Origin of the sequence: Brevundimonas sp. TWP2-3-4b1 (genome assembly GCF_049897665.1) — a bacterium.
GTDB classification, from domain to species: Bacteria; Pseudomonadota; Alphaproteobacteria; order Caulobacterales; family Caulobacteraceae; genus Brevundimonas; species Brevundimonas subvibrioides_B.
The window spans coordinates 54378-109797 of the sequence record NZ_JAFCWQ010000007.1 but is presented as its reverse complement, the minus strand read 5'-3'; the positions used below and the strand labels follow the sequence as shown (position 1 = coordinate 109797).

General features: G+C 68.3%; 59 protein-coding genes (2 of these 59 only partly in view). 36 read left to right on the top strand and 23 right to left on the bottom strand.

The features are described from left to right. From ACP7A5_RS07690 to ACP7A5_RS07680, 3 genes are all read right to left on the bottom strand, one after another. Positions 1-191, bottom strand: partial view of a hypothetical protein gene (locus ACP7A5_RS07690; RefSeq protein ID WP_426041367.1) — the start only. 730 nt of this gene lie to the left of the window's left edge; only the first 191 of its 921 coding nucleotides appear in the window; its start codon is at positions 189-191; its stop codon lies beyond the left edge, outside the window. A 114-nt stretch (positions 192-305) separates the two neighbouring features. After that, the gene (locus tag ACP7A5_RS07685; RefSeq protein ID WP_426041405.1) at positions 306-1271 is read right to left on the bottom strand and encodes a hypothetical protein; all 966 of its coding nucleotides are present in this window, start codon (positions 1269-1271) and stop codon (positions 306-308) included. A gap of 99 nt (positions 1272-1370) precedes the next feature. Further along, entirely contained in the window at positions 1371-2330 is a 960-nt protein-coding gene (locus ACP7A5_RS07680) for a hypothetical protein (RefSeq protein WP_426041404.1), read from the bottom strand. A gap of 128 nt (positions 2331-2458) precedes the next feature. Between ACP7A5_RS07680 and ACP7A5_RS07675 the strand changes: the two genes are divergently transcribed. The 6 genes from ACP7A5_RS07675 to ACP7A5_RS07650 all read left to right on the top strand — a co-directional run bounded on the left by ACP7A5_RS07675 (position 2459) and on the right by ACP7A5_RS07650 (position 7597). After that, complete coding sequence (locus ACP7A5_RS07675) at positions 2459-3553, top strand: MBL fold metallo-hydrolase (protein WP_426041366.1); 1095 nt, start codon at positions 2459-2461, stop codon at positions 3551-3553. Further along, positions 3550-4332, top strand: coding sequence for an enoyl-CoA hydratase (locus tag ACP7A5_RS07670; RefSeq protein WP_426041365.1), 783 nt, complete (start codon positions 3550-3552; stop codon positions 4330-4332). The genes ACP7A5_RS07675 and ACP7A5_RS07670 overlap by 4 nt, the downstream gene beginning before the upstream one ends. Positions 4333-4409: 77 nt before the next feature. Beyond that, positions 4410-4901, top strand: a complete 492-nt coding sequence (locus ACP7A5_RS07665) for a GNAT family N-acetyltransferase (protein ID WP_426041364.1) — start codon at positions 4410-4412, stop codon at positions 4899-4901. Positions 4902-5172: 271 nt separating this feature from the next. Then, positions 5173-5736, top strand: coding sequence for a DUF1285 domain-containing protein (locus tag ACP7A5_RS07660; protein ID WP_426041363.1), 564 nt, complete (start codon positions 5173-5175; stop codon positions 5734-5736). Between the two features lie 11 nt (positions 5737-5747). After that, positions 5748-6398 carry a CoA pyrophosphatase gene (locus ACP7A5_RS07655; protein WP_426041362.1) on the top strand — a complete coding sequence of 217 codons (651 nt, stop codon included), beginning with the start codon at positions 5748-5750 and terminating at the stop codon, positions 6396-6398. Next, positions 6395-7597, top strand: coding sequence for a CCA tRNA nucleotidyltransferase (locus tag ACP7A5_RS07650; RefSeq protein WP_426041361.1), 1203 nt, complete (start codon positions 6395-6397; stop codon positions 7595-7597). Before ACP7A5_RS07655 ends, ACP7A5_RS07650 begins: the two co-directional genes overlap by 4 nt. Here the strand turns inward: ACP7A5_RS07650 and ACP7A5_RS07645 are convergent. Then, on the bottom strand, positions 7569-8537 hold the full coding sequence (locus tag ACP7A5_RS07645) for an endonuclease/exonuclease/phosphatase family protein (RefSeq protein WP_426041360.1): 969 nt from the start codon (positions 8535-8537) through the stop codon (positions 7569-7571). The genes ACP7A5_RS07650 and ACP7A5_RS07645 overlap by 29 nt on opposite strands. A gap of 68 nt (positions 8538-8605) precedes the next feature. Between ACP7A5_RS07645 and ACP7A5_RS07640 the strand changes: the two genes are divergently transcribed. The 12 genes from ACP7A5_RS07640 (at position 8606) to ACP7A5_RS07585 (ending at position 16120) form a co-directional block, all read left to right on the top strand. Next, positions 8606-9067 carry a DUF4112 domain-containing protein gene (locus ACP7A5_RS07640; protein ID WP_426041359.1) on the top strand — a complete coding sequence of 154 codons (462 nt, stop codon included), beginning with the start codon at positions 8606-8608 and terminating at the stop codon, positions 9065-9067. A 75-nt stretch (positions 9068-9142) separates the two neighbouring features. Next, the gene (locus tag ACP7A5_RS07635) at positions 9143-9700 is read left to right on the top strand and encodes a sigma-70 family RNA polymerase sigma factor (protein ID WP_426041358.1); all 558 of its coding nucleotides are present in this window, start codon (positions 9143-9145) and stop codon (positions 9698-9700) included. Beyond that, a complete protein-coding gene (locus tag ACP7A5_RS07630; protein WP_426041357.1) occupies positions 9697-10425 on the top strand; it encodes an anti-sigma factor in 729 nt (242 codons plus the stop codon). The genes ACP7A5_RS07635 and ACP7A5_RS07630 overlap by 4 nt, the downstream gene beginning before the upstream one ends. 355 nt (positions 10426-10780) lie before the next feature. Further along, positions 10781-12229 carry a DUF2793 domain-containing protein gene (locus ACP7A5_RS07625; RefSeq protein WP_426041356.1) on the top strand — a complete coding sequence of 483 codons (1449 nt, stop codon included), beginning with the start codon at positions 10781-10783 and terminating at the stop codon, positions 12227-12229. Positions 12230-12234: 5 nt separating this feature from the next. Continuing rightward, positions 12235-12402, top strand: a complete 168-nt coding sequence (locus tag ACP7A5_RS07620; RefSeq protein WP_426041355.1) for a hypothetical protein — start codon at positions 12235-12237, stop codon at positions 12400-12402. Beyond that, positions 12395-12679 (top strand): hypothetical protein, encoded by a 285-nt coding sequence (locus tag ACP7A5_RS07615; RefSeq protein WP_426041354.1) that lies wholly within the window; start codon positions 12395-12397, stop codon positions 12677-12679. Before ACP7A5_RS07620 ends, ACP7A5_RS07615 begins: the two co-directional genes overlap by 8 nt. Beyond that, positions 12676-13059 (top strand): M15 family metallopeptidase, encoded by a 384-nt coding sequence (locus ACP7A5_RS07610; RefSeq protein WP_426041353.1) that lies wholly within the window; start codon positions 12676-12678, stop codon positions 13057-13059. The genes ACP7A5_RS07615 and ACP7A5_RS07610 overlap by 4 nt, the downstream gene beginning before the upstream one ends. Continuing rightward, the gene (locus ACP7A5_RS07605; protein WP_426041352.1) at positions 13056-13271 is read left to right on the top strand and encodes a hypothetical protein; all 216 of its coding nucleotides are present in this window, start codon (positions 13056-13058) and stop codon (positions 13269-13271) included. The genes ACP7A5_RS07610 and ACP7A5_RS07605 overlap by 4 nt, the downstream gene beginning before the upstream one ends. Positions 13272-13365: 94 nt before the next feature. Next, a complete protein-coding gene (locus ACP7A5_RS07600) occupies positions 13366-13662 on the top strand; it encodes a hypothetical protein (protein WP_426041351.1) in 297 nt (98 codons plus the stop codon). A gap of 284 nt (positions 13663-13946) precedes the next feature. Beyond that, entirely contained in the window at positions 13947-14780 is an 834-nt protein-coding gene (locus ACP7A5_RS07595) for a flagellin (protein WP_426039044.1), read from the top strand. Between the two features lie 75 nt (positions 14781-14855). Further along, entirely contained in the window at positions 14856-15146 is a 291-nt protein-coding gene (locus tag ACP7A5_RS07590; RefSeq protein ID WP_426041350.1) for a flagellar protein FlaG, read from the top strand. Positions 15147-15286: 140 nt separating this feature from the next. Beyond that, positions 15287-16120, top strand: coding sequence for a flagellin (locus ACP7A5_RS07585; protein ID WP_426041349.1), 834 nt, complete (start codon positions 15287-15289; stop codon positions 16118-16120). 3 nt (positions 16121-16123) lie between these two features. On the opposite strand, the gene ACP7A5_RS07580 is transcribed toward ACP7A5_RS07585, so the two are convergent. Further along, positions 16124-16252, bottom strand: coding sequence for a hypothetical protein (locus ACP7A5_RS07580; protein ID WP_426041348.1), 129 nt, complete (start codon positions 16250-16252; stop codon positions 16124-16126). 112 nt (positions 16253-16364) lie between these two features. On the opposite strand from ACP7A5_RS07580, the gene ACP7A5_RS07575 reads away from it, so the two are divergent. The 5 genes from ACP7A5_RS07575 (at position 16365) to ACP7A5_RS07555 (ending at position 22010) form a co-directional block, all read left to right on the top strand. Then, on the top strand, positions 16365-19181 hold the full coding sequence (locus ACP7A5_RS07575; RefSeq protein WP_426041347.1) for a transcriptional regulator: 2817 nt from the start codon (positions 16365-16367) through the stop codon (positions 19179-19181). 91 nt (positions 19182-19272) lie between these two features. Next, entirely contained in the window at positions 19273-19977 is a 705-nt protein-coding gene (locus ACP7A5_RS07570) for a hypothetical protein (protein WP_426041346.1), read from the top strand. Beyond that, positions 19977-20411, top strand: a complete 435-nt coding sequence (locus ACP7A5_RS07565) for a hypothetical protein (RefSeq protein WP_426041345.1) — start codon at positions 19977-19979, stop codon at positions 20409-20411. Before ACP7A5_RS07570 ends, ACP7A5_RS07565 begins: the two co-directional genes overlap by 1 nt. 108 nt (positions 20412-20519) lie before the next feature. Further along, positions 20520-21020, top strand: coding sequence for a single-stranded DNA-binding protein (gene ssb, locus ACP7A5_RS07560; protein WP_303697072.1), 501 nt, complete (start codon positions 20520-20522; stop codon positions 21018-21020). 81 nt (positions 21021-21101) lie between these two features. Continuing rightward, positions 21102-22010 (top strand): DMT family transporter, encoded by a 909-nt coding sequence (locus ACP7A5_RS07555; RefSeq protein ID WP_426041344.1) that lies wholly within the window; start codon positions 21102-21104, stop codon positions 22008-22010. Positions 22011-22141: 131 nt separating this feature from the next. Here the strand turns inward: ACP7A5_RS07555 and ACP7A5_RS07550 are convergent, their stop codons facing one another. After that, positions 22142-22711 carry a superoxide dismutase family protein gene (locus ACP7A5_RS07550; RefSeq protein WP_426041343.1) on the bottom strand — a complete coding sequence of 190 codons (570 nt, stop codon included), beginning with the start codon at positions 22709-22711 and terminating at the stop codon, positions 22142-22144. Positions 22712-22844: 133 nt separating this feature from the next. Here ACP7A5_RS07550 and gyrA point away from each other — a divergent pair, with 133 nt between their 5' ends. The 5 genes from gyrA (at position 22845) to ACP7A5_RS07525 (ending at position 29050) form a co-directional block, all read left to right on the top strand. Beyond that, entirely contained in the window at positions 22845-25610 is a 2766-nt protein-coding gene (gyrA, locus tag ACP7A5_RS07545) for a DNA gyrase subunit A (RefSeq protein ID WP_426041342.1), read from the top strand. Between the two features lie 168 nt (positions 25611-25778). Then, positions 25779-26573 carry an aminotransferase class IV gene (locus tag ACP7A5_RS07540; protein WP_426041341.1) on the top strand — a complete coding sequence of 265 codons (795 nt, stop codon included), beginning with the start codon at positions 25779-25781 and terminating at the stop codon, positions 26571-26573. A gap of 50 nt (positions 26574-26623) precedes the next feature. Next, on the top strand, positions 26624-27106 hold the full coding sequence (gene coaD, locus ACP7A5_RS07535; RefSeq protein ID WP_426041340.1) for a pantetheine-phosphate adenylyltransferase: 483 nt from the start codon (positions 26624-26626) through the stop codon (positions 27104-27106). Positions 27107-27125: 19 nt separating this feature from the next. Further along, entirely contained in the window at positions 27126-28007 is an 882-nt protein-coding gene (locus tag ACP7A5_RS07530) for a peptidylprolyl isomerase (RefSeq protein WP_426041339.1), read from the top strand. Positions 28008-28186: 179 nt separating this feature from the next. Beyond that, positions 28187-29050 (top strand): peptidylprolyl isomerase, encoded by an 864-nt coding sequence (locus ACP7A5_RS07525; RefSeq protein ID WP_426041403.1) that lies wholly within the window; start codon positions 28187-28189, stop codon positions 29048-29050. Here the strand turns inward: ACP7A5_RS07525 and ACP7A5_RS07520 are convergent. Then, complete coding sequence (locus ACP7A5_RS07520) at positions 29017-30135, bottom strand: Ppx/GppA phosphatase family protein (RefSeq protein WP_426041402.1); 1119 nt, start codon at positions 30133-30135, stop codon at positions 29017-29019. The two genes, ACP7A5_RS07525 and ACP7A5_RS07520, sit on opposite strands and share 34 nt — an antisense overlap. Before the next feature lie 148 nt (positions 30136-30283). On the opposite strand from ACP7A5_RS07520, the gene hspQ reads away from it, so the two are divergent. The 3 genes from hspQ to ACP7A5_RS07505 all read left to right on the top strand — a co-directional run bounded on the left by hspQ (position 30284) and on the right by ACP7A5_RS07505 (position 31879). Further along, entirely contained in the window at positions 30284-30598 is a 315-nt protein-coding gene (hspQ, locus tag ACP7A5_RS07515) for a heat shock protein HspQ (RefSeq protein WP_425990647.1), read from the top strand. 67 nt (positions 30599-30665) lie between these two features. Further along, positions 30666-31541 (top strand): phenylalanine 4-monooxygenase, encoded by an 876-nt coding sequence (gene phhA / locus ACP7A5_RS07510; RefSeq protein ID WP_426041338.1) that lies wholly within the window; start codon positions 30666-30668, stop codon positions 31539-31541. Further along, on the top strand, positions 31538-31879 hold the full coding sequence (locus tag ACP7A5_RS07505) for a hypothetical protein (RefSeq protein ID WP_426041337.1): 342 nt from the start codon (positions 31538-31540) through the stop codon (positions 31877-31879). Before phhA ends, ACP7A5_RS07505 begins: the two co-directional genes overlap by 4 nt. On the opposite strand, the gene ACP7A5_RS07500 is transcribed toward ACP7A5_RS07505, so the two are convergent. Beyond that, entirely contained in the window at positions 31876-33099 is a 1224-nt protein-coding gene (locus tag ACP7A5_RS07500) for an acyltransferase family protein (protein WP_426041336.1), read from the bottom strand. The two genes, ACP7A5_RS07505 and ACP7A5_RS07500, sit on opposite strands and share 4 nt — an antisense overlap. 221 nt (positions 33100-33320) lie before the next feature. On the opposite strand from ACP7A5_RS07500, the gene ACP7A5_RS07495 reads away from it, so the two are divergent. Continuing rightward, positions 33321-34070 (top strand): LytTR family DNA-binding domain-containing protein, encoded by a 750-nt coding sequence (locus ACP7A5_RS07495; protein WP_426041335.1) that lies wholly within the window; start codon positions 33321-33323, stop codon positions 34068-34070. On the opposite strand, the gene ACP7A5_RS07490 is transcribed toward ACP7A5_RS07495, so the two are convergent. The 7 genes from ACP7A5_RS07490 to ACP7A5_RS07460 all read right to left on the bottom strand — a co-directional run bounded on the left by ACP7A5_RS07490 (position 34071) and on the right by ACP7A5_RS07460 (position 41898). After that, positions 34071-35363, bottom strand: coding sequence for an MFS transporter (locus tag ACP7A5_RS07490; protein WP_426041334.1), 1293 nt, complete (start codon positions 35361-35363; stop codon positions 34071-34073). Next, positions 35360-35971 carry a DUF998 domain-containing protein gene (locus ACP7A5_RS07485; RefSeq protein ID WP_426041333.1) on the bottom strand — a complete coding sequence of 204 codons (612 nt, stop codon included), beginning with the start codon at positions 35969-35971 and terminating at the stop codon, positions 35360-35362. Before ACP7A5_RS07485 ends, ACP7A5_RS07490 begins: the two co-directional genes overlap by 4 nt. 2 nt (positions 35972-35973) lie before the next feature. Continuing rightward, positions 35974-36534, bottom strand: a complete 561-nt coding sequence (locus tag ACP7A5_RS07480; protein ID WP_426041332.1) for a GNAT family N-acetyltransferase — start codon at positions 36532-36534, stop codon at positions 35974-35976. Between the two features lie 3 nt (positions 36535-36537). Beyond that, entirely contained in the window at positions 36538-37872 is a 1335-nt protein-coding gene (astB, locus tag ACP7A5_RS07475; protein ID WP_426041331.1) for an N-succinylarginine dihydrolase, read from the bottom strand. Further along, positions 37869-39332, bottom strand: coding sequence for a succinylglutamate-semialdehyde dehydrogenase (gene astD, locus ACP7A5_RS07470; RefSeq protein ID WP_426041330.1), 1464 nt, complete (start codon positions 39330-39332; stop codon positions 37869-37871). The genes astB and astD overlap by 4 nt, the downstream gene beginning before the upstream one ends. A gap of 151 nt (positions 39333-39483) precedes the next feature. Next, positions 39484-40491, bottom strand: coding sequence for an arginine N-succinyltransferase (locus tag ACP7A5_RS07465; protein WP_426041329.1), 1008 nt, complete (start codon positions 40489-40491; stop codon positions 39484-39486). 156 nt (positions 40492-40647) lie between these two features. Next, positions 40648-41898, bottom strand: a complete 1251-nt coding sequence (locus ACP7A5_RS07460; RefSeq protein WP_426041328.1) for a hydrolase — start codon at positions 41896-41898, stop codon at positions 40648-40650. Between the two features lie 259 nt (positions 41899-42157). Between ACP7A5_RS07460 and ACP7A5_RS07455 the strand changes: the two genes are divergently transcribed. Continuing rightward, the gene (locus tag ACP7A5_RS07455) at positions 42158-42676 is read left to right on the top strand and encodes a hypothetical protein (protein ID WP_426041327.1); all 519 of its coding nucleotides are present in this window, start codon (positions 42158-42160) and stop codon (positions 42674-42676) included. On the opposite strand, the gene ACP7A5_RS07450 is transcribed toward ACP7A5_RS07455, so the two are convergent. The 3 genes from ACP7A5_RS07450 to ACP7A5_RS07440 all read right to left on the bottom strand — a co-directional run bounded on the left by ACP7A5_RS07450 (position 42673) and on the right by ACP7A5_RS07440 (position 49083). Continuing rightward, positions 42673-46917, bottom strand: coding sequence for a translocation/assembly module TamB domain-containing protein (locus tag ACP7A5_RS07450; protein ID WP_426041326.1), 4245 nt, complete (start codon positions 46915-46917; stop codon positions 42673-42675). The genes ACP7A5_RS07455 and ACP7A5_RS07450 overlap by 4 nt on opposite strands. Next, entirely contained in the window at positions 46914-48731 is a 1818-nt protein-coding gene (locus ACP7A5_RS07445) for an autotransporter assembly complex protein TamA (RefSeq protein ID WP_426041325.1), read from the bottom strand. The genes ACP7A5_RS07450 and ACP7A5_RS07445 overlap by 4 nt, the downstream gene beginning before the upstream one ends. A 91-nt stretch (positions 48732-48822) precedes the next feature. Next, positions 48823-49083 carry a hypothetical protein gene (locus ACP7A5_RS07440; protein WP_426041324.1) on the bottom strand — a complete coding sequence of 87 codons (261 nt, stop codon included), beginning with the start codon at positions 49081-49083 and terminating at the stop codon, positions 48823-48825. Positions 49084-49240: 157 nt separating this feature from the next. Between ACP7A5_RS07440 and ACP7A5_RS07435 the strand changes: the two genes are divergently transcribed. Continuing rightward, entirely contained in the window at positions 49241-50980 is a 1740-nt protein-coding gene (locus ACP7A5_RS07435; RefSeq protein WP_426041323.1) for an ATP-binding protein, read from the top strand. On the opposite strand, the gene ACP7A5_RS07430 is transcribed toward ACP7A5_RS07435, so the two are convergent. Next, the gene (locus ACP7A5_RS07430) at positions 50977-52047 is read right to left on the bottom strand and encodes a CaiB/BaiF CoA transferase family protein (protein WP_426041322.1); all 1071 of its coding nucleotides are present in this window, start codon (positions 52045-52047) and stop codon (positions 50977-50979) included. The two genes, ACP7A5_RS07435 and ACP7A5_RS07430, sit on opposite strands and share 4 nt — an antisense overlap. A gap of 289 nt (positions 52048-52336) precedes the next feature. Between ACP7A5_RS07430 and ACP7A5_RS07425 the strand changes: the two genes are divergently transcribed. Both ACP7A5_RS07425 and ACP7A5_RS07420 read left to right on the top strand, forming a co-directional pair. Further along, positions 52337-52636 carry a hypothetical protein gene (locus ACP7A5_RS07425; RefSeq protein ID WP_426041321.1) on the top strand — a complete coding sequence of 100 codons (300 nt, stop codon included), beginning with the start codon at positions 52337-52339 and terminating at the stop codon, positions 52634-52636. 130 nt (positions 52637-52766) lie between these two features. Then, positions 52767-52961: a hypothetical protein gene (locus tag ACP7A5_RS07420; RefSeq protein WP_426041320.1), complete on the top strand. Its 195-nt coding sequence runs from the start codon at positions 52767-52769 to the stop codon at positions 52959-52961. A gap of 140 nt (positions 52962-53101) precedes the next feature. Here ACP7A5_RS07420 and ACP7A5_RS07415 read toward each other — a convergent pair whose 3' ends face one another. From ACP7A5_RS07415 to ACP7A5_RS07400, 4 genes are all read right to left on the bottom strand, one after another. Beyond that, entirely contained in the window at positions 53102-53428 is a 327-nt protein-coding gene (locus ACP7A5_RS07415) for a hypothetical protein (RefSeq protein ID WP_426041319.1), read from the bottom strand. A 225-nt stretch (positions 53429-53653) separates the two neighbouring features. Then, positions 53654-54331 (bottom strand): N-acetylmuramidase domain-containing protein, encoded by a 678-nt coding sequence (locus ACP7A5_RS07410; RefSeq protein ID WP_426041318.1) that lies wholly within the window; start codon positions 54329-54331, stop codon positions 53654-53656. Positions 54332-54936: 605 nt separating this feature from the next. Continuing rightward, positions 54937-55374 carry a hypothetical protein gene (locus ACP7A5_RS07405; RefSeq protein ID WP_426041317.1) on the bottom strand — a complete coding sequence of 146 codons (438 nt, stop codon included), beginning with the start codon at positions 55372-55374 and terminating at the stop codon, positions 54937-54939. Further along, positions 55371-55420, bottom strand: the 3' portion of a protein-coding gene (locus tag ACP7A5_RS07400) for a hypothetical protein (RefSeq protein ID WP_426041316.1). The gene runs 424 nt beyond the window's last position; 50 of the gene's 474 nt are visible here — the last part of the coding sequence; its start codon lies off the right edge, out of view; the stop codon is at positions 55371-55373. The genes ACP7A5_RS07405 and ACP7A5_RS07400 overlap by 4 nt, the downstream gene beginning before the upstream one ends.

Genomic DNA, 55420 nt, shown 5'->3' with positions numbered 1-55420 from the left:
GCGGCGGCGGGGCCGGAGGTCGCCAGCGGCGGAGGCGCCCGGTTCGCGCCCTCGGGGGCCGGCGTGGCGCCCGGATCCTGCGGCATGCCCTGGGCGCCCGTATCCTGGGCGGCGGCGGGGAGGGCGGGCATCGCCGACAGGGCGACCGCAAGGACCGCTCCGAAGGCTGCAATGTGGGAATATTTGAACACGGTCACGGCTCCTGATCGACAGAATGAGCGTGGAGCGGACCGAGCGGGTCGGTCAAGCATTCTATGCCAGAAACCGACCCGGCGAGCAGCATGCCCGCCGGTCCGGACCTTCGGCTACTGTTCCGTCGCCGGATCGGCCGCGGCCGGAGCTTCAGGCACGACGGTCAGACGGCAGCCGCCGCCGATCCGCTGGGCGGTCTCGCAGGGGTAGACCTGCTGCACGGCGAAGGCCGGGTTGAAGCGGACAATGACGCCGTTGCCGGCGGCGCATTTGGCTTCATAGAAGACGCCGTTGGCATTGGCCCCCATGTAGCGGCCCTCGGTCACGTCGCAGGCTGCAGCCTCACTACCGGCCAGGCGCGTCTTCAAGGTGGCGACCGCTTCGGCGGGCGTGGTGTAGCGGCACGTCGCGTTCTGCGTCGAGATCACCGAGCATTCCGTCGTCGTCCAGCCGGTCGCGGCCTTCTCGATCCAGTAGCCGTCCGAGCCGTTGCAGCCGATCTCGTAGATCAGATTGCCCTCGCTCGACTTGCCGATCGATGCGCCCTGATCGACGGAGCAGGCGATACCGGCCTCGCGCGCATAGGCCGCAACGACCCGCAAGACGTCGAGGTTCTGGGGCAGAATGCACTGGGTGCCGACGTCGACGAGCGGGTCGCGGGCGCGGTCGATCTCGGCCTGTCCGGCCAGCAGGACACAGTCCACGGCCTGGGGCGGCGCCGAGCTGATCAGGATGTAGCCCGGACCGGTGGCGCAGGCCGCTTCATAGGTCGCCGCCTGTTCTGCGGTCAGACCGAGCAGGTTGGCCTGGGTCACCTGGCAGGCGACGCCGGCAGCGGTGGCGATCTGCTGGGCCGCAGCAGCAGTCTCTTCGGGGGTCGGGGCGGCCGGGGCTTCCTGCTGCTGTTGTTGACGCGGCGTGCGCGTCGGCGTCACACGCGCGGTCGGCGCCGTAATGACCGGCTCGGTCGGCGCGGAGCCGAAGCCGGTGCCTCTGTCGTTCGGGTCCTGGGCCGAGGCGGGCGATGCGATCGCCACGATCATCAGTGCAGCGCCGCCGATGGCGGCCAAGGTTTTCATGAACACGGCGATCTCCCTGAACTGTCCCGACAGCCTTGGCGGGCCATCGGGACGGGGTCAAGACGGACACGCCCGAGGGGCGGACTCCAGCGCTGGCCTCTAGGGCTGGGTCGTCGGGGGGGCGGCCGGGGCTTCAGGCACGATGGTCAGACGGCAGCCGCCGCCGATGCGCTGGGCGGTCTCGCAGGGGTAGACCTGCTGCACGGCGTACTGCGGGTCGAAACGCACGATCACGCCGTTGCCGGCGCTGCATTTGGCTTCCCAGAAGGCGCCGTTGGCGTTTGCACCCATGTAGCGGCCCTCGGTCAGGTCGCAGGACGCGGCCTCACTGCCGGCCAGACGCGTCTTGAACGTCGCGACCAGTTCCGCAGCGGTGGAGTAACGGCAGACCGCGTTCTGGGTCGTGACGATCGCGCATTCCGAGGCCTTCCAGTTCGTGCCGACCTTTTCCAGCCAGTAGCCGTCGACGCCGTTGCAGCCGACCTCATAGATCAGATTGCCTTCACTCGACTTGCCGATGGAGGCGGCCTGGTCGACGGCACAGGCAATGCCGGCCTCGCTCGCATAGGCCGAGATGACGCGGACGACGTCGAGGTTCTGGGGGATGGCGCACTGGGTGCCCACATCGGCGAGCGGGTCACGGGCGCGGTCGATCTCGGCCTGGCCGGCCAGCAGGACGCAGTCGACGGCCAGGGGCGGGGCAGAGGCCATCAGAATATAGCCGGGGCCGGTGGCGCAGACGGCCTCGTAGGATTTGGCGCCGTCCGGGGCGAGACCGAGGAAATTGGCCTGGCTGACCTGGCAGGCGACCGACGCCGATGTGGCGATCGCCTGGGCGGCAGCGATATTTTCTTCCGGTGTCGGCGGGGCCGGGGCCCGTTGTCGTTCCTGGCGCGGCGTCCGGGTCGGAGTCGTGCGGGCCGCCGGAGCTGTTGGGGTCGTCTCGGGATTGGCCGCGCCGTAGCCCGAGCCCGTATTGTTCGGCTCCTGGGCCGAGGCGGGCGAAACGATCGCCATCGCCATCATCGCGGCGCCGCTGATGGCCGCCAGGGTTTTCATGAACACGGATACTCTCCTTGAAACTTGTCCTGAAGCCTTGGCGAGCCGTCGTGATGAGGTCAAGACCGGGCGCTGGACGGGCGTATCCTCCCCGGCCTATGGTCGGCGCGTTGCGATTGGAGACTGACTTGGCGGACGGCGTGATCACGAGCGAAGGCGAGGTAGAGACCGGCGGCGACGGCTTGCGCGGCCTGACCTATCCGCTCGGCCCCCCTCCGGCGCCGGGCGAGGCGATCCAGGCGGCGCCCGGCGTGCTGTGGCTGCGCCTGCCGCTGCCGATGCAGCTCAATCACATCAACGTCTATGCGATCGAGGACGGCGAGGGCTGGGCCGTCGTCGACACCGGCATCCGAACACCGGACGCCATCGCGGGCTGGGAGGCGGCGCTGACCGGGCCGCTGGCGGGCAAGCCGATCACGCGGGTCATCTGCACCCATATGCATCCAGACCATATCGGCCTGGCCGGCTGGCTGTGCGAGCGGTTCGACGCGCCCCTGCTGATGACCCAGCTGGAATATGTCACCGGCCGGATGCTGTTCGCCGATACCGGTACGGCGCCAGAGGCGGGCGCGATCTTCTGGCGCGCCGGCGGCTGGAACGAGCCGCAGATCGAGCGCTACCGCCAGTCCTACGGCATGTTCGCCAAGGGCATGACGGCCATGCCGGCCGGCTATCAGCGGATTCGGGAGGGCCAGGTCCTGTCGATCGGCGGCGAGGACTGGACCATCTTGATCGGCAACGGTCACAGCCCCGAGCACGCCTGTCTGTGGCGCAAGTCGGATGACGTCTTCATCTCGGGTGACCAGATCCTGCCGCGAATCTCGTCGAACATCTCCGTCTGGCCGACCGAACCCCAGGCCGATCCGTTGGATGACTGGATGACCTCGCTGGACCGGCTCGGCGAGCTCCTGCCGGCTGATCTGCTCGTCCTGCCTGGTCACGGCGAGCCCTTCACGGGCGTGCTGCCGCGTATTGAGGCCTTGAAGCGGGGTCACGCCGTAGCGTTGAAACGGCTGGAGCGGACGCTGCGCGAGCCGAAACGGGCCGTCGATGTCTTCGCCTCCCTGTTCGCCCGCCCGGTCGGCGACGGCATTCTGGGCATGGCCACGGGCGAGGCCATCGCCCACCTCAACTATCTGGCCGGTCAGGGCAGCGTGCGCCGCGAACGCGACGCCGACGGCGTGGACTGGTGGAGCCTCACCGAAACGGAGACCGCCGCATGAGCGACCCCATCCGCCCCCCCGTCAGCGTTGACCTGTCGAACGGCGTCCTGACCGTCACCTTCGCCCGCGCGGAGAAGAAGAACGCCATCACCCAGGCGATGTACGCCCTGCTGGCCGAAGCGACGAACCGCGCCCGTGCCGACGACGCCGTCCGCGTCCTGCTGTTCAAGGCCGAGGGCGACAGCTTCTCCGCCGGCAACGACATCGCCGACTTCATCGCCATCGGGGCCCAGGGCGGCGGCGGGCAGGTCGTCGATGCGCCCGTCTTCCAGTTCCTCAAGGCCCTGGCCGAGATGGACAAGCCAGTGGTCGCGGCGGTGCGCGGTCGCGCCGTGGGCATCGGCCTGACCCTTCTGCTCCATTGCGACATGGTCGTCGTGGCCGAGGACGCGCTTCTGTCCGCGCCCTTCATCAACCTGGCCCTGGCGCCCGAGGCGGGGTCGTCCCTGCTCCTGCCGCTGGCCATCGGCCATCAACGCGCGTTCGAGATTTTCGCTCTGGGCGAGCCGATCGACGGGCGGACGGCCCTGGCCTGGGGCCTCGCCAGCCGCGCCGTCCCCGCCGCCGAGGTCGACGCCGTCGCCGACGGCCTGGCCGCCAAACTCGTCGCCCGCGCGCCCAATTCCCTGCGCAAGACCAAGCGCCTGATGCGCGACGCCGAGGCCCTGTGGACCCTGATGCAGCGCGAGGGCGAAGCCTTCGGCTCCCAGATGTCCAGCCCCGAGGCCATGGAGGCCTTCATGGCCTTCACCCAGAAGCGGGCGCCGGTGTTTTCGTAGGCGGCCTCCCTCTCCCGTTGGGAGAAGCAAGACAGCGGCCTTGATCCCGCCCCCCATTGCCCCTAAGCGCCCGCGCCATGAGCGCCGCGCCCGTCCTCTCGAACAGTTTCCGGATCGCCTCCGAGACGCCCGCCGACCGCGAAGAGGCGGAGGCGCTGGTCATGGCCGCCTTCGGCCCCGGCCGTTTCGCCAAGACGGCGGAGCGCATTCGGGAATCCGCCAGCATCGCAGCCGCCTTCGTGGCGCGCGAGAATGGCCGGATGATCGGCTCGGTGCGGCTGTGGTCGATCACGGTGGATGGGCTGGACGCCCTCTTCCTCGGGCCGATCGCGGTCGCTCAGGATACGCGGCGCGGGGGGATAGGCGCGGATCTGGTCGGCGCCTGCCTTGGCGAGGCGCAGGCCCGGGGCGTGGCCGGCGTGCTGCTGGTCGGCGACCCGCCCTATTTCTCGCGCTTCGGCTTCCAGCCCGCGCCGGACGTGCGCCTGCCCGGACCCGCCGATCCGCAGCGCGTGATGTGGTTGCCGATTGCCAGCGCCGCGCCTTCCGGGTTGGCGCTTGCCGCCTGACTTTCTTCTTTCGTCATCCTCCGGCAAGGCGCGCCTTCGCGCCGCAGACCGGGGGATCCAGCGGCGCCGAAGGCGATCTGTCCAAGCACGGAGTCGGAAGCAGGCCTGTGCGTGGCAGGTTCGCGCTCTCGCGCGCCGCTGGGTCCCCCGGTCTCCGCTTCGCTGCGCCGGAGGATGACGAAAGGGAGGTGGAGCTATGGTCGGACCGCATCGGCCCCGCAGGAGTTTTCCATCTGGACCCCGGCCTTCGCCGGGGTGCACGGTGAAATGAATGAGCGCTTCCGAACCATCCCAGGGTCTCGCCGGAATAACGGCCGCCGCCAGACAGGCGCCGGGTCGCGGCCTGCCGCCGGTGCATCTGTGGCATCCGGCCCATTGCGGCGACATTGACATCGTCATCCGCGCCGACGGCGTCTGGATGCACGAGGGTTCGCCGATCGGCCGGGCCGAACTGGTGCGGCTGTTCTCGACGGTGCTGAGGCGCGACCCCGACGGCTATCACCTTGTCACCCCCGGCGAGAAGATGCGGATCGAGGTCGAGGACCTGCCGTTCCGCGCGGTGACCATGACCCGCGACGGCGACGACCTGGTCTTCACCACCGATGTCGGCGACGAGACGCGCGCCGGGCCCGACCACCTGATCACCGTCGAGACCGATCTCGTGACCGGGGAACCCGCGCCCCGGGTCCATGTCCGCGCCGACCTCGAGGCCCGCATCGCGCGCACCGTCTTCTACGATCTGGTCGAGTTGGCCGAGGTCAGGGATGGCCGCCTCGCCGTCCGGTCCGGCGGCGTCTGGTTCCCGCTCGGTCCGCCGGGAGCGGGCGTGGAATGAGCCATCGGACCTTGAAAGATCGGTTGGTCGAGCGGCTGGCGCCGGTCGGCGACTGGCGGGCGGAGACGCGCGCCATCCGCTCGGACTTCGACCTGAACCCCGGCGCCCCGCGCTGGACGCCCGGTCCGCTGAAGCCCGCCGCCGTCCTGATCCCGATCGTGGCCGATCCCGCGGGCGCGCGTGTTTTGCTGACCCGTCGCGCCGACAGCCTGGCCCGACACACCGGCCAAGTCGCCTTTCCCGGCGGTCGGCTCGACCCCGGCGAGACGGCGGTCGACGCCGCCCTGCGCGAGGCGCGGGAGGAGGTCGACCTCGACCCTGCCGCGGTCACCGTGCTGGGTCTGTCCGACCCTTACGAGACCGGCACCGGCTATCTGGTCACGCCCGTCGTCGGCTGGGTCGCGCACCTGCCGCCCTTGAAGGCTTCGCCCGACGAGGTGGCGGAAATCTTCCAGACCCCCTGGGACTTCCTCATGGATCCGGCCAACCACAGCCGCGACCATCTCGAGGCGCCCGAGGGCGTCAAACGGTGGTTCTGGGCGATGACCTGGAACGAGCAATACATCTGGGGCGTGACCGCCGGCATTATCCGCGGCCTGCGCGCGCGCCTCTATGGCGACGAGTTGAACCTCCCCGAATCGGCCGCCGAGGACGCCGCGTGATCCGGCTGGAGGGCCAGGACTGGCTGACGAGTTCCGCGACCGCCGCCGTCTTCGACGCGCTGGAGGCGGCGGGCGGCCCCGACAGCGCCCGTTTCGTCGGGGGTTCGGTTCGCAACGCCCTGGTCGGACGGCCCGTGGACGACTTCGATGTCGCCACCCGGCTGAAGCCCGAGGAGTCGATGGCGGCGCTGAAGGCGGCCGGGATCAAGGTCGTTCCCACGGGCATCGCCCACGGCACGATCACCGCCGTCTCGGAGAGGAAGCCCTACGAAATCACCAGCCTGCGTTGCGACGTTGAGACCGACGGCCGCCGCGCCGTCGTGGCCTTCACTGACGATTGGGCCGAGGACGCGGCGCGACGCGACTTTCGTCTGAACGCCCTCTATGCCGATCGCACCGGCGCCATCTTCGACCCGACAGGGCAGGGGGTGGAGGATGCGCTCGCCGGACGCGTCGTCTTCGTCGGCGACCCGAAAACCCGGATCGAGGAGGATTACCTCCGCATCCTGCGCTTCTTCCGCTTCTTCGCCTGGTATGGTGGTTCGGACCCCGACGCCGAGGGCCTCGCCGCCTGCGCCGCCCACGCCTCAGGGCTGACGCGACTGTCCGCCGAGCGGGTGTCGAAGGAACTGATGAAGCTGCTGGCCGCGCCCGATCCGCGCCCGGCCATCCATGCGATGCGTGACGCCGGGGTGCTGGAGCGGCTGTTTCCTGCCGTGTCCGGGCTCGCGGCCTTCGATGCGCTAAGCGCCGCCAGCGCCGATCCGGTCCTGCGACTCTCGACCCTGCTGCCCGACGACCCGCCCGCCGTCGCCGGGATCGCCCGTGGCCTGCGTCTGCCCAGGGCGATCGAGATCCGCCTTACCGCCGCAGCCGGGGGACCACTCGATCCGACGACCGGCGAGCGTGAGCTGCGCGCGCTGATCTATCGCCTCGGGAAGGAGGCCGTCAGCGACCGTATCCGGCGCGGCGGCGCGCTTCAGACTCAGGCCGATACCGCCCCGGCGTTGGCGCTGGTCGAAAGCTGGCCCGTTCCGCGCCTGCCGGTCGGCGGCCGCGACCTCGCGAAAATGGGCCTTGAGCCCGGCCCCGGGCATGGCCTCATCCTGAAAGCCTTCGAGGCCGAATGGATGGCCGCCGACTTCCCCGCCGACGGCCATCACGCGCGGCTCACTCGCCTGGCGAGGCGGCCCTCGTGAAGCGGGTTATGACCGGTCGGTGGTCCGATCCCGTGGGCAGGCCCAGCCGCCGCTCCACCAGGGCCAGATCGGGCGAGCGATAGACCTGGTCGATGGTCATGCCGGCGGCGTCGGGCAGCTTCGTCGGCCAGGTCCCCGGCCAGCCGGGTGCGGGGATCAACGCGCCGTCCCCCTTGATGATCCGGCCGATTCGGGCGCTCGAGACGCTGTTGAAATCCCCCGCCGCGATCACCGGCCCGTCGACTGACCGCGCCCAGACCGACAGTCCCTCGGCCTGGCGAATCTGCTCCCACTGGATCTGATAGGGCCACGGCCGCGTCATATGCACGCCCGCGATCGTGACCGGTCCGATATCGGTCTCCACCCTTGCCCCCACGACGAACAGGGTCGGAATGCGAAGCCGGATGTCGCGCAACGGCCGACGCGAAGCGATCACCGACCGAACGGCGCCGCCTGGCCGGTCGATGCGGCCGTTGACGGCCCGATAGGGGTATCCCGCCAGTACCCTGTCGATCTCCGCCGCCGGCGCGTCCCCGAACTCGACGAGGACGACGACGTCCGCATCGGCCGCGGCGATTGAGGTCGCCATCGCGCCCACATCCGTATTCCGGGCCTGAAGATTGGCGGAGTAGAGGGTGAAGTTCGGGGAGCCCTCCTCGGGGTCTCCGCGCGGCGGCGCCCATTGGCTCGACCCGGCCGCCAGCACGAAGGCGCAGACGATCACCGCCGCCGCGACCAGCGTCCGCGATCGCAAAAGCGCCGCTGCGACCAGCCCCGCCGCCGCCGCGACGAGCGCCGGCCCGGTGAACTGCGCGAGAATGTCGACCCATCGGTGACCGATCCCGCTCAGGCCCGCCAATGCGATCCCCAGCGGAGCCAGAAGCGCCAGCCCCACGACACCTGCCGCGAACAATCGCACATACGAGGCTCTGTCAGTCACTAAGACTTGCTATCCATGGTGAACGCGGGTCGATGTGGCGCGTTGACCAGTCGCTTGGGAGGGCGAACATGGCGAAGCGGTCGATCAGGGATATCGAGAACATCTGGTCCAATGTCGAGGGCGTCAAGAAGCTCTCCGACCGGGCCGTCGGCTTCGGCCCCTTCGGCATCGGCTTGGACGGCCTGCTGACCTGGATCCCGGTCGTCGGCACGGTCTACAGTGTGGGGGCCGCCGGATGGCTCCTGACCCAGGCGATACGCGCCAAGGCGACGCCGGGCACCATTGCGCGCATGGTCGGCTATCTCGGCGTCGACGTCGTGACCGGAGAAGTGCCGATCGCAGGCGACGTCGTCGACTTCTTCTTCCCCGGCCACCTGATGGCGGCAAAGGCGCTGCAGAAGGACATCGAGAGTACCCACTGGGTCGAGGCGAACGAGCGCGACGCGCGGGCATCCGGCGAGCACGATCGGCACGTCGCCACGATGAAGGCCGATCCGAAGAAGCGGCGTGTCGTCTATCTGCACGACTGAGCCTGCTGTTTCGCTTGACTGATAGATGCGGGCCATCCCAAGTCCGCACGATCGAGACTGCGCCGGACCCGCTGAATGACCCCCATGCTGACGCGAGACGAACTGGCCGTGGCCCTGGGCCAGGCGGGCGACGGAAACCGCGCCGCCTTCAAAATCGTCTATGAGGCGACCTCCGCGAAGCTATTGGGAGTCTGCCTGCGTATCTTGGCTGACCGCCAATTGGCCGAGGACGTTTTGCAGGACACCTATCTCACCGTCTGGAGGAAGGCCTCGACCTTCGACCCCTCGCGCGCGAGCCCGATCACCTGGCTGGTGACCATCGCGCGCAACCGGTCGATCGACCGTCTGAGGTCGGCCGCGCCGATGCGTCGCACAGCTCCGGTCCAGGACGCCCACGACCTGGCCGACGCCGCCCCCCTGGCCTCGGACGTGATCGAGACGACGGACGAGGTGAACCGGCTGAACGTCTGTCTCGACACGCTGGAGGACAGGGTCCGCGGTGTGATCCGCACTGCCTTCCTGGAGGGGGTCACCTACGACGCCCTCGCGATCCGCGAGAACGTGCCGCTGGGTACGATGAAGAGCTGGATCCGGCGGGGATTGTTCAGGCTGAGGAGCTGCCTCGAATCATGACCGACCTCCCTTCTGACGAGCCCGGCGCCGTCGACGCCCTGGCCGGCGAGCTGGCCCTGCGCGTTCTGCCGCCCGAAGAGGAGCGCGCCGCCCGTGCCCGCGAGGCCTCCGATCCCGCCTTCGCTGCCGAGGTCGAGGTCTGGAACGAGCATCTGGCCGGGTTTATCGCCGAGATTCCACCCGTCCAGCCATCCGCCCGCGTCTGGCCCCGCATCGAGGCGGGCATCGCCCCGGTCGCTGCGAACGACAACCGCGCCGCCTTCTGGAGGACGTGGGCCGTGGGCTCGACCGGTCTGCTGGCTGCCAGCCTCGTCGCTGTCGCCCTGCTGGCCACGCGTCCGACCCCCGCGCCCATCGTGAACACGGCTCCGACCGGCGGCGTGACCCGCGTCGCCACGATCGCCATGACCGATGGCGGGACGCCTGTCGTGGCCCTGGCCTACGACAGCGCGACCGGAAATCTGTTCATCGCGCCCACGGACGCGATGGATGGAGTCAACGCCGTGCCGCACCTTTGGCTGGTCAGGCCGGGCGAGGCCGGGGTCCAGCTGATCGGCGCAATCGACGGCTCGGCCGCCTCGCATCACCATCTGACCGACGTCCTGGCCTCCACGGCGGGTCAGGCGGTCGCCGTCGCCATCTCGATGGAGTCGCCTGGTCACACCCCCGCCGCCGACAAGCCGGATGGCCCGGTGATCGCCACCGGTGAGCTTCAGTCCCTCTAGAGCCTGATCGTTTGAGACAGAAGCGCTTCGCGCTTCTGTCGAAAGCGTGACACAGGCTCTCGCTGATCCGGCTCTGGACCGCATCCGGCCCGGCGAGCCGTCCGTAGTTGTTCGGGACCGGGCCGTTGCGCCGCCGCCTCGTGCGGCGTCGTGGGTGCTGACAGCCGCGATCCGGTCAGCGGGGAGGCCTCCCAGCCCTTCCATGGTCTCCCCGCAACCCGCTTTCCGGCGATACCCATCAACGGATCGACCCAGGACCACAATGAATTCAACGGCCGGCTCTTTTTAGAGCCTTTCAACGCGCGGGCCTCCGGGGCGCCCGCACACTGATCTCCGCATTCCAACGGAGATCGAAATGGCTTCGAACCACAGCGCGCGACTGGACCTGCCCTACCTGGCGGCCGGCCAGTTGCAGAAACATGTCACCCTCAACGAGGCCCTGACCCGACTAGACGTTCTGGCCCAGACGGCTGTGGTCAGCCGCACCGTCGTGGCCCAGCCCGCCGACCCGGACGACGGGGCCCTCTACATCCTGCCCGCGACCCCGACCGGCGCCGTCTGGTCGGCATGGTCGGAAGGCGATCTCGCCCGCGCCGAGCTGGGCGGCTGGACCCGCGTGCCCGCGCCGGTCGGGACGTTGGCCGTCGTGCTGGACGAGAGCGCCTTCGTCGTGCGCGGCGACGACGGCTGGACCCCGTTTCCGGTCCGTCTGCAGGATCTGACCGGGTTCGGCCTCAACACCACGGCCGACGCCGAAAATCCCTTCGCGGCCAGGCTGAACAAGGCGCTGTGGACGGCCTTGTCGACGGGTGACGGTGGCGACGGCGACCTGCGTTTCACCTTCAACAAGGCGGGCGCCGCCGACGTTTTGTCGCTTCTGTTCCAGAGCGGCTACGGCGGCCGCGCCGAACTTGGCCTGATCGGCGACGACGACCTGCGCCTGAAGGTCAGCCCCGACGGCGGGACCTGGCGCGAGGCCCTGCGCATCGACAAGGACGACGCCCGCGTCTGGTTCTCCCACGGCGCCACGCGGGCCGAGACGGTGCGCCTCACCGCCGGCGGCGACTTCATCGCGCCCGACTGGGCCCGGCTTCTGATCGTCACCGCACTCGGAGGCGGGGGCGGCGGCGGTGCGGGCGCCTCGGGCGCGAGCGGCGTGCGTCAGGGCGGGGGCGGCGGCGGCGGCGGCGGCCTGTCCCGGGCGGTCTGGCGCGTCGAGGACCTGCCCGGCCACCTGACCGTGACCCTCGGCGCGGGCGGGGCGTCCGGCGTAGCCGGCGGCGAAACCCTCATCACCGCCTCGGGCGTGACTCTCCTGACCGCGCGCGGCGGCCAGCCCGGCGCGAGCGGCCCGGCGGGCGGAGCCGCGGGCGCGGCCGGCCCCGGCATCCACGGCGGCAATCCCGGCGGCGCGGCCTCGGCCATCGCCACGGCCGAGACGGGTCGCAGTCTCGAGAGCCCGGGGTCTCCAGGCGGCGGCGGAGGCGGCGGCGGACTCGATGCGGGCGGCGTGGCGCGAGCCGGCGGGCCCGGCGGCGCGGGTGGCGTTCTCGCCTGTCTCGCTTCCGGGGGCGCAGGCGGCGTTTCGATGGCCGGTTCGAGCGGATCGGCGCCGGCCTCGAGCATCGCGGTGGCCGGCGGCGGCGGCGGCGGCGCGGGCGCGGTGACTTCCGGCGCAGGTCCGTCGGGCGGCGTGGCGGGCGGCTATGGCGCGGGCGGGGGAGGCGGAGGCGCGGGCGTCAGCTCCGGTGGTGCGGGCGGCGCCGGTTCGGGCGGTGTTGTCGTGATCCTGATTCAGGGATGAGGCCGATGCCGCGTCCCGACGCCGATCCCTTCTTCGACGGCATCGACCCTCTGCTGGATTTCGACGCGCTGGAGGCGCCCCGCCGCCTGTCCCGCGACGAGGGCCGCGCCGTCTGTGGACCCGACTGGTCCAGAATCCATCCCACCTCCGATGAGGGGCCCGACAATGATTGATAACGACCCCCAGCCCTCATCCCGGCCTTCATTCCTGCCTCTGGCGGAGGCCAGATGGCTGTGGCGCCGGCTCTATGTCTTTGCGGCCAGCTTCGCCCTGTGGCGGTCGCTGTCCGCCGTCATCGACCGGACCGAACCCCACGCCCTCCCGGCCGTGGCCTCGGGCCTCATGTCGCTGCTGGCCCTCACCCTGATCCTCTATCTGGTCGCGCCGACGGCCCAGCAACTGGTCGCCCTGCTGGTCAATCTGCGCCTGCGTCTCGGAGCCCCGAAATGAGCTTCCGTCTGTCCGAACGCTCTCGCGCCCGGATGAGGGGCGTCCATCCCGCCCTCGTCGGCGTCATCGAGGCGGCGATCCACATCACGCCGGTCGACTTCATGGTCACCGAAGGTTTGAGGACACCGGCCCGGCAGGCGTGTCTGGTCCGCGCCGGAGCCAGCCGCACCATGAATTCGCGGCACATCACCGGCCACGCGGTCGATGTCGCCGCCATGGTCGATGGTGCGATCCGCTGGGACTGGCCCCTCTATCCGCGCATCGCCGAGGCCATCAAGACGGCGGCGAAGGCCAAGGGTGTGGCCCTGGTCTGGGGCGGCGAGTGGCCGCGCCTACGCGACGGCCCGCATTTCGAGCTCGACCGGCGGGTGTTCCCGTGATCGGCCTGTCTCCGGTCCTGCGGACCCTGGCGCCGATGGGCTGGCTGGCCCTCGGCGTCTTCGTCCTCGCCGTCGCTGCCGTCGTCTTCGGCGGTCTCGGCTTCCGCTGGGATCCGTTCGACCTCGACCGGCGACGGCTCAACCGCGCCGAGGCCTCGGTCGCCGCCGCCACGCAGCAGGCCGCCGCCCGAACCGCCGAGGCCGAGGGCTAGGCCGACCAGGTCGCCCGCCTCGACGCCGCCGTCCAGTCCGCCGTGACGCTGGAACGCGCCACCGCCCGATCCATCCAGACCGCGAGAACCGCCGATGACTCTTCCCTTCCGTTGCCTGCCGATCGCGCTGATCGCCTGCACCACCATGACCGCGAGCTGTGCCGGATCGCGCCCGATCTCGTCGGTTGCCCCGCCGCGCCTCTCCCTGCCGGCGATGGCGAGCCGGCCATGCGAGTTGCATCGTCTTCCCGCCGCGCCGACCTTGGGTGACCTGGAGGTCGGCTATATGATCCGGGGCCGCCAGATCGCGGACTGCGACGTCGCGCGGCGACTGGCGGTCGACACCTTGCTGTCCGAGCGACGGGCGGGAGAGGCGGCGAAGCGTCCCTGACGTCGTCCGTTTCGTCCGTTTCGTCAGGGTGTTTTCGCGTCGTCCGGACGAAACGCCCGGCAAAACCTGCCGGGCGCCCGGCATTTCCTGCCGTCCGGCCGGCAAACCGGCAAAACCTGCCGGGCGCGAAGCGTGGTTAAGGCAAAGTACCGTAGTTATTTCAATGCATTGGCCGTTTGTCGAAATTGCGACGTCTGGCGTGCCGATTGCTTCTGTTGTTGCTGAGCAAAATGCTCTCGACGGTCAAAATGACGGTCGAACACCTTGAAACAAGGACTTTCGTCATGGCGCTGAACAGCGTGAACACGAACTCGGGCGCCCTAACCGCCCTTCAAAACCTGCAATCTACGAACAGGGAACTGGATACCGTCCAGAGCCGGATCAATACCGGCAAGAAGGTCAACTCGGCCAAGGACAACGGCGCCGTCTGGGCCATCGCCCAGGGCCAGCGCTCGGAAATCAACGCCCTCACCGCCGTCAAGACCAGTTTGGATCGCGGCTCATCCGCCGTGGATGTCGCTGTGGCGGCTGGTGAATCGGTTTCCGACCTGCTGATCCAGTTGAAAGAAAAGGCCCTGTCCGCGACTGACAAGTCGCTGTCCACGGCCTCGCGCAAGGCCTTGAACGAAGACTTCAAGTCCATCCGCGACCAGATCACCACGGTGGTCTCGAACGCCAAGTTCAACGGCGTGAACCTGCTGGACAACTCGACCGGCACCAATGGCTTCAAGGCCCTCTCGAACACGGCCGGCTCCACCATCAAGGTGGCGGGTGAAAACCTGTCGCTGGGCGGCGCCAACGTGACCGTCGCGGCTACGACGACCATCGGCACCTCCACCCTGGCGACCACCGCTCTGACGGCCGTCAACGCTTCGATCGACAACGTGTCGGCCTCCCTGGCTCGCCTGGGCACCGGCGCTAAGGCGCTCGATACGCACAACACGTTCGTCGCCAAGCTCTCCGACGCTCTGGAATCCGGGGTTGGCAACCTGGTCGATGCGGATCTGGCCAAGGAAAGCGCGCGACTGCAGTCGCTGCAAACCAAGCAACAGCTGGGTGTGCAGGCTCTGTCGATCGCCAACTCCTCGACCTCGATCCTGCTCGGCCTGTTCCGATAAGCCAATGGAAGGGCGGGACTTCGGTCCCGCCCGACCGTTCCCCAAGGGACGCCGGAGAACCCGGCGTGAGGAGCCATGGACACCAATGCAAAGAGGATAGGCGCCGCCGCTTTGCCCGTCATCGCAGCCACCGGGGCCGCGACCACGAGCAACGACTTCGATCATGACCGCGCCGAACAGAAGGCCGAAGAGGCCGCCCGGTATCGCCTGATCATAGAGGAAGGGCCCACCCAGGGAACCTTCATCTACAAGACCCTGGACAGCACCACCGGTGAGGTCATCCGCCAGTTCCCGCGAGAGCAGGTTTTGCGAATGGCCGAAAGCGGAGGCTACACCGCCGGGGGTCTGATCGACACTAGCGCCTGATTTTTTTCAGACGCCGGCCCAACCTTCCAGACCGCGCGGGATCGCCCGCCGCGGTTAATCGTCGTGGTTTACAGGCGTTAACCATACGGTGACTGTTACTGACCTAGCCTCCCGGCGAACAACCCGGGGCTAGAAGACCTATGACGACGAACAGCGTTCACACCAATGCCGCCGCCGCCGTCGCGCTGCAGAACCTGTCCCGCACCAACGACAACCTGACCGGGGTCCAGAATCGCGTCTCCACGGGGCTGAAAATCCAGGGAGCCAAGGACAACGCGGCAATCTGGGCCATCGCCCAGGGGCAGCGCGCCGACCTCGGCGCCCTGTCCGCCGTGAAGCAGAGCCTGGACCGCGCCACCTCTATCGCCGACGTCGCTATGTCGGCGGGCGAATCGATCTCCGACCTGCTGAACCAGCTCAAAGAGAAGGTCGTCGCGGCCAAGGACGCCTCGCTCAAGACCCAGTCCCGCGAACTGCTGAACGCCGACTTTCAGGCCTTGCTACGCGCCATCAAGTCGGCCGTGGAGAACGCTGAGTTCGACGGCGGCAACGTCCTGAACGGCTCCCTGACCAACGGACTGAAGTTCCTTGCCAACGCCGACGCGTCCTCGTTCGTGACCCTGTCGGGCAAGAACCTGACCCTGAGCGGATCCATTCTGACGCTTGGTCTGGCTGACAGCCTGTTGACGATCACCGGCGCGACCACGGCGCTCAGCAAGCTGGACACTTCGATCAGCAAGCTGAACTCTGCGCTTGGCGACCTCGGAGCCCAGGCCAAGCAGATCTCGGCGCACAACACCTTCGTCTCGAAGCTCGCCGACACGATCGAATCGGGCATCGGTAATCTGGTGGACGCAGACCTCGCCAAGGAAAGCGCGCGCTTGCAGGCGTTGCAGGTGCAGCAGCAGCTCGGAGCTCAGGCCCTGTCGATCGCCAACCAGGCGCCGCAGATCATTCTGTCCCTGTTCCAGTAAGGATCAGAAGCGGCCAGGGCCCGGGGTGTGCCCGATCACCACAGGGCCAGGGCGGCGGCGTGGCGGGTGCGAGCGGTCTCCGAACCCGTACAGGGCCAGCAGGTTCTGGATTAGCGACTTCGGGAAGATCATGATCTCACTCCTGCCCAACGAGATCAGAACACGATTCGCATTCCATCGTTCCCTGGTCGAACGTTAATCTCGCATTGAGCCCGTTCGCGTACCGTCCTCCGCGGAGGATCGAGTGGCGATCAACAACAGCTATCTGATGGGTCTGTTCGGCGGTTCGTATGACCCCGCGTCCTCGGCTGCGCTGACCAACCTCGTCACGAAGAAGGCCCAGCCGACCGCGCCGTGGAGCACCTCGGCCCAGCCGACCGCGCCCAAGCCGGACGCCCTGGTTCGCGCCGCGCTCGGCGGCCGCGCCTTCGTCAACGAGGACGCCGCCCAGCTCGACGTGAAGGGCGCCTCGGCCGACTACAGGAAGCTGTTCGCCCTCTATCAGGGGTTGGAGACGCTCAACGCCCTGGCCAATCGCGCCTCGGTGAAGGGCCTGAGCATGACCGACCTGGCCCTGACCCAGAAACGATTCGCCTCAGGCCTCGCCGAAATCGGCTCCTACCTCGGCAAGGCAGAATTCGACGCGCTGCGCCTGGTGCAGGGTACGTCGTCCTCGACCTCCAAGACGACCGCCGGCGTCCCTCGTGACAGCTCCAACTCGATCACCGGCCCGATCCATGAAGGCGCGCTGGACACGCCCGTGAAGGCTTTCGAGGGCGACACCAGGTTCAACATCACCATCAAGGTGCCGGTCGGGCTTTCGACCCAGACCACGGCCGTGCCGATCGATCTGTCCGATATGGGTTCGACGCCCCGGACGATGGACTCTGTCACGAGCTTCATCAACGGCAAGCTGGAGGCCGCCGGCTTCCAGACCCGCATCGGCCGCGACCAGATCAAGGCGGAGCCCAAGGTCATCCAGGTCGCCGGAAAGCCCGTGACCCTGCCGGCGGGCCCCGACAGGTGGCCGCTCGCGATCCGCGGGACCTCGACCGAGACCGTCGGCTTCACTGCCTCCGAGACGTCGGACGCCGTCTATGTGGTCCAGTCCGCCGGCGCCCCGGCCACGACCGTGACCACGACGGTCAACGGCGTATCGAGCACCAGGACTACCGTTCCAGCCACCACCATCAACCAGATCCTGAAGTTCCAGAGCGACGGCGGGACGGCGGCCCAGCCCGCCGGCGGCAACGTCGGCGAGACCCAATGGGTCGACGGCCGCATATCCCAGGAGAAGATGCCCGACGGCGTCACCGCCGTCCGCGCCAGCGCGGTCGGGCCGGACGGCTCGCTGTGGATCGTCGGCGACGTCACCTCCGGCGGGACGAGCCAGCCGATCAAGGGCGTTCAGGACGTCGCCCTGATGAAGTACGATTCGGCTGGACGGCTGGTCGCGACCCGCACCCTGGGGGCCGCCTCGACCGCCAGCGGCTATGCCATCGCGATCGACGACAACGGCGATGTCGCTGTCGCGGGCTCCGTCACGGGTTCGCTGAACACCTCGACCACGGACGCGGGCAAGACCGGAGAGGTCGCCAACGTCGCCGACAGCTTCGTCACCGTGTTCAACAAGGACGGCGAGGAGCAGTGGACCCAGCGTCGCGGCGCCCGCGCGGCCGATGAGGCGACCAGCGTCTCCTTCGGCGCCGACGGCCTGGTCTATATCGGCGGGCGGTCGAAATCGGCCATTCCCGGATCGGTCTCGGTCGGCGGCTGGGATGGATATGTGCAGGCCTTCAAGGCGGGCGAGCCCTATCCGACAGCGGGCATCGTCTCCAAGGCGATCGGCCAGAGCCAGTTCGGCACCGGCGGCGACGACAGCGTCGATGCGATGACCATCGACAGCTCCAACCTCTACACCGCCGGTGTCGAGGACGGCCACGCGGTCGTGCGCCGCTTCACCCTGGACGCTGCGGGCGTGCCGACCCTGGCCTTGACGCGCGACCTCGGCGCCATTTCGGGCGAGATCGCCGGCATCGCCATTGCCAACGGGAAGGTCATCCTGACCGGGACCAGCCGCGACAGCGGTCTCGCTGCCGGGACCACGACCACGGCCCATTCGGGCGGCAAGGACGTCTTCGTCGCCGCGATCTCGACCGACCTGACGGCCGCCGGGACCGATCGCCTGAGCTGGTACGGCGACGCGGGCGACGACACGGCCGCCGACGTGAAGGTCCATGACGGCAAGGTCTGGATCACCGGCATCGCCGACCGCGATCCGGCCGCAAAGGACACGGACCCGGCCAAGGCCTATCTCACCCGGCTCGATCCCCTGACCGGCGCCGTCGAATACACCCGTACCTGGTCCGGCGACGGCGACCAGGCCAGGCCGATGACCCTGGCTGTCGCGTCCGGCGGGGCCAGCGTCCTGGACCGTCTGGGCCTGCCGCAGGGCGAGATCGACCAGAGTGATTCCAAAAAACTGACCGATGCCACCTCTCTGCGGGTCGGCGACCGCTTCTATATCACGCCCGCCAACGGCGGCCGGGCCCAGGCTGTGACCATCGACGCCAAGGATACCCTGGCGACCCTGGCCCGCAAGATCAGCGTGGCGTCCGGAGGCAAGCTGAAGGTCACCGTCGCCTCCGAAGGCGGCGCGGTCACCGGCAGGGACGGCGAGACCACAACCACCACCGGCGGCGTCCAGCGCCTGTCAATCATGGCCAAGGACGGCAAGACCGGGGCGATCCTGGCCGCCGGCGAGACGGGCAGGGACGCCCTGATGGGGCTCGGCCTGTCGGCGGGCTATGTCGGGCTGGCCGCGGCCGACACCAGTGTGAAGACGTTCGGTCTGGACCTGCCCGGCAACCTGACCCTGAACAACGCGGCTGCGATCACGGCGTCTGGCGAAAAGCTTCAGGGCGCGCTCAAGGTCATCCGCGACGCCTATCGCGGACTGGCGCCCCAGGACGCGACCGCTTCGGCGTCCGGCCCCGTCCCCGCCTATCTGACCAACCAGCTCGCCAACTATCAGGCTGCGCTCGCCCGCCTGACCGGATAAGCGGGCGCCGTTTTCGCTTCGCAGTTGACGCCCCGGTGCGGGGCGGGGTTATTGAGGCCTTCAAGGCCCGACGCCCAGCGAGCTCCGCTTCATGCAACTGCCCAACGACAATCGCGTCATCATCGCCATCGGTGTGGGCCTCGCCGTCCTGGCGGCCGTGGTGCTGGCCCTGGTGTTCGGCGGAAGCCGTGAACCGGCCGCGCCGAAAGCGCCGGAAACCGAAGGCCCCGGCGGTCTGACGGTCAATGTCGGCGATGCGCCGTCGCTGGAGCCGACACGAGCGTTGCGCTGCTTTGTCGATGGCCAGTTCATCGGCATGGCGACCTTGTCCGACTGCGCCCGACGCAACGGCCTGGCCACGGACGCCCTGGATGTGGGTCTCGACGAGACGGGCGCCCTCGCCGCAGCCCCGACGGCGTCCTTCGCCCCGCCGCCAGCCCTGCCCGACGCGACGACGACAGCCGGCAGCGGCGTCGTCGATCCCTACGACACGACCCTGCCCGAAAAGCCCCAGCCCCAGCTGCAGCCCCAGCCGCGCGTGGAGCGCACGTCTGGAGCACCCTGCCTGCGCTTCACCGGCTCGGACTGGCGTGAGCTGGGCCAGATGAGCCTGAACCAGTGCGTCCAGGCCCTGTACGCGGGAACCTGCGTCCGCCCTGGCGACGCCCAGTACGGCCGCCACGGCAATCTGACCCTGCGGCTGGTGCCCCGGCGCGTCGAGCAGTCCAATGACAACACGCGCTTCCGCATCCTGGCCGACCAGGATCGCAGCTGCCAGTTTCCGAGCCTGAACTGATGATCCGCCCCACCCTGATCGCATCGCTCCTGGCGATCCCGGTCCTCGCGGGCTGCGCCCAGGCGGTGAAGGCCCCGACCGAGACCGGCGTCTGCTATGCGGTTGAGCAGTCTGGGGACGAGCCGGTCTTCAACGTCGTCGCGCGTGACCAGGTCCAGATCGAGATGTGCGCCGCCCGGCTGGAGGAAATGCGTCTGCGTTTCCGCGGCCTGGGTAGCACGCGCGAGGAGGTCACCGGCGCCTATCAGGGCCAGTTCATCTTCGTCGACCGTCGGGGGGTCTCGTTCGCTCGGACGCTGGAGGGCGCGCGGTTCTTCGCCTTGGCGCGGACCGGCGACGGTCGCCTGGCGGTGCCGGGCGCCATCGAGCGGGGCGTCACCGAACTGGGCGTCGTGGTCGAGGAACGCGCCCCGCCCTCGTTCCCGGGACAGTAGAACAAACTCGGAACACGTGTTAACGGTTTCGCGGGCGCGCCTCGCGGGACCAGGATTTTCAGCCCGGTCGCACAGTCGCGCCGGAGCTATCAGAGAGAGAATTTCATCATGGCGGGAAGCGTCAACAAGGTCATCCTCATCGGCAATCTGGGTCGCGATCCGGAAATCCGCTCCATGCCGAACGGCGACCGTATCGCCAACTTCTCCCTGGCCACCTCCGAGACCTGGCGTGACAAGTCATCGGGCGAGCGCAAGGAAAAGACCGAATGGCACCGCGTTTCGGTCTTCAACGACAACATCGTTAAGGTCGTTGAAAACTATGTGAAAAAGGGCTCGACCGTCTATGTCGAAGGCTCGCTCCAGACGCGCAAGTGGACCGACAAGGACGGCGTCGAGAAATACACCACCGAAATCATCATCGGCCGCTTCAACGGCCAGTTGACCATGCTGGGCGGCCGTGACGGCGGCGGGGCTTCGCAAGGCGGCGGTCAGGGTTCGGGCGGTCGCTCGAACGATGACGACTATTCCTCGGGCTTCTCCACCGGCGGCGCCAACAAGCCCTCCGGCCCGAAGGAAAGCTACGACCTCAACGACGACATCCCGTTTTAAACAGACCGGTCCATCGCAATCGAAACTTCGGCTCATGCATTGTGAGCCGACGTTTTTGTTTGGGCATGCGATAGGCCATCCGTGCCCGTAACTCCCGACAAGCCCCACAGCCCGCTGTCCCTGATGGAGATCGGCGCGATCGCCGCCATCGTGGTGATCTGGGGGGCCAACAATGCCGCCGCCAAGGTGGCGACCGAGGTGCTGCCACCGCTGCTGACCGGAGCCATTCGCTTCGCCATCGCCGCCCTGTGTCTGATCCCCTTCGTGCGTCCCCCCTTTCCGAACTGGAAGAGCCTGGTCCTGATCGTCATCCTCGGCGGACCCCTGCATTACGGTCTGCTCTATCTGGGGTTCGCCCTTGCCGAAGACGTCAGTCCGGTCTCGGTCGCGTCCCAGCTGTGGATCCCCTTCACGGCCCTTTTCGCCTTCCTGCTGCTGGGCGAGCGGCTGTCGATCGCCGCCCTCATCGGCATGGTGGTGTCGCTGATCGGCGTCGCCTGGATGTCGGCCGATCCCCATGCCCTGCATGACTGGCCCGCCATCCTGGTGATCATCGCTGCGGCGGCCTTCTGGGGGATTACGACCGTGATCGCGCGCCGGACCACCTCGATTCCGCCGCTGAAGATGCAAGGGCTGCTCGCCTTCGTCGCCCTGCCGACCCTCGCGTTCGGCTCGGCCATGTTCGAGACCGGTCAGGTCGAGGCTGTCCGCGCCGCGACCCCGCTGATCTGGGTCTGCATGCTGTGGGCCGGGGTCATCTCGTCGGTCTTTGCCACCAGTATGGTGTTCTGGCTGGTTCAGAAACGTGAGGCCGGACGGGTGACGCCCTATTTCCTCGCCACCCCCGTGGTCTCGATCGCCATCGGCTGGGGCCTGCTGGGCGATGTGCTGACGCCGCAGATCCTCACCGGCGCCGCCCTGACCATGGCCGGCGTGGCTGTCGTCGCGCTCGCGGAGCGGGGCCTGCGGGCAGGCGCGGCGAAGGCCTAGAGCAGGATCGGCTGAGGAGGACTCGCTTCGCGATTCCGCTGATGCCGTGAATCCTGCTCCAGATATCAGCGAGAGCCTGATTCACGCTTTCGACAGAAGCGCGACGCGCTTCCGTCTCAAGCGATCAGGCTCTAGCCCGCCGCCATCACCCCACAGGCCACCCGGTCGCCGGCTCCGCCGATCGGCTGGCTGACGTGGTCATCGACCTTGGCGTGGATGACGATGGCCGAGCCGTCCGCATCCCACAGCCACTGACCCGGGCCTTCGTCGGCGATCCGGGCGCGGCTGGTGAACAGCTCCGCCGAGGCCGAGCCATCGGGCGCGGCGAAGATGTTGGGCAGATCCCCGTCATCGGGCCCTTCTGCGTTCAACAGGCCGTGCGGCGCCTTGGGCTCGCCGTGGTTCACATGGGCTCCGGCCGAGGTGAAGGGCGCGGCGCATTCGCCGACGGCGTGGATATGCACCCCATGCCAGCCCGGCGTCAGGCCGGTCGCCTCGATCCGGATCAGCAGGCCCGTCGCGCCCTGCGTCAGCACGGCCCGGCCGATTCGCGCGCCCGAAGTGTTGACGAGGGTGGCCTCGCCGAAGTCCCCCGGCGTCGCCCGCATCATCGTGTGATCGCCGTAGTCGTTGGCGGTGACGCTCACGCAGGCTCCCAGCGGGGCGGCGAGGAGGGCGACGGCGAGGGCTGCGGTGCGCATGGATTTGGTCCTTTCACGGATAGGCAGGCCGCCTGTGAAAAAGCCTGCGAAATTTTGCCTCGCGGGCCCACGGGTGCTAGAAATCGTCATAGCGGATCACGTTCCGATTCCGGCCATCTAAAGCCTAAAATCCTTGACCGACGACAGCTACGAAAACGCCGCACCGCCAGCCGGTTCGGGCGGCTCGGACATTTCCATCATCTCGATCGAGGACGAGCTGAAACGCTCCTACCTCGACTACGCCATGAGCGTGATCGTCAGCCGTGCGCTGCCGGACGCCCGTGACGGCCTCAAGCCCGTTCACCGTCGCATCCTCTATTCGATGCACGACCTGAACATGACGCCCGAGCGGTCCTATTCGAAGTGCGCCCGCGTCGTCGGCGACGTGCTCGGCCGGTTCCACCCGCACGGCGACGCCTCGGTCTATATGGCCCTGGTCCGCATGGCCCAGCCGTTCTCGATGGGGCTGATGCTGATCGACGGCCAAGGCAATTTCGGCTCGGTCGACGGCGATATGCCGGCCTCGATGCGCTACACCGAGGCGCGCATGGCTCCGGCCGCCAGCGCCCTGCTGGCTGACATCGACAAGGACACCGTCGATTTCCAGCCGAACTACGACGAGAAGGAGCTGGAGCCCGTCGTCCTGCCGGCGCGGATCCCGAACCTGCTGGTCAACGGCGCGGGCGGCATCGCCGTCGGCATGGCGACCAACATCCCGCCGCATAATCTGGGCGAGATCGTCGATGCGGCCGTGGCCCTGCTGGACGAACCCGACATCTCCGACGACGCCCTGCTGGACATCGTGCCGGGTCCCGACTTCCCGACCGGTGGCGAGATCCTGGGCCGCACCGCGCCCCGCAACGCCCTGCGTGAAGGTCGCGGCTCGGTCATCGTGCGCGGCGTCGCCTCGGTCGAGACCATCCGCAAGGACCGCGAGGCCATCGTGGTCACCGAGTTGCCGTTCCAGGTCAACAAACAGACCCTGATCGAACGAATCGCCGAGATGGTTCGCGAGAAACGCCTCGAAGGCATCTCGGACGTCCGCGACGAATCGGATCGCCAGGGCATGCGGATCGTCATCGAGCTCAAGCGCGATGCGTCCGGCGACGTGATCCTGAACCAGCTGTGGCGCTACACCGCCATGCAGTCGTCGTTCGGCGTCAACATGCTGGCCCTGAACCACGGCCGCCCGGAGCAGATGGGCCTGCGCAAGATGCTCGAGGTCTTCCTCGACTTCCGCGAAGAGGTCGTGGTCCGCCGCGTCAAGTTCGAGCTGGCCAAGGCCCGCGACCGCGGCCACGTCCTGGTCGGTCTGGCCGTCGCCGTCGCCAACATCGACGAGGTCATCCACATCATCCGTTCCTCGGCCGATCCCGCCGAGGCGCGTGAGCGGCTGCAGGCCAAGGCCTGGCCTGTCGGCGACATGATTGCCCTCGTCGAGCTGATCGCCGATCCACGCTCGGTCCTGATCGACGGCGACAGCCTGAAGCTGACTGACGAACAGGCCCGCGCCATCCTGGGCCTGACGCTCAGCCGCCTGACCGGCCTCGGGCGCGACGACATCTTCGCCGAGGCGCGCGGCCTGGCCGACACCATCCAGGGCCACCTGACGATCCTGTCTGACCGCAAGAACATCATCGCCATCATCCGCGAGGATCTTCTGAAAGTGCGCGATGAGTTCGCCGTGCCCCGTCGCACGACCATCGGCGAAGGCGACTTCGAACTGGAAGATGAGGACCTGATCCCGCGCGAGGACATGGTCGTCACCGTCACCCACGGCGGCTACGTCAAGCGCGTCGCCCTGAACGCCTATCGGACCCAGCATCGCGGCGGCAAGGGCAAGTCCGGCATGACGATGAAGGACGAGGACGCCGTCGTCGGCGTCTTCTCGGCCTCGACCCACACGCCGGTCCTGTTCTTCGCCACCAACGGCAAGGCCTACAAGCTGAAGGTCTGGCGCCTGCCGCTGGGCGCCCCGACGTCGCGCGGCAAGGCCTTCGTCAACCTGCTGCCGATCGAGCCGGGCGATTCGATCATGAACGTCCTGCCGTTGCCCGAGGATGAGACGACCTGGGGCGACTACGACATGATGTTCGCCACCCGTTCGGGCGACGTGCGCCGGAACAAGCTCAGCGACTTCGCGACGGTCAACCGCGCCGGCAAGATCGCGATGAAGCTGGAAGACGGCGACCACATGGTCGGCGTCGCCCTCTGCACTGCCGAGGACGACGTCCTGCTGACCACCGCGCTGGGCCGCGCCATCCGATTCAAGGCCGACGACGTCCGCGTCTTCAAGGGCCGCGATTCGACCGGTGTGCGCGGCGTCCGCCTCCAGGGCGACGACGCCGTCATCTCCATGGCCGTCCTCGGACGTGTCGATGCGACGCCGGACGAGCGGACGGCCTATGTGAAGCACGCCAACGCCATGCGTCGCGCTACCGAAGGCGAGGACGACACCGCCGTGGTCGAGGCGGATGACGAGGCCGAAGGCTCGGGCGACGCCGCCCTGTCGGTCGAACGCATCGCCGAACTGGGCGCGGCCGAACAATTCATCCTCACGGTCACCGAGACCGGCTTCGGCAAGCGCTCCTCGGCCTATGAATACCGCCGCACCGGCCGGGGCGGCCAGGGTCTGACGGCCCACGGTCTGGGCGGTCGCGCCGGCGCCCGCCTCGCCGCCGCCTTCCCGGTCGAGGATACCGACGACCTGCTGCTGGTCACCTCCAACGGCCAGATGATCCGCACCCGTGTGGGCCAGGTCCGCATCGTCGGCCGCTCCAGCCAGGGCGTGACCATCTTCCGCACGGCGGAAGGCGAGAAGGTCGTGTCCGTCGAACGTCTGGCGGACAGCGGCGGCGACGAACCCGAGGTCGACACCGATGAGGGCGGCGAAGGTTGATCCCTCTCCCGTTGGGAGAGGGCTTGAGCGCACGGCGGCGAAGCCGTCGTCCTTGCGCGAAAGGGTGAGGGCCGCGCCTCACTGGTACGAACCCGACCCTCACCCTTTCGGCTTACGCATCGCTCCGCTCTGCGAGCCTCAAGTCCTCTCCCACCGGGAGAGGGTTCGATGACCGGCTTCCTCATCGACGGCCTTCCCCCGACCGAGGCCGATCTCCGCTACCTCGCCATCGTGAACTATGGCGCCTACACCTCCTTCCGCGTGGATGCGGGTAGGGTGCGCGGCCTCGACCTCCACCTCGCCCGCCTCCACGCCTCCGCGATCGAACTGTTCGGCGAGGCGGTGGGGGAGGATCGCCTCCGCGACCTCATGCGTCTGGCTCTCGGAGATCGCCGCGACGCCTGGCTCCGCGTCAGCCTGTTTTCGCGCGAGATCCTGCCGCACAGCCCTTCGGCCCGGGGCCGTCCCAGCGTCATGATCGTCGTCTCGCCCTCGCCCCCGCCCCTGGCCGGCCGCATGAGGATCCAGGCCCGGACCTACGTTCGCGACGCGGCCCATCTCAAGCACACGGCGACCTTCCCCCTGATCCATGCCCGGCGGGTGGCGCGGGAGGCGGGCTTCGACGACGCCCTGTTCGCCGACGCGGACGGCCTGATCTCCGAAGGCAGTCTGTGGAACATCGGCTTCCTTGAGGGCGACTGCGTGGTCTGGCCCGAGGCCCCCATGCTCGAAGGCGTCGCCGAGGCCTTGATCTCGCGCGGCCTCGCCGCCGTCGGCCTGACCGAGCGACACGCGCCCGTCCACCTCATCGACCTCGACGCCTTCGACGCCGCCTTCCTGTGCAACAGCGCCACGCCGGCCTGTCCGATCACGGCCATCGGCGACCATGTCTTCGGCGCCGCGCCGGGGCGGATCGACCGGCTCGCACGCGCCTGGTCGTCGAACGCGCCTCAGCCGATCTAGGCCGGACCCGCGCCGCCTGCTAATCACACCACGCGGCGGGGAGAAAATGCATGCGGATCGGGCTTTACCCGGGGACCTTCGACCCGGTCACCAACGGCCACATGGACATCATCGGCCGGGCTGTGAAGCTGGTCGACAAACTGGTCATCGGCGTCGCCCAGAACGACGACAAGGGGCCGTTGTTCACGACCGCCGAACGCGTCGAGATGGTCCGCGCCGAGGTCGCCCGCCTCGGGGCCGACATCGAGGTCCTGCCATTCTCGACCCTGCTGATGCATTTCGCCGAGAAGCTGGACGCCAACGTCATCGTGCGCGGCCTGCGCGCCGTCGCCGACTTCGAATACGAGTTCCAGATGACGGCCATGAACCAGCGCCTCAATGACGACATCGAGACCGTGTTCCTGATGGCCGATCCGCGCCACCAGGCCATCGCCTCGCGACTGGTCAAGGAAATCGCCCGGCTGGACGGAAACATCGACAGCTTCGTCAGCCCCGCCGTCGCCGCCGCCGTGCGCGACCGTGTCAAACGCTAGAATCGCTCAGGATAACGCCTTGAAGATCACGCCTTTCGTCCTCGCCGCCGCCCTGTCGGTCCTCGCACCCGCCGCTGCCACGTCTCAGACCGCACCCGCGACTGCCGCCCCGATCCCTGCAGCAAGCGACTGGCGCACCATCGCGCCCGAGAACCTGCTGGTCATCGATACCTCGAAGGGTCGAATCCTGGTCGAGCTGGAGCCACGCGCCACGCCGCGGCACGCCGAGCGCATCCGCACCCTGGCGGACCAGGGCTTCTACGACGGCCTGAAGTTCCATCGCGTCATCACCGGTTTCATGGCCCAGACGGGTGACCCGCTGGGCACAGGAGCCGGCGGCTCGGAATTGCCCGACATCGCCGCAGAGTTCACCTTCCGCCGTGGCCGCGACGCCCGGTTCGCCCCGATCGAGGGCGGCGCTCCGACCGGCATCGTCGGCCTGGTCGGCTCCCTGCCGGTGGTGACCCAGCCTGACGCCCAGATGATGGTGACGGCGGACTTCAAGACCGACGCCAGCGGCCTGTTCTGCACCGGCGTCGTCGGCATGGCCCGCTCCGGCGCGCCCGACAGCGCCAACAGCCAGTTCTATCTGATGATGGCGACCAACCCGGTCCTGAACGGAAACTACACCGCTTTCGGGCGCATCGTGTCGGGACTCGAGGTCGTCAGCGCTCTGAAGGCCGGTCCGGAGAGCGCCGACGGCGCCGTGAACGACAATCCGGACACGATGACCCATGTGCGGACCGCCGCCGCCCTGCCCGAAGGCGAGCGTCCGGTCGTGCGCGTGCTCGACGCCCGGTCGGCGGCCTTCCAGGCGCATGTGGCCGAGGTTCGCGCCGCGCGCGGTTCCCAGTTCACGGTCTGCGACGTGCAGCCTGTGGCGGAGGTTTCAGGGGGATAGCCCTCTTTATCCGTGCATCCCCGCCAAGGCGGGGACCCAGTCCTTTGGGAGATGATCGCCAGATGTCCGTGTTCGAATTGTTGTCCCACGCGCCGCGCCTCGCAAACGCGCCGGGTCCCCGCCTTCGCGGGAATGATCGAAAGACGGGGGCATGGGCGCTCGCGATCGTCTCGAGCGTGATGCTGGGCACAGCGCCCGCTGTGTTTGCGCAGGAGGCCTCGCCGCCTCCCGCTGCAGTCCCGGCCGCTCCGGGCGCCGCCGACTGGCGCACCGTCCCGGCGGACAACCTGATGATCATCGATACCAACCGGGGCCGGATCCTGGTCGAACTCGCGCCCGAGGCCGCGCCCCTGCATGTCGAGCGGATGCGGCTCCTGACCCGCCGCGCCTTCTTCGACGGCATCACCTTCCATCGTGTCATCGACGGCTTCATGGCCCAGACGGGCGATCCTCTGGGCAATGGCGAGGGCCAGAGTCCCTACCCGGACATCAAGGCCGAGTTCACCTTCCGCCGGGGTCCGGAGGCGCCGTTCACCCCGGTCGCCTCACCGGCCGGCGCCATGCTGGGCTTCCTGCACAGCCTGCCCGTCCAGACCCAGCCGACCTCCCTGATGGCCACGACCGCCGACGGCAAGGTCCATGCCTGGGGCGCCTATTGCCCGGGGGTCGCGGGCATGGCGCGCGATGACGCCATCGACAGCGCCAACAGCCAGTTCTTCCTGATGCGCCAGCCCTATCCGGCGCTGGACAAGCGTTACACGGTCTGGGGGACCGTGGTGTCGGGCCTCGATGTGGTTCGGGCCATCAAGGTCGGCGACGGCGACAACGGCGCGGTCACCGCCGATCCCGACCGGATGATCCGCGTGCGCATCGCCTCGGACCTGCCCGAGGCGGATCGGCCGGTGGTTCAGGTGCTGGACACGGCCTCGGCCGCCTTCCGGACCCTGGCCGACGGGGTGCGGACGGCGCGAGGCGCGGACTTCTCGATCTGCGACATTGTCCTGCCGGTTCAGGTCTCGGGCGCGGCCGCTCCAGCGGCCTGACCGCCTCGCCCCCGGCCGCGACGTCGGCGCTGGGGTTTGCGGGCCTCGCGCATCTGCTGCAGCAGCATGCCCTCGCGCAGCCCCCGGTCGGCGACCCTGACCCGCTCGCTGGGCCAGGCGCGCTGTACCGCGTCCAGGATCGCGGCCCCGGCCAGCACCAGATCGGCGCGGTCCGGCCCGATACAGGCCTCGGCCGCCCGACCCTTCGGCCCCAGGGCCTTCAGTTTCTCGGCCGCGGCATCGCACTCGGCCCGCGTCATCCACAGCCCGTCGACCCGGTCCCGCTGATAGCGCCTCAGGTTCAGATGAACCCCCGCGAGGCTGGTGATCGCCCCCGATGTCCCGACCAGATGCCCCTGACCGGTGGCGAACAGCCTGCGGAACTCGTCGTCGTCGAACGATCCGACAGACAGTGCCGCGCTCATGTCTCCGACCATGGCCTCGTACCAGGCCGCACCCGCTCCGGCCGGTTCCGGGTGCCGCTCGGCGAGGGTCACGACCCCCAGCGGCGCCGACATCCAGGCCACGGTCTTCATCTCCGCGCCTGACTTCCTCAGCCAGGAGAGTTCCGTCGAGCCCCCGCCGACATCGATGACCAGCACCGCCTCGGCCTTGGGGTCGAACAGGTTGATGCACCCCTCGACCGACAGGCGAGCCTCTTCGACGGGGTCGATGATGCGGAGTTTCAGCCCGGTGCCGCGACGGACGCGATCGATGAACTCCTGGCCGTTCTCGGCCTGCCGACAGGCCTGGGTGGCGACAGCGTTGAGCCGGGCGGAATCCACGCCGCGTCGAACAACCCGCTCGGCGCACAGGGCCAGGGCGTCATAGGCACGGTCCATCGCCGCCTCGTCGAGCCGGCCGGTGCGCGACAGACCTTCGCCCAGCCTAACGATGCGGCTGAAACTGTCGACCACGCGGAAGCCCGCCCGCGCGGGACGCGCGATCAGCAGGCGACAATTGTTGGTCCCCAGATCGAGGGCGCCGAACACGGGACCGTCGCGACCCGACGAATCTCGCATGGACGCCCCTTGGACCCGGGACCGCTCGTCGCGCCTTCGCGGCGCGCCGTCGGGTTCCGGCATGGGCCGAACTTTCATGTAGGCGCAACCGAACCGGGCGCCCGTCCCGGTGAACCTAGCCGCGCCGAACCGTCCGCGCCAAGCCTATCTGACAGCAAGATGAACAGGACGACCGGCATGCCGCTCAGGCTCGGGGTCGTATCTGTGCAGGATGACCCAGTCCCTCACCGCCAAATTCGGCCTCGGCCAGATCGTGCGTCACCGCGAGGAATCGTTTCGCGGCGTGGTCGTCGACGTTGACGCTGTCTATGCGGGACCGGCCGGCGAACCCGGCCCGGACCAGCGCGATCAGCCCTTCTATCGCATTCTCGCCATGGGGATGGAGTCCGGCTTCCTGGTCTATGCCGCCGAGAACGTGCTTGAGCATGATCCCGACGTGACGCCCCTGTCTGCCGCAGACCAGGCCCACTGGTTCACGATGGACGACAACGGTCGCATCGCGCCGCGGGCGCAGCCGATTCACTGATCCGGCCTGATCCGGCCGTTGGCTCTTCGCCGCCGGGGTTCTAGACTGCCGGTCCAAGGAGCGCGTGATGGCTGATTTCGAACATGTCTTTCAAACCCCGCCGGAGGGCGCGGCGGCGGACTGGACGATCTCCCAGAACTGGCGCGCCTATACCCAGGTCGAGCACGACACCTGGGATACCCTGTACGCCCGCCAGATGAAGATCCTGCCCGGGCGCGCCTCGGACGCCTTCCTGAAGGGTCTGAAGGCGCTTGACCTGAACACCGGCGGCATCCCCGACTTCGCCCTCATGAATCCAAAGCTGAAGGCCCTGACCGGCTGGACGGTCGTCTGCGTGCCCGGCCTGGTGCCCGACGAGGTCTTCTTCGACCACCTGGCCAACCGCCGCTTCCCGTCGGGCCAGTTCATCCGGAAACCCGACCAGCTCGACTATCTCCAGGAGCCGGACATCTTCCACGACGTGTTCGGCCACGTCCCGATGCTGACCGACCCGGATTTCGCCGACTACATGCAGGCCTACGGCAAGGGCGGCCAGCGGGCCCAGTCTCTGGGCATGCTCAAGAACCTCGCCCGCCTCTACTGGTACACGGTCGAGTTCGGCCTGATGGACGAGGGGCAGGGCCTGCGCATCTACGGAGCCGGCATCGTGTCGTCGGCCTCCGAAAGCGTCTTCGCGCTCGAGGATCCGTCGCCGAACCGCATCGCCTTCGATCTGGAGCGGATCATGCGGACCGACTACCGCATCGACGATTTCCAGCAGGTCTATTTCGTCATCCCCTCGATCGAGGCCCTCAACGACGCGACGCTGGAGGATTTCGGCCCCATCTATGATCGTCTGAAGGGCGCGTCCGAGATCGGCATCGAGGCGATCCAGCCCTATGATCGGGTGATCACCCGTGGCACCCAGGCCTATGCCCAAAAGGGCGGGAGATTCGCGGCATGATGCGCACGACCACCATCCTTCTCATCGCCGGTCTCGCCGTCGCGGCAACCGGCTGCACCGAATCCAGACGCGCCCGGAACGCCGCGACCTGGAGCGACCAGCCCGCCGACATCACCTGCTGGACCTATGGGACCGAGACCTTCTCCGGCCGATCGACCGGCAAGGTCGAGTATAACGACGGCGGCCGCATCGCCTTCGTCGACGCCGCCAACGGCCGCTACACCACCATCGATGGCGAGTGCCGCGTGGTCTATCTGGCCGAGGGCGAAGAGGCGGCGGCCGCGCCGGGCGATCCGGCCGGTCCCGTCTCGCCGCCCCCTGCAGTGCCGGAAGCCTAGGCCTCTACCCGTCTGGCGCGCGGACGCACCCCCAGCAGCAGTCCGAGCCATCCGATGCGCCGCGCGATTTCGTAGGCCGCGAAACAGGCGGCGAAGGTCCCGCCGCTGATCAGCCCGCTCTCGACCGGCAACGGCAGGCTCAGCGGCATCAGATACCAGGCCGCCACGATGATCACCGTCTGGTGGACGATGTAGAACGGAAAGACCCCGACGCTGAGATAGCGCAGCACGGGCCCGCCACGGTTCAGATAGCGCGCGCCGTATCCCAGGATGGCGGCGATCCATGTCCACTGATCGATGGCGTAGACGACTCGCATCAACAGCTTGAGCATCTCGGGCGGAGCCGCGTCGTCGCCGCGATAAATCCAGGCGTAGGCCGCCCAGCCCGCCCAGGCCAGCAGGGCCAGTGCAGCCGAAGGCCTCCTCAGGCGGATGAAGGTCGCTCTCAGCGTCTCGGATCGCGCGATCAGGAACCCGAACAGATAGGCTCCGAACGACAGGCCATGATTGTACCAGTCGCCGGTGAGGTCGTGGGTGATCTCGAACAGGGTCGCCAGGGTGAACCGCAGTACCGCGAAATACAGGATCGGCCAGATCAGCAGGCCCCATCCGGCGCAGGCGCGTTCCGTCCACCGGCCGAGCCCGGCCAGGGGCCTGCCGGGAAGACCGACCAGCACGGCGACGATCAGGCCATAGGCCAGCAGATAGGCCACGAACCACAGATGGTTCCAGGTCGGCGTCGTCACGCACCCATCCGCATCACACCAGTTGCCCGAAGCCGTCGCGTACTTGACCCAGAAGTCCTGCAGAACCCACGAGTGGGCGGGATCCGCGACGCCTATGCCCTGAAGCGCCTGGAAAATCTCGTAGTAGATCTGGGGTGGAACGATCACGAACATCCCGAACAGCAGAGCTGGCAGAAGCCGCAGCACCCGCGATCCCGCCAGGCGCCTCGCCGCCTTGCCGCCGTTCGCCGCGAAGCCATCGGTCAGAAAACGGGTCGCCGCGCCGGACACGAGGAACAGCAGGGTCAGCCGCCAGGGGTTGGTGATCATCATCACCGGCTGGAGGGCCTCGACGATGCGCGGGCTTTTGATGTGAAAGTCCCAGGACACGTAGAGCATGCCCACGTGATAGAGGATCAGCAGGAAAAAGGCGCCGACGCGGATCCAGTCCAGGTCGTGGCGGCGGGCAAGGGGCGACAGGGTGGCATCCGACATGGGCAAACTCCGTGAGCAGTGAGGATCGGGCCATCGTCAGGGTCACGGGGCCGGGCGAGCAATCGCCTAGGGCCGCGCAGCGCCCGGGAGGGGATGGCCGTTTCTCGGCCGGGACAAGTGGCGCGCCTCGCGTGACGAGCGGGCTCGTCCGCCGATGGAGGAAGCGGTTCCGGCACGCCGATCCGGGCGACCTGCGGACGGCCTGCCTGTTGATCCTCCCCGTGACCGCGCTCGTCGTGGTCGTGAACGCCCTTACCAATCTGGCCGACATTTCCGGAATCGCGGCCTGGGAGCCGTGGAGCTGGGAGATCACCAGCGCGATCTCGATGATCGCCGCCGTCTGGATTCCCTGGCTGGCCATCGCCTTGGCCCCGCCGGAGGACGCGCTGGGCGCGGGGTGGCGACCCAGGCTCAGGTTCGGCGCCATCCATGCGGCGAGCGTGCTGGCCTTGTCGGCCCTTCACGTCGCGGGCTTCATCCTGCTGCGCCGGTATATCTATGGGGTCATGGACGCCGGACCCTATGAGTTCGGCGATCGGTTCATCTATGAGCTGCGCAAGGACGCCATCAGCTATCTGAACCTGCTCGGTGTCTTCTGGGCGATTGGTTATCTGCGTCGGCGACGGGACGAGCCGGTCCGTCCGGTCAGCTTCGACATCCGCGATGGTGTCCGCATCATCCGGGCGCCTCTGTCTAACATCGTCGCGGTGTCCTCGGCCGGCAACTATGTCGAGTTCTGGCTGGCCGACGGCCGGCGGCCTCTGATGCGGGCGACGCTGGCGGCGATCGAGGTCGAGCTGGAGCGGTTCGGGTTCGTCCGCGCCCACCGATCCTGGCTGATCAATTCGGGTTGCGTCACCGGCCTTCGACCGGAAGGTTCGGGAGACTGGACTGTCGAACTTGGCGCGCTGGAAGCGCCCGTGTCCCGCCGGTATCCACAGGCGCTGGATCGGCTGAGGGCCGGCGTATGATCAGTCGGGATGGGCGATCAAACTCTTCGCCTTCGTGTCGCGCATCAGGACATAGGTGATCAGAGACACCCCGATCATCCCGGTGACGTACCAGAAATACAGGCTCTCGCGGCCGTCCAGCTTGAACCACAGGGCGACGTATTCGGCGGTGCCGCCGAACACGGCATTGGCGAGGGCGTAGGGCAGGGCGACGCCCAGGGCGCGGATGTGGGCGGGGAACAGCTCGGCCTTCACCACGGCATTGATGGCGGTATAGCCAGACACGATCACCAGGGCCGACAGGCACAGGGCGAAGGCGGTGAGGGCGTTGGTCGTGACCGCCAGTGCGCTCATGATCGGCACGGTGCAGAACACCCCCAGTATGCCGAAAGTGATCATGACGGGCTTTCGCCCGATGCGGTCCGACAGGGCCCCGACGGCGGGCTGCAGCAGCATGAACAGGAACAGGGCCGCAGCGCTGATCTCGGTCGCCTGGGCCTTGGAGAAGCCCGAGGTGTTGGTCAGGAATTTCTGCAGATAGGTGGTGTAGGTATAGAAGGCGAGCGTGCCCCCGGCGGTCAGGCCGATGACGATCAGCGCCTCCTTGGGATGGCGCAGCACCAGCTCCAGCGCGCTGGATTTCGGCGCGGCGCGGGTCACCGGATCCTCGAAGGCGCCGGTCTCGTCCAAGCCCCGACGCAGCCAGAAGACCACGACCGCCAGCCCCGCCCCGACGAAGAAGGGGATGCGCCAGGCCCAGTCCGACAGGGCCGCTTCGCCCAGGGTCCGCTGCAGCAGGATCAGCAGCATCAGGGCCAGCAGCTGGCCGGAGATCAGGGTCACATACTGGAAGCTGGACCAGAAGCCGCGATGCTTCGCCGTAGCCATCTCGGACAGATAGGTGGCGCTGGAGCCGTATTCGCCGCCGACGCTGAGGCCCTGCATCATGCGGGCGAACAGCAGCAGGGCAGGGGCGGCCAGACCGATGGTGGCATAGCCGGGGGTGCAGGCGATCAGCAGCGAGCCCGCGCACATCAGGCTGACCGACAGGGTCAGGCCGGCCTTGCGTCCCTTGCGATCGGCATAGACGCCCATGACCCACGCCCCCACGGGGCGCATCAGGAAGCCGACCGCGAAAATGGCGGCGGTGCTGAGCAACTGGGCGGTCGGCTCGCCCTTCGGGAAGAAGACCGGGGCGAAATAGACGGTGAAGGCCGCGTAGGCGAACCAGTCGAACCATTCGACCAGATTGCCGGCCGAGCCGCCCACGATGTTTCTCAGGCGGCGGGCGGACGTCATATGAACCTGCATCATGCGACAGTTTCCATGGGCCGACGGACGGCCAGGGCGACGCCGACCGTCCAGGCGGCAAGCGCGATCTCGAGCACCCGCTGGGCTCCGCCGAAGAATTCGAATCCGGGGTGAATCAGCCAGATGGCGCCGGCGGCGGGCGCCCCGCAGACGATGGCGAGATGGAACAGGTCGCGCCCTCGGGGCCAGGACTTCGCCGCCAGCCCGACCAGGCCCAGTCCAGCCAGACCACACAGATAGCCGATGCCTCCCAGCACCTCATGCAGGACGGCGGCCGGGCTCGGGCTCGCCAGCGAGCATCGGAAATCGCAGGGAAAAACTCCGCCGAACATCAGGCCGAGACCGTTCAGCGCGCTCAGGCCGAAGCCGATCATAGCCAGCGGGCTACGTGGAAAAAGCGGAATGCACATCAGCCAGAAGGCGGCCAGAAGGACGCCGGAGGCCATGAAGGCATAGCTGACGCCTGGCCCCGTACTCGCGCCGGTCGCGCCCAGTTCGCTGATGTACTGGCGCAGATGGTCGTAGCCCGGATAGGCGAACCCGGCCGAGATCGCGGCCACCGCGAGGATGACCAGGCTCAGGATTGCGCAGGTGAAGGCGAGTTGGCGCAAGATCATTTTCCCTCGAAGTCGGCGGCGCCATCCTTCAGGGATTTGCCCATCCTGACCAGCGGCACGGGCGCCCCGCCGCGATCATCCTCGAACCGCTCGATCTCGCGATAGCCTGCGGACAAATACAGCGGCTCCCCGCCCATCGTCGCCACCAGCTCGACCCGGTCGTAGCCCTCGGCCCGCGCCGCCGCCTCGCACAGGTCCAGGATCATCCGCCCGATGCCCCGGCGCAGGAAGTCGGGGTGGGTGTACATGGCCCGGACCCGGGCCGCGTCGACGCCGGGCGTCAGCGGCGCGGGAACCCGCCCCGGCTTATGGTCCCCGCCATAGGTGGTGATCCTTCGGCTCCAGCCGCCGCAGCCGGCCGGCACGCCGTCGACCTCGACGATGAAATAGGTCCGGTCCGCGATGATCTGGCTGTCCAGCCCCATCAACATCCGGCTGGCCGCGATCTGATCGGCCGTCAGGAAGGCGGCCAGCGGTCCCGAGATGGCGAGGTCCATCAGGCCGACCAAGGCCGGGATATCGGCCTCGGTGGCGATGCGGTGGCTCGACTCCGGCATCGGTCAGGTCCGCTGGAACGGGTAGAAGGCGTCTCCAAGGTCGAGGATCGCCGTCAGACTGTCGAGCGCTTCACGCGTCTCGGTGAGCAGCGCCGGATCGGCCAGATCGGCGGGCGCCAGCCGGTCGCGATAGTGACGCGTCGCCCAGCCTGTCAGAACGCCGAACAGGTCGTCGTTCATCCGCATCGGACCATGGACGGCGTCAAGCTCGGCCTCGGTCAGCACGACGCGGAGGCGCAGACACGCGGGGCCGCCGCCGTTCCGCATCGACTGGCGCACATCGACATATTCCACCCGCCCGATCGGACCGTTCGACGCCACCAGCCCCTGCGCCACCGCATGGGCGCGCGGGTTGTCCCGCGTCTCCGTCGGACAGATCAGCGTCAGGCGATTCTCGCCGGGCAAGGAAACCAGCATCGAGTTGAAAAGATAGCTCGAGATGGCGTCGGCCAGCGGCAGGTCGGCCGCGGATACCTCCACGAAGATCGGATCGAACCCGGTCGCCGCCGCGCGGACGCCGGCGTGGGTTCCTGCCGTGTCCTCGAACGCCAGTTCGTGATGGAACAGCGTCTCCAGCGCCCCGACGCAGACGACGTCATTGTGAAAGGTCCCGCCCGCGATGGCCGCCCGCGACTGCTGGGCCAGGACCACGCCGTGCGCGCCGTGCCGACGGGCGATGGCTTCGGACGCCTGCCGCGTCTGGCGGGCAGGCCAGGGACCGTCCCAGTGCGCGAAGGCGTCCCGTCCCCAGACCAGCAGGTTGACGCCGGGCTCCCCGTGCCCGGCGCACAGGCGGACATGGTTGGCCGCGCCCTCGTCCGCGAGATGGGCGACGGGGTGCAGGGCGTTGTGGACGGCGAAACGGGCGGGGTCGGGGAACAGGGTGTCGAGCGCCCGTTTCGTCTGCGCGTGCTCAAGCGACCGGTGCAGGTTGGTGTGCAGATTGGCCGGCGTGAAATGCACCCGCCCGTCGGCAGCGTCCGCGCTGGGCGTCACTGTCGCGGCGTTGGCGGCCCACATCGGCGAGGCCGAACAGGCGGCGGCGGCGAACGTCGGCGCAGCTTTCCAGGCCTGCTCCAGCACCCGCGCGTCCGACCCGCTGAAACCGAGAGACCGCAGGAACGGAATGTCCGGCCGCTCGTGCGGCGGCAGCACGAACTGCGGCAGGCCGAGGTCGGCGAGCCGTTTCATCTTCTCAAGCCCCTGCAGGACGGCGGCGCGCGGGTTCGACGCCTGGCCCTCGTTCAGACTCGACGCGAGGTTGCCGGGGCTGAGACCGGCATAGGAGTGCGTCGGCCCGATCAGGCCGTCGGCATTGGCCTCGACAGCGGCGGTCATCGCAGTCCCCGGATCTCGCCCTCGATGTTCTTCACCGCACCGGCCTCGAAACTGGCCACGGGATAGGCGCAGTAGTCGGCCGCATAATACGCACTCGGCCGGTGGTTGCCGCTCGCGCCCAGACCACCGAAGGGCATGTCGCCGGCCGCGCCTGTCGTCGGCCGGTTGAAGTTGACGACCCCCGCCCGGATGCGCCGGATGAACCGGTCCCAGTGGGCCGGGTCGTCCGACACCAGACCTGCCGACAGTCCGTAACGGGTCGCATTGGCGGCGGCGACGGCGTCCTCGAACGAAGCCACGCGGGTGATCGACAGGAAGGGGGCGAACATCTCCTCGTCCGGGACGTCGACGCCGGTGATATCGATGATCGCGGGCCGGACGAAGGCGGCGGGCAGGTTCTCGACCGGGCCGGACGCGCGGATCACGCGGGCACCGGAGTCGATGCGTTGCTGCAGCGCCGCCAGGGCCTGTTCCGCCGCGCGCTGGGAGATCAGCGGCCCGGCATAGGGTTCCGGCGTCGAGTCCCAGGGCGCGAAGGTCAGCCGGTCCACCAGGGCGTTCACCGCCTCGATGATGGCGTCTCCGGCCGGCCCCTCCGGCACGATCAGCCGCCGCGCGCAGGAACACCGCTGCCCCGTCGTCACGAAGGCGGACTGCACCACGATGCCGGCCACGGCCTCCGCGTCCGCCGCATCCCAGACCACCAGCGGGTTGTTGCCGCCCAGCTCCAGCGCCAGGATCACATGCGGATCGTCGGCGAACTTCTTCCGGAAATGCGCGCCCGCCGCGCCCGAGCCGGTGAACATCAGCGCGTCGATCGGCTGGTCCAGCAAGGCCGCCCCAACCTCGCGCCCGCCCTGCACCAGGTTGAACACCCCCTTCGGCAGGTCCGCCTCTTCTAGGCATTCGGCCATCAGCTGGCCCGCGTGCGGCGTCTCCTCCGACGGCTTGAACACCACCGTGTCGCCGGCCAGCAGCGCCGGCACGATATGGCCGTTCGGCAGATGGCCGGGGAAGTTGAACGGCCCCAGCACCGCCGCCACCCCGTGTGGCCGATGCCTCAGCGTCGCCGTCCCGAACGCCGTCTCCGCGGTCCGCTCGCCGGTCCGCTCGTCATAGGCGCGGATCGAGAGATCCACCTTGCCGGCCATCGACCCCAGTTCAGCGGTCGTCTCCCACAGCGCCTTGCCGGTCTCCCTCGAAATCGCTTCGGAGAAGGCCGGCGCCCGCGCCTTGAGCGCCGCCTGATAGCGTTTCATCGCCGCGATCCGCTCGTCGCGCGGCCGGTCGGCCCAGTCCGGGAAGGCCGCGCGCGCCGCCTCGACGGCGGCCCCGACCTGCGCCCCCGACGCCTCATTCCCGCGCCAGACCCGCGCCTCCGTCGCCGGATCGAAGGAGGCGAAGCCGTCGCCCGCGCCGTCGGTCCACCGGCCGTCGATGTAGAGTGTCCCGTCGGTCATTCCGTTAGGTTCCGCTCATCCCCGCGAAGGCGGGGACCCAGTTCTTTTATGACCCACAGTGCGTGGGATTTCGGTCCGCCGGTCCCGGCAAGGTCAGAGCGCCCAAAGTACTGGGTCCCCGCCTTCGCGGGGATGCGCGGAAAAAGTGGGCTCATGATTTCACCCGCACCGTATCGCCGTCCCGCACCTTCAGCGCCGCCGCCGTTTCCGAGGTCACCCGCACCGTCTCGCCCTCGATCGCCGCCCGCGCCCGCACGGCCCGGAAGGCCTGCACGCTGTCCGTTGAGACCAGGGCCGGCAGCTCGGCCTCGAACTCCTCCGACACCACTACGCTCAGCCGCCGCGCATCCCGCACCGTGCGGATATGGTCGCGCGGACAGGTCACCGTCGGCCCGGCGTCGAAGATGTCCACCAGCCCGTTCGGGCGGAACCCCTCGCTCTCCAGCAGGGCCATGGCCGCCACCCCTTGCGGATGCACCTTGCCGATGACGGCCCGCGCCGGCTCGGGCAGCAGGTCGATATAGATCGGATGGCGCGGCGCGAGGTCGAGGATGAATTGTTTGTCCGTCGACCCGGTCATCATGTCCGCCTGGTCGAACGGCATGGGGAAGAATTTGTGCGCCACATGGTCCCAGAACGGACAGGCGCCGTCCGGCGTGAACACCCCGCGCAGCTCGGCGAGCACCGTCTCGGCGAACAGCTCCGGCTGCGCCCCGATCAGCATGTAGCGCGACTGGCTGAGCAGACGCCCGGCTCCGCCCTTTCGACGATCGGCTTTCAGGAACAGCGATCCGACCTCGGTCCAGCCCGAGCACTCGTTGACCAGGGTCAGGGTCTGGTGATCCATCCGGATGCCCAGCGACGGCGACTGGACCGGGTTGTTGGCGATGCGGAACGAGAAGAACGGCCGCTTCATGCCCACGGTCGCCTTGACGCTGGCGATGCCGTCGACGTCGCCGGTGTCGGTCTCCTCCATCATCAGGGTGAACCAGCGGTCCGGCACGGGAATGGCGCCGGTGAAACTGTCGCGGCTGACGTCCAGCCGGTCCGACAACTGGTCCGGGTCCTCGGGCAGGCTGGTGAAGCCCGGCCCGGACAAGATGGCGAGCTCCAGCAGATGATCGAGGTCGCCGGGACCGGCGGGACGGACGACAAGCATCTTAGATCCTCCCCCATTGGGGGAGGGGGACCGCAGCGCGCTTGCGCTGGGGTGGAGGGGGCTCACAGCGAGCTCGGTGTCCGGGGTTTGCCCCCTCCACCGCGAAGACGCGGTCCCCCTCCCCCGATGGGGGAGGAGTGAGTGCGAATGGCCTCATCACATCGTCTCCAAACGCAGCGCCTTGAGTTTCACCGCGTCGATCTCGCCCGAGGCGATCTTGCACAGCATCAGGGTCGACAGCCGGGCCCGCTCGACGAAACTGTCGGGCCAGGCGAACTCCTCGGACGAATGGATCAGCCCGCCGCGCACCCCGAGCGTGTCGATGTTGGGCAGGCCGGCGGCATGCAGATTGTTGCCCTCGCACACCCCGCCCGACGGCGACCAGGCGATGGCCTGGCCCAGCAGGGCGCCAGTCTCGCGCACGGCCTCGAACAGGGCGGTCTGGGAGGCGTCCATCGGCTTGGGCGCCCGCGTCATCCCGCCGTGCAGGTCCAGCGTCAGCCCCTCGAACGGCGGCGTCTCAACGATCTCCCCGATCGCGTCCCTGACCCAGGCGGCGGCCTGCGCATCCGGAACCCGGACGTTAAACCGCACCACTGCGTTGTCGGCCACGACGTTCAACGCCCCGCCGCCGGAGATGCGCGCGACATTGACCGTCACCCCTTCACGCCGTCCGTTCAGCCCATGCAGGGCCGCCGCGATCACCGCGGCGCCGGCCACCGCATTGGCGCCCTCATGGAAGGCGCGGCCGGCATGGGCCGCCTTGCCGGTGACGATCAGGTGGAAGTTGCCACTGCCCTTGCGCGCCCCCGCCAAGGTCCCGTCGGCCAGCGCCGGCTCATAGGTCATGCCGACATGCCCGCGCGCGCCGAGCTCGGCCAGCAGCGGCGCCGATGCGGGGGAGCCGATCTCCTCGTCGGGGGACAGCAGGACGGTCCAGCCGACGCGTTCCCGCTCCGGGTGGGTCTCGAACGCCGCCAGCGCGCCCAGCATGACGGAGATGCCACCCTTCATGTCGGCGATCCCGGGACCGTTCAGGGCGCCGTCAGGACGCGTGATGACGCTCTGGAAGGCGCTGTCGGCCGGATAGACGGTGTCGTAGTGGCCGGTCAGGACGACCTGGATCAGCGCCTCGGGCCGCGCCGTGAGCTTCAACGCATCGGCGCGGGACTGAGGCCGCACGGACCCGTCGTCGCCGACGGTGGAGAAGCCCTGGGTCGCGATGCGCGCGATTTCGGCGGGGAGGCGGGCTGCCTCGGTTTGCAGCAGGGCCAAGGCGGCGTTCAGCCCCTCGGCGTGATCGCTGCCGGAGTTGACGTTCGCCCATCGAACCGCGCGATCGATCAGATCGGCCTCGCCCCGCCCGACCAGGTCGAGGGCGGCCTGATCCTGTGGGAGAATCCGCATGGTCGGACTCTAGACGGGGCGGATGGAAAGGTGAAGGCGCTCACTTCCCTCCCCCTCGGGGGATGGTGGTCGGAGCCGAAGGCGGAGACCGGGTGGGGGCGGCACGGCAAACTCCCGCAACCCTGCATCCGCATCGCTCTGCCGCCCCCACCCCGTCGCTGCGCGACGACCCTCCCCGAGGGGAGCGAGAAGGCCGAACAATATTGCGCCCTCCGCCGTCCTAATGTAAAACGTGCTTGTCATTTTGGAGGAAAGACACATGAGCAACTGGCTGAAGGCGATGAATCCCTCGAGCCCGATGACGACCGAGGCGGAGGCCGAACGCGGTGCGAAGGCCAGCGCGATCTCGATCTTCATCGGCGTCGTGGTCGGCGTGATCAGCCTGGCCTGGACGCTGGCCAATCCGGCGGCGATGAACGACGCGCTCGCGACCGCGTCACAGGGCGATCCGGCTGCTGCGGCCATGGCCGATGCGTCGCTTCAGGCCGGGCTCTGGATGGCTGGCGGAATGATTGTGATCCAGCTGATCCTCGGCGTCGTTCAGTGGCGCAATCCGGGCAAATTCATCGCCGTCCTGTTCATGGTCCTGATCGCCCTGGGCATCGCCATGAGCCTCGCGGCGCCCCTGTTGTCCGCTTCCATGCCGAACGTGCCCGCGACCCCGATGTGGCAGATCGCCTTGTCAGTCGTCGTCATGGTCGTCCAATTCATCCTGCACGTCACGGGCCTGAAGGGCATCAAGCAGGTGGACCGGATCCAGATGGAGCAGTCGCGCTAATCCGGGTCCGCTGAACTGTTGGGCCGTCGGTCCTGCGCTCCGGTTCCGGGGACGCGGGACTGGCGTCGCCAGCGGATGGAGAGGGTCGCGTCGCCCTGTCCGCCGAACTGGGAGCTGATGGCGATGTTTCTGCGCACCTGCCATTCGACATTGACCGCCGCCCCGCCTTCGCCGCCGCCGATGATTTCCAGATAGACGTTGTCGGTGATGTAGCGGCCGCCCGCGACGGTCAGGGCCGAGGCCTCGCCGCCGAACGACAGCCGGTCCAGCCCGGCCAGTTCGCGCAGGTTTCCGATCACATCGAAGCCGCCGCCACCCGCCAGCGAGGCCACCCCCGCCGCCAGCTGGGCCGCCTCGAACGGCGACAGCTGCGACGCCGAACGTCCGAACAGCACCTGGGACAGGATCTCGTCCTGGGGCAGGGCCGGTGTGGAGGTCAGCAGGATCTCCGGTCGTGCCGCCGTCCCGGTGACCCGGATGGTCGCGGTCAGTGCGGGATCCTCACGCACCGCCGACAGGTTCAGCCGGATACGAGCCGGGTCGGTGGACAGGGCGATGGAGCCGCGATCGTCGAAGACGAATCGCTTGCCCGCGAACTCGTAGTCGCCGCGCACGATGGTGGCGTTGCCGCTCAGAACAGGCTGGGCCACCGTGCCCCGTACACGGGCGTTGACATTGAGCAGGACGTTCAACCCCCTGCCCGCGACCCGGACGTCGCCGCGCGAACGCAACCGGATGTCGAGGCCAATCTGGGGACCCCGGCTGGGACCGTCGTCGTCGGTCTCTACGGGATCGCCGCCAGGGCGGTTGATCTCGACGACGTCCATGCCGACGATGCCGTTGGAGCCCGGCGGATTGGCCTCGATCCGGGCCTCGTCGATGCCGATCGCGCCCGCCAGCTGGATGTTGCCGTCGGCGGCGCGGACCACGGTCAAAGGCCCCGAGGCGCGGGCTTCGGCGATATCGTTGTCGATGATGCGGAAACGGGTTAGCGCCAGTTCGAAGTTCGAGCCCGAACCCTCGCGCAAACCGATCCGGCCGCCGCCAGACACCGTGCCGCCCGAGCCGTCGGTGGCGGTGAAGGTCTGGATCAGGGCTGTCGCATCGTCGAACCGGCTGGCCAGGGTGACGTCGTCCAGCGTCAGGCCCACGCCGTTGTCGCGGAAGCGGCCGTCCCGCAGATTCAGCCGCCCGTTGATCAGGGGCGCCGCCAGGGTGCCGCCGAGGGTCGCGTTGCCGTCGACCTGACCGGCCAGGGTGCGTTCGCCGCCGAAGAAGACGTCCCAGATCGGCTGGATCTGGCCGTGGACCTCGACCTCGCCGGACATCGAACGGGTGCGGACGATGGCCAGGCGCAACGGCGCGGCCGACGCCTCGACCGGCAGGGTGATGTCGGCGGTGGCGCGCACGGCGTCGGTTCCGGCTGCACTGGCCTGGATTCTCAGCGCGTCGTTGACCAGGGTCGCATTGACGGAGCCGTCGACCGACAGGCCCCGAGGCGCATCGACGCTGCGGAGCTGGGCCAGGTTGACGTTGGCGGATCCCGACAGGTCGTCGCCGGCGCCGCGCAGGGAAACGCGGCCCGTGACGCGGCCTCGCAGATCGGGCGCGATGGAGCCCAGCTCGACGCTGGTCAGATCCGCCTGGATGACGACGGCGTCCGAGTCCTGGCGGATTTCGCCCAGCAGGATGCCGCCGCCCACCGACAGATCGAGACGGGCGACACGACCGTCTCCGGCCAGGGCGATGACGGCGGGGTTCCGGGTGGAGAAGGCGATCTCGCGAACCTTGCCACCGCCGCTCAGGGTGATGCTCTGGGCCTCGCCCCGACGCGAATAGACGCCCGTGCCGTCGAATGAGACGGGCGTATCGCCGCCGACATCGGCCTTCAGGGCGAAGGGCAGGCGTTCGAGCGTGCCGCGGCCGTCCAGCTCGAACGTGCGGATGACATAGGTCGAACCGGCCAGACGGACGTTGGAGCCTGCGACGTCGAGGATAGCGGTCTCGTCGCCTGCGCCTTCGCTCAGACGGATGCGACCGTCCGCCATCCCGGAGGCCAGGAAGGCTCCGGGACGGGCTGTAAAGGTCAGGTCGGCGCTGGACGGCGTATTGTTGGCGAGGGCGACCGACCCCTGGGCGGTTATCCCTCCGGCATTCAGGTCGACCTCGGTCAGGCGGATGCGATTTCCGCCGAGGAAGAAGTTCCCGGCCGCCCGGGCGGGGCCGTAGTTCGATCCCGCCGTCATGATGATATTGCCGTCCGAAGCGTCCGCGCCTTTGCGGAAACTCAGGATCAGGTCGGCATCGGTCAGGGTCAGCGGGCCGGCCGCGATACTGCCGAAGGCGGCAGTCAGGTCCACGCGCGGCTGGGCCAGGGTGCCGGTCAGGGCGCCGGCGCCGGTCATGGCGCCGTCGATAGCGAGGGGTCCGACACCGAAGGGGCCGCGGGCGTTCCAGTTCAGGGCCAGACGCAGACGGCCCTGGGGCTCGATCAGACCGCGCGCCGAGGCCTTGCCGGCAGCGCCGGTCAGGACGCCCTGTTCGACGGCGATACGGCCATCGTCGAGGCTCCCTGCGAGCTGCAGACGCGGCGTCGCGCCGAGCAGTCGATCCAGTTCGGCCATGCCGGTGGCGACACGGCCGCCGCGACCGTCAAAGGTCATCACCCATGGCGCGCCGCTGCGGGCCGAGGTGGCTTGGATCGGGCCGCCGAAGGTTCCGCGCGCTCCGGTTCGGATGCGGCTGACATCGGTAATGTCGGCCCGGCCCCGGAAACCAAGACCGCCCGTCAGCCCGCGCCCGCCCGAGCCGGTCACGGTCAGGCCCTGACCGCGCACGTCGATCTTCTGAAGCAGGATGGCCCCGTCGGCGAGGCGCGAGGCCTCGAAGGACAGGCGCGGCGCGGCCCCCAGAAGCGCGCCGACGATACCCTCGCTGCGTCCCCCGGCGACGGCGAGATTGCCCGTCAGGCCGATGCGGCCGTTCTCCGCAGCGATGTCGAGCGGGCCCGCAATGGTCTGCGCCGCATAGCTGGCCAGAGAGGCGTTCGCCAAGCGTACGTCGCCGTCCAGCACCCAGCGCTCGGCGTCCCCGATGAAAACGCCCGACCAGGTCGCCGCCCCGCCGCTGGTCGTGCCGACGAGCCGGGTGACCGACCCGGTCGAGACCGTCAGGGCCACGCCATCCGGCGCGCTGCGGCCGTCGAGATGGATCATGCCCTGGGCGCTGGACTGCAGGTTTTCGGAGGTCAGCCGCCAGGCCATGCCCTGGACGTTCTCCCGGGTCGCGTCAGGGATGGCGGCGAAGCCGAAGCGGGCGGTGCGGCCGATGCGTTCGACGAAGGGCGCCAGCAGATCGGACCCGCTGAAATCGAAATACCCCGAGATGCGCGAGCCCTCGGGGCCATAGCGCCCCCGAATGGTCAGCGGCGTGAAGTCGCCGGTGCGTACCGTGGCGTTGACGATGTCGCCGTTGACGAGGGCCGAGGCGAAAAAGGGCTGGTCGGGCGAATAGCCCAGCGATCCGGCCAGCGGACCACCTTGCGCTTCGCTGGCGCGAAGGTTCAGGCGCAGATCCTCGGGCTTGGCGCCGACGGTGGCTGCGACACGCAGGAAGTCGCCCGGCCGGTTCAGGCTGTAGGCGCTGACGGTCGCCGTCTTGTCACCCGTGCGCGGGACGCGGGCGTCGCCGGTCAGGCGCCAGCGACCATATTCCTGGGAGAAGCCTTCAAGGAGTTCGACGTCGGCGGTGAACCGCTCGATGTCGATGCTGATCGGCATGGGCTGGGGCGGCTTGCCGTCCGGCGGATCGAGCTCTGGCCGGCGGATCAGACGGATCGACCGGGCGGTGATGTCCGAGGCGTGGAACCGCCGGGTGACCAGGGGCCAATAGCTCCAGTCCACGCGGACGTCGCGCGCGTCAAGCCAGACGCCCTTTTCATCAGTGATGGTGACCCGGGCCAAGGTGAAATCGTCGAACAGATCGCCCTGTAAGCCCTCGACATTGATGCGGCCGTAGCGGCTGATCTTCTTGCCGGCGACGAAGCTGGTGACCAGGTCGCGCCCCGGGCCGGAGACCAGATACATCCGGCCGCCGAAGGCCAGGGTCAGGGTCAGGACCAGCAGGCCGATCAGGACGAAGCCGCCGAAGAAGGCGATGGCCTGAAGCCGGGTACGACGGCGCTTTTCGGCCTTGGCCGGCGTTTCCGGCGCTTCGGGCGTGTCGGGAACGAGCTCGGTCAAAATGCCTGGCCGATACTGACGTAGACCTGGAAGCCTGCGTCGCCCTCGCGTTTGTCGAGCGGGAAGGCGATGTCGGCGCGGATCGGGCCAAAGGACAGGTTGTAGCGGGCGCCGATGCCCACGGCGTAGCGCAGGTTGGAGAAGTCTGGCGTCTCGGCAAAGCCGATCGCCCCGGCATCCACGAAGCCGACCACGCCGAAACCCTTGCCCACGTCGTGCCGGACCTCGGCCGAAACCTCGAACAGCGAAAGACCACCGCGAGGGGTGTTGTCGGGCAGGCGCGGTCCGACGCCCTGGTATCCGTAGCCGCGCACCGATCCCCCGCCGCCGGAATAGAACAGCCGGTCCGACGGGACGCTGAGTTCATCGCCGCCGAGGATCGAACCCAGTCGCAAGCGGCCGGCCAGGACGGTGCGGCCGTCGTCCTGGACCGGCATGTAGGCTGTAGTCTGGGCCTCGGTGCGCAGGAACAGGACGGTGTCCTCGCCCGCCACCGCCGTCGGCTGGACATTCAGCGTCATGCGCCAGCCGGTGGTGGGGTTCAGCGGGTCGTTCGATTGATCGATATAGGCGCTGCCCCTGGCGGTCAGGATCGCCAGATCGCGGTCGAAGCTGACCGGCGCCTGGGTGATCGGATCGAAGCGGTTCTCGTTGTATCGACCGGCGTCCAGGCCGACGCCGTAGCTGTAGTAGGAGATCTTGCCGATGCGCTGGCGAAGGTCGGCGGACACGACGGCGGCGGTCCGGCGATAGGCGTCGGTGTCCTCGTTCACTATGGCGGCGGACAGGGCCAGGGTTTCGCCCGGCGTACGCCAGTGGGGCAGGCTGAGGTCGGCGCCGATGCGGCTGTCGATCGTGGCGAGACGCGCTTCGAACCGCAGGGTGTCGGCGCGGCCGAAGCGATTGTACCAGGTCCAGAGTCCGTTCACGCCTGAACCGTCGGCGGTCGAGAAGGTCGCGCCGGCCTCCAGGATCCGGCGCGGCCGGTCGGTGAGTGTGACGACGATGGGCCGGTTGCCCGCCGGGTTGGTCTGGTCCGCCGGTGTCAGGGCCACCGCGACTCCGTCGTAGACGCCGGTCTCCAGCAGCCGCCGCTCCAGCTCCGCCACCAATTCGGGGTCGTAACGCTGACCCTCGTTCCACGGCGCGAGGCCCATGACCCAGGCGGGATTTGTCGGGCCGCGTGTCTCCACCCGCACGCCGTCGAGGCGAACCAGGGGGCCGGAGTTGATGTTGAAGGTCGGTGCGACGGTGAGGGTGGCGTGATCGACGACGACGCGACGCGGCTGGGTCACGGCATCGGGATAGCCTTCGCGCGCCAGCCTGGCGATGATCCGGCCTTCGCCCGCGACGACGTCAGCGGCGCGACCCGGATCTCCGGGTTCAAGCGCGATCTCGGCCTGGGCCGTGCGGATGACCTCGGGCTCAGGCTCGGGCGTGATCCACCGAATGGTCGGGGCGGCGAGGACGAAACGCGGCCCCGGCGTGATCTCGACGATCGCGATCGGATTGTCCTCTCCCTCGACGATGTCCGCCAGCGTGGGCTGGTAGTAGCCTTCGGAACGCAGCAGGGCCTCAACTGAGGCCACCGCCGCGCGAGCACGCCTTCGGGCGTCGAAGCCGTTGGTGGGAGGACCGTCGGCCTCGCCGATCGCGCGGGTCAGGGCCGTGCGCAACTCGGCGTCGAGGTCGCCGCGGATCTGGGCGCGTGGATCGGCCGAGGCGGTCTTCGCGACGCCGATGGCGCCCAAGCCGAGGGCCGCCGCGAGGAACGCGGGGGTGATGCGGCGGAAGGGAGAAGACCTCGAAGTCAATATACAACCCTGATCGGCGACATGGTCCGAACTGAACCAGGCTCGCCTGAGGCCCCCCTCAATCAGCGAATAGGGACGACCTTGCGGCCGATCAATAGAACAGGGTTTCGCTCTCGGGCTGAACCGTCTCTTCCGAAGAGCGCTGCTCGGGCGGCAGGGTCGAGTTGGTGGGCGTAGCGTCCGTGGGCGCGGTGGTGTCCGCAGCGGGCACGCCCTGTTCTGCCGCTGACGGCGCGACGGGCGCTTCAATGGGCGGCGGAGCGGTCTCGGCCTGCTGGGACGCGGGGTCTTCGCAGCCGGCGACGGCCAGACCGGCGGCCCCGAGAGCCACGAGCAACATCAAACGCTTCATTTCAAATCTCCCCCGGAGTGCGGCGTCGGAACGCGCCGTGAACAGACCTGTTCCATAACTCGTCCCGCGTTGCCGGTCACGCTGGATCAACGGCGTTCTGGCAACCAATCATTCTTATATTGCCGCGACACTCTCTCGAACGGGAGAGGGTTCAAGAATGACGGCGAACGGCTATGCCATGATCGCCCAGGTGCGGTTCCGGGAACTGTGGACGCGGATCGGCCTGGCGGCGTTCATCGCCGTGACCGCGTGGTTCATGACGCACACCTTCTGGCCGGCCGTGTGGTTTGGAGCCGTGGTGGCGACGCAGGGCCTCGACTGGGCCGTATTCCGGCCGCTGCGCAAGCGGCCGGAGGTCGTGCCCTCGCCGGGCTACAAGATCGCGCTTTGCGCTACCGCCTCGGTCAATGTGATAGTCTATTCCGGCATCGCGGCGTATCTGTGGGTTGCCGGAGGCGACGCGGGTCGGCTGTTCGCCATGGTCCAGGTGGCCGGGGGCCTGCTGCACGTCAGCCTGCATATGCACCACGTGCGGCCGCTGCTGTTCGCGGCGGTCATCCCGCACAGCCTCTATTTTCTCGGCATGCCGATCATCGGCGCCATCGTCGACGGCAAGCCGCAGGAGATGCTGATAGCCTTGGGCGGCGTTCTGTACATGATGCATCTGATTGTCGCCGTGCGGCAGAGCTCGATGACCACGACGGCGCTGCAGACCGCGAACGCGGAGGCGCGGCTGGAACGCCAGAAGGCCGAGGTCGCCAGCGCCGCCAAGTCGGACTTTCTGGCCGTCATCAGCCATGAGATCCGCACCCCCATGAATGCGGTCATCTCGGCCGCCAATCTGCTGCGCCGGACGCGGCTGGATCGGGAACAGCGGGAGCATGTGTCGATGCTGCTGGACGCCGGCGACGTGCTGGTCGGCCTGTTGAACGACGTGCTCGACCTGTCCAAGATTGAGGCGGGCAAGATGACGCTGGAATCCTCGGTGATGGACCTGCGCGAGAAGCTGGGATCGCTGGGCCGGCTCTGGGGCCCCAAGGCCGAGGCCAACGGCGTGCGGCTGAAGATCGAGATCGAGCCCGATGTGCCCGACTGTGTCCGGACCGATCCGCTGCGCCTGCAGCAGATGCTGTTCAACCTTCTGTCAAACGCGGTGAAGTTCACGGACGACGGCGCGATCACCGTCGCGGTCGACTGGCGAGCGAAGGACAATCATCTGATCATCGCGGTGACCGATACCGGCGTCGGTATTCCGGCGGACCGCCTGGCGCGCATCTTCGATAGCTTCGAGCAGGTCGATGCGGGCACGACGCGCAAATACGGCGGCACCGGCCTCGGACTGGCGATCAGCCGCCGCCTGGCCGAGATCATGGGCGGGAGCCTTGCTGCCGAAAGCGTCGAAGGCGAGGGCTCGACCTTCGTACTGAGCCTGCCGATGGAGGCTGTGGCCAAGCCGGCGACCGAGGCGCGCCGTCGGGTGGTCGAACAGGCGGGGTTGCAGGGCAAGGTCATCCTTGCCGCCGACGATCACGCAGTGAACCGGCGTATCCTGTCCCTGCTGCTGGAGCCGCACGGTTGCACCATCCTGCTGGTCGAGAACGGGGCCGAGGCGGTAGAGGCCGCGAAGACCCAGCGGTTCGACGCCATCCTGATGGACATGCAGATGCCGGTCATGGACGGGCTGGAGGCCTCGGCGCAGATTCGGGCCGGGGGGCTGAACCGCAGCACGCCGCTGATCGCCCTGACCGCCAACGCCATGGACGTGCATCGCACCGCCTGGGGTGCGACGGGGGTCTATGCCTTCCTGACCAAGCCGATCGATCCGGGACTGCTGGCCGCGACCCTGGCGGAGGCCTGTGCCGAGTCGATCGAAGAAACGAACGCGCAGGTCGCCTAGACCCAGCGGGAGAGGGCTTCAGTCAAGGAAAGCGATGCCGACGGCTCAATCGGCGCCACCCGGCCATCGAATCGGGGGGCCGGCGAGGGCTGGAGCGGAGAGCCGGCGAGGGTTTCTCGAGCGTGATTGTGCGGATGGTCGGCGGCCTCTGCGAAGGTCAGCACTGGCGTGACGCAGGCTTCGGTTCGCTCGAAATGGGCGGCCCACTCGTCGCGGGTCCGGTCCGCGAACAGTTCCGTGAACCTGGCTTCCAGCGACGGCCAGCCGCTGACCGGGAACTGAGGCGCATCGGCGGCCTCGAGGTCCAGTCCGGCCAGCAAGGCGGCGTAGAAACGAGGCTCCAGCGCTCCGACGGCGACGAACCTGCCGTCGGCGCAGGCGTAGCAGCGATAGAAGGGCGCAGCGCCGTCCAGCAGATTGGCGCCGCGCTCGCCGGACCAGTGGCCACTCGCCGTCATGGCGAAGAACAGGGCGGACAGCAAAGCCGTGCCGTCGGTCATGGCGGCATCGATGACGCGGCCCTTGCCGGTGGTCCGGGCCTCGATGATGGCGGCGAGCACGCCTGTCACAAGCAGCATGGCGCCGCCGCCGTAGTCGCCGACGAGGTTCAGCGGCGGGACGGGCGGGCGACCCGCCTCGCCCATGGCGTGCAGCGCGCCTGTCAGGCCGATGTAGTTGATGTCGTGGCCGACCGTCTGGGCTAGCGGACCCGTCTGGCCCCAGCCTGTGACCCTGCCGAAGACGAGCTTCGGATTGCGGGCGGCGCAGTCCTCGGGCCCAAGACCGAGTCGTTCCAGCACGCCGGGGCGGAAGCCCTCGATCACGGCGTCGGCGCTCGCGATCAGGTCGAGGACGCGGTCCCGGTCGGTGGGCGACTTGAGGTCGACGGGCACGGCGGTCCGCGCCCGGTGCATGACCGCGTTGCCGACATCACCGAAGACGCCGGCCCCGTCAGCGCGGCTGAGGCGCAGCACATCGGCCCCCAGATCGGCCAGGACCATGCCGGCGAAGGTCACGGGACCGAGGCCGTCGAACTCGATGATGCGTACGCCGGAAAGAGGTTTCATGGAGGCCTTGCTAGCTGCGGTCGTCAGTTTGGTCGAGGTGAGGCCTTGACCCGGCGGGTTCGATGAACCAGAAGGCGCAACCGCGAAACGCCCAAGCCGTTTCGGATTGCGGTGCGCGCCCTTAGCTCAGTTGGTTAGAGCATCTGACTTTTAATCAGGTCTTGTATTTGTTTCTGTTCGGGAAACACCACAAACCGGGCGCTTTTCCACAGTAACGATTTCAGTTGGTTAGCCAGCGACCGCAAACTGAAATACACCCTCGCCGGGGTCGGTCTCTCTGGAGAACGACATGGGTTGCCTCATACCGACTTGGGCCGGAACGGTCGGGGACTGCATCGACAACGGCGTGATCGTGAAACGCTATTGCGAGCGGTGCCAGAGGCGGGATCCCGTCGATCTGGCGGCGATGCAGGCCGAGCGCGGCGCTGACTATTGGCTATGGGATCGCCGGACGCCGTGCCGCTATTGCGGCGGCTTGCTGCCGTTCATGTTCTCTCCGGGATCCACGACGCCCACCACGCCCATGATCTCGACCAACCGGCACGACGTGGCGAGGTCGGCTCGGATCAGGGCGCAGCAGGACGGCTGAAAAGGCAAAAGGCCCGACTCCCCGATGAAGGGAGCCGGGCCAATGATGCGGAGCCAGGTAGTGTCTCAGTTTGAAATTGGCGGTTTCCTTTGCCGTGGCGCAGGACCGGCTAAGGGCCCATGTTACCGTCATGGAACTGATGATCGACATCCTGTCCGACACTCGCCGATACCGCGACGAGGCAATCAAAACATTGTCCGACGTCAAAGGTGGCGGGCTCCTTGCGGAGGGTATGACGCGCGAGGACGCCATTCAGATTTTGACTGCAAACATTGAGACATATGAGGGCGTCCTACGCCGCCACGGGTGGACAAACGATGCCTAAAGGCCCCGCCACCCGGTAAGAGTGACGCGGCCTGACGCTAGTTCACCTGCTTACGGACACACCCGTAGTCGATGGGGATAGGGCAGGCCTGAAAGCGGAGCCGGGGCTCGACGCTGGATCTGGGTATTCTACAGGGCCAGCTAGCCCGGCAAGAGCGTTCGCCACCACGGTCGGTTCAGCCTCGCCGTGATCGTCGCGTCCCTGACCTCGCAGGCATTGATGATCGCGAACCCGGTCTCCTTGTCGTCGTTCGCCTTCGTCAGTTGGCCGGTCTCGGCGGTGCCATAAAGCTGCCAGTCCAGTGCAATGTCGCCGCTGTCGCCGATCTCAGCGTGCGGGGTCTGGCGCGTCAGGATCGGTCGGGCCAGTTCCGAGCAGCCGGTCGCAATCGGGACGGTGCTGCAGGACGCAGAGACGATGGCGAGCGACGCGGTCGCGGTCAGCAGGAGCAGCTTGGCGGATTGCATTCTCAGCCTCCAGGACTTGGGTTTCGGTGACACGGCCGCGCTCTTGGAGCTCGCCGATTTCGGAGATGGCCTCGACCGCGGACTTGGTACGGGTCTGGGCCATGGTGGCGTCGTCGCGGGCCTGCCGGGCGGCTCCGCGCGACGGGCCGGTGATCTGGCAGTAGCCGAGGGTCAGCAGAGCCAACGCGCCGACCACGGCCAGCGCCAGGTACACAGCGCGCGGGCTCATCTTCCGCCCCGTGCGGCGTAAGCGGCCGCCAGCTTGGTGTCGTAGGCATTGATTGCGTAGTTCGGCCCATTGTAGGCGCGAGCGAAAGCGGCCCACCGCTTGTCCCGGAGTTCATCAACCAGCCCCTTGGACTTGATGAAGGCGGCAAAGGCCTGAAGGTGCGCGCCCTCGCCGGCCGCCATCTCACGAGCGAAAGCCCAAGGCGTCGATTGTCCGACCGCTGCGTGGTTGAAGCCCATGATCTGGAACAGCCCCCAGCTGGCGGACTGCAAGGCGGCGTCAGGGGCTAGAGCGACGGCCTTCAGCATTTGGTCCCAGCGCTCCGCCTGCGTCTTCGGATAGCCGCCGGGTTTGGAGTTGGAGATCGCGGAATAGGCGTTGTGCTTGCCGCTCGTCAGGCGGGCGAACCAGTGGCGCTCAAACAGGATGATCGGCAGACCATCCGACGCCATGCCGTTGCCTCGGCTTTCGACGTCATAGACCGCGCCGACGTGGGCCGGGGTCAGGTCCAGGCTCGCCGCCACGGCCGCGATCTGTTCGGGAGCCAGCCGGTCGCGGGGGCCGGTCAGAGCGGCTTTCAGTCCCGCCTTACTGGCCGGGCCGAATGAGCCATCGATTGCCCCTGCATAGCAGCCAAGTGCATGCAGTCGGCGCTGAAGGTCGCGCACGTCCATGGTGGTCTCCTGTTGATGTCGGGGGTTGGCGCACGGCGTGCGCCGGTGTCAGATTGCGTCAGGAGCGGGCAAACTGTCGTTCGTCCAACGTCTGCGTCCGGGTCGTCCTGACGCAGGCCCGGTCCTTCTCCTGAGGGGAGCGGCCCAGCCGATAATCCCAATGCGCCGGCTGGGCCGCTATCCCCCGCGCCGCGACGTTCAGGCTCTCGGGTCTGATGTCAAAGGTGGCGCGCAGCGTGCGCAAGTGTCAGAGACCAGCGTCGCCACAGCTGGCCCCGGCTAGGGCGACTAGCGACCCGATCGGTCTTTTTGCTCGTTGCAGGGCGACCGGTCGGGTCGTCAACGGAGCGGCTGGATGAAGCGCCGAGACCACGAGGAATGGGTTTGGATCACGCTCATGATCATCGCTGTCGCGGTGATGATCGGGCTGACGGTCTGGCCGTGGCTGGCGCGCTAGCGTGAACGCGAGTTAACGCAACCTTCAGATCATGCGGGCCTTGTGAACGCATGGCCCTCTCGCGCATCGAAGCTCTCTGGCTTTTCGTGACCATCGGCAGCGGGCTTGTCACGCTGACGGCGGCCTTCGCCTAGGCGAACGGTTCGCGTCACTCGCCGGGCGGACTGTCCGGGAACCGATAGCCGGGAACGTTCGGGTCCAGCTTGTCCAGCAGCCGGGCGTTGGCCGCGTCCATGGCGGCGGGCATGGCGTCATGGACCGCCTCGGCGACCACGGCCGCGTCCGTCTGGCGGACCTCGGCAACGACCAGCCGACCGTCATGGACGTTCATGCTGATCAGCATCGCCGTCGAAGTGACTGCGCACAGGGCGAGGAACCAGGCCACGGCGTCCGGCAGATGCGCCCCGCCCCAGATCTCGAACGCCACGAAGACGCAGGCCAGGGAAGTGGCGTCCATCAGCAGGCGCACGAGGAGGTTGCTGGCATAGGCGCTCTTTACGCTGGGCCGCAGAAGTTCGGTGCGGGCGAAGACCGTCGCTCCGGTGATGGCGGCCCCAACAAAGCCTAGGGTGTCGACCGGCGTCATGGCTTGGCTCCCATGGAGGTCAGCCACCGCAGGGCGAGGTCTCTCA

Excerpts from the sequence above, each read along its gene's own strand:
- ACP7A5_RS07685 (WP_426041405.1), bottom strand. The coding sequence starts at position 1,271 with ATGAAAACCTTGGCCGCCATCGGCGGCGCTGCACTGATGATCGTGGCG.
- ACP7A5_RS07680 (WP_426041404.1), bottom strand. The coding sequence starts at position 2,330 with ATGAAAACCCTGGCGGCCATCAGCGGCGCCGCGATGATGGCGATGGCG.
- ACP7A5_RS07670 (WP_426041365.1), top strand. The coding sequence starts at position 3,550 with ATGAGCGACCCCATCCGCCCCCCCGTCAGCGTTGACCTGTCGAACGGC.
- ACP7A5_RS07665 (WP_426041364.1), top strand. The coding sequence starts at position 4,410 with ATGAGCGCCGCGCCCGTCCTCTCGAACAGTTTCCGGATCGCCTCCGAG.
- ACP7A5_RS07660 (WP_426041363.1), top strand. The coding sequence starts at position 5,173 with ATGAGCGCTTCCGAACCATCCCAGGGTCTCGCCGGAATAACGGCCGCC.
- ACP7A5_RS07640 (WP_426041359.1), top strand. The coding sequence starts at position 8,606 with ATGGCGAAGCGGTCGATCAGGGATATCGAGAACATCTGGTCCAATGTC.
- ACP7A5_RS07635 (WP_426041358.1), top strand. The coding sequence starts at position 9,143 with ATGACCCCCATGCTGACGCGAGACGAACTGGCCGTGGCCCTGGGCCAG.
- ACP7A5_RS07630 (WP_426041357.1), top strand. The coding sequence starts at position 9,697 with ATGACCGACCTCCCTTCTGACGAGCCCGGCGCCGTCGACGCCCTGGCC.
- ACP7A5_RS07625 (WP_426041356.1), top strand. The coding sequence starts at position 10,781 with ATGGCTTCGAACCACAGCGCGCGACTGGACCTGCCCTACCTGGCGGCC.
- ACP7A5_RS07620 (WP_426041355.1), top strand. The coding sequence starts at position 12,235 with ATGCCGCGTCCCGACGCCGATCCCTTCTTCGACGGCATCGACCCTCTG.
- ACP7A5_RS07615 (WP_426041354.1), top strand. The coding sequence starts at position 12,395 with ATGATTGATAACGACCCCCAGCCCTCATCCCGGCCTTCATTCCTGCCT.
- ACP7A5_RS07610 (WP_426041353.1), top strand. The coding sequence starts at position 12,676 with ATGAGCTTCCGTCTGTCCGAACGCTCTCGCGCCCGGATGAGGGGCGTC.
- ACP7A5_RS07600 (WP_426041351.1), top strand. The coding sequence starts at position 13,366 with ATGACTCTTCCCTTCCGTTGCCTGCCGATCGCGCTGATCGCCTGCACC.
- ACP7A5_RS07595 (WP_426039044.1), top strand. The coding sequence starts at position 13,947 with ATGGCGCTGAACAGCGTGAACACGAACTCGGGCGCCCTAACCGCCCTT.
- ACP7A5_RS07590 (WP_426041350.1), top strand. The coding sequence starts at position 14,856 with ATGGACACCAATGCAAAGAGGATAGGCGCCGCCGCTTTGCCCGTCATC.
- ACP7A5_RS07585 (WP_426041349.1), top strand. The coding sequence starts at position 15,287 with ATGACGACGAACAGCGTTCACACCAATGCCGCCGCCGCCGTCGCGCTG.
- ACP7A5_RS07580 (WP_426041348.1), bottom strand. The coding sequence starts at position 16,252 with ATGATCTTCCCGAAGTCGCTAATCCAGAACCTGCTGGCCCTGTACGGG.
- ACP7A5_RS07570 (WP_426041346.1), top strand. The coding sequence starts at position 19,273 with ATGCAACTGCCCAACGACAATCGCGTCATCATCGCCATCGGTGTGGGC.
- ACP7A5_RS07565 (WP_426041345.1), top strand. The coding sequence starts at position 19,977 with ATGATCCGCCCCACCCTGATCGCATCGCTCCTGGCGATCCCGGTCCTC.
- ssb (WP_303697072.1), top strand. The coding sequence starts at position 20,520 with ATGGCGGGAAGCGTCAACAAGGTCATCCTCATCGGCAATCTGGGTCGC.
- ACP7A5_RS07550 (WP_426041343.1), bottom strand. The coding sequence starts at position 22,711 with ATGCGCACCGCAGCCCTCGCCGTCGCCCTCCTCGCCGCCCCGCTGGGA.
- ACP7A5_RS07540 (WP_426041341.1), top strand. The coding sequence starts at position 25,779 with ATGACCGGCTTCCTCATCGACGGCCTTCCCCCGACCGAGGCCGATCTC.
- coaD (WP_426041340.1), top strand. The coding sequence starts at position 26,624 with ATGCGGATCGGGCTTTACCCGGGGACCTTCGACCCGGTCACCAACGGC.
- ACP7A5_RS07525 (WP_426041403.1), top strand. The coding sequence starts at position 28,187 with ATGCTGGGCACAGCGCCCGCTGTGTTTGCGCAGGAGGCCTCGCCGCCT.
- ACP7A5_RS07520 (WP_426041402.1), bottom strand. The coding sequence starts at position 30,135 with ATGCCGGAACCCGACGGCGCGCCGCGAAGGCGCGACGAGCGGTCCCGG.
- hspQ (WP_425990647.1), top strand. The coding sequence starts at position 30,284 with ATGACCCAGTCCCTCACCGCCAAATTCGGCCTCGGCCAGATCGTGCGT.
- phhA (WP_426041338.1), top strand. The coding sequence starts at position 30,666 with ATGGCTGATTTCGAACATGTCTTTCAAACCCCGCCGGAGGGCGCGGCG.
- ACP7A5_RS07505 (WP_426041337.1), top strand. The coding sequence starts at position 31,538 with ATGATGCGCACGACCACCATCCTTCTCATCGCCGGTCTCGCCGTCGCG.
- ACP7A5_RS07500 (WP_426041336.1), bottom strand. The coding sequence starts at position 33,099 with ATGTCGGATGCCACCCTGTCGCCCCTTGCCCGCCGCCACGACCTGGAC.
- ACP7A5_RS07490 (WP_426041334.1), bottom strand. The coding sequence starts at position 35,363 with ATGATGCAGGTTCATATGACGTCCGCCCGCCGCCTGAGAAACATCGTG.
- ACP7A5_RS07480 (WP_426041332.1), bottom strand. The coding sequence starts at position 36,534 with ATGCCGGAGTCGAGCCACCGCATCGCCACCGAGGCCGATATCCCGGCC.
- astB (WP_426041331.1), bottom strand. The coding sequence starts at position 37,872 with ATGACCGCCGCTGTCGAGGCCAATGCCGACGGCCTGATCGGGCCGACG.
- astD (WP_426041330.1), bottom strand. The coding sequence starts at position 39,332 with ATGACCGACGGGACACTCTACATCGACGGCCGGTGGACCGACGGCGCG.
- ACP7A5_RS07465 (WP_426041329.1), bottom strand. The coding sequence starts at position 40,491 with ATGCTTGTCGTCCGTCCCGCCGGTCCCGGCGACCTCGATCATCTGCTG.
- ACP7A5_RS07460 (WP_426041328.1), bottom strand. The coding sequence starts at position 41,898 with ATGCGGATTCTCCCACAGGATCAGGCCGCCCTCGACCTGGTCGGGCGG.
- ACP7A5_RS07455 (WP_426041327.1), top strand. The coding sequence starts at position 42,158 with ATGAGCAACTGGCTGAAGGCGATGAATCCCTCGAGCCCGATGACGACC.
- ACP7A5_RS07440 (WP_426041324.1), bottom strand. The coding sequence starts at position 49,083 with ATGAAGCGTTTGATGTTGCTCGTGGCTCTCGGGGCCGCCGGTCTGGCC.
- ACP7A5_RS07435 (WP_426041323.1), top strand. The coding sequence starts at position 49,241 with ATGACGGCGAACGGCTATGCCATGATCGCCCAGGTGCGGTTCCGGGAA.
- ACP7A5_RS07430 (WP_426041322.1), bottom strand. The coding sequence starts at position 52,047 with ATGAAACCTCTTTCCGGCGTACGCATCATCGAGTTCGACGGCCTCGGT.
- ACP7A5_RS07425 (WP_426041321.1), top strand. The coding sequence starts at position 52,337 with ATGGGTTGCCTCATACCGACTTGGGCCGGAACGGTCGGGGACTGCATC.
- ACP7A5_RS07420 (WP_426041320.1), top strand. The coding sequence starts at position 52,767 with ATGGAACTGATGATCGACATCCTGTCCGACACTCGCCGATACCGCGAC.
- ACP7A5_RS07415 (WP_426041319.1), bottom strand. The coding sequence starts at position 53,428 with ATGCAATCCGCCAAGCTGCTCCTGCTGACCGCGACCGCGTCGCTCGCC.
- ACP7A5_RS07410 (WP_426041318.1), bottom strand. The coding sequence starts at position 54,331 with ATGGACGTGCGCGACCTTCAGCGCCGACTGCATGCACTTGGCTGCTAT.
- ACP7A5_RS07405 (WP_426041317.1), bottom strand. The coding sequence starts at position 55,374 with ATGACGCCGGTCGACACCCTAGGCTTTGTTGGGGCCGCCATCACCGGA.